The 55,713-nt window shown below is 61.1% G+C and carries 53 protein-coding genes and 2 pseudogenes (2 of these 55 running past the window's edge); 22 read left to right on the top strand and 33 right to left on the bottom strand.

Annotated elements, in window-relative coordinates:
- Both HX898_RS05745 and HX898_RS05740 read right to left on the bottom strand, forming a co-directional pair.
- Positions 1-400, bottom strand: partial view of a DsbA family oxidoreductase gene (locus tag HX898_RS05745; protein WP_180194196.1) — the 5' portion only. Its footprint begins 272 nt before the window's first position; only the first 400 of its 672 coding nucleotides appear in the window; the start codon lies at positions 398-400; the stop codon falls past the left edge of the window.
- 67 nt (positions 401-467) lie between these two features.
- Entirely contained in the window at positions 468-2,270 is a 1,803-nt protein-coding gene (locus HX898_RS05740; RefSeq protein WP_180194195.1) for an extracellular solute-binding protein, read from the bottom strand.
- 285 nt (positions 2,271-2,555) lie between these two features.
- Between HX898_RS05740 and HX898_RS05735 the strand changes: the two genes are divergently transcribed.
- A complete protein-coding gene (locus HX898_RS05735) occupies positions 2,556-3,218 on the top strand; it encodes an invasion associated locus B family protein (RefSeq protein ID WP_029875196.1) in 663 nt (220 codons plus the stop codon).
- 113 nt (positions 3,219-3,331) lie between these two features.
- Here the strand turns inward: HX898_RS05735 and hspQ are convergent, their stop codons facing one another.
- From hspQ to HX898_RS05720, 3 genes are all read right to left on the bottom strand, one after another.
- Complete coding sequence (gene hspQ, locus HX898_RS05730) at positions 3,332-3,661, bottom strand: heat shock protein HspQ (RefSeq protein ID WP_003539613.1); 330 nt, start codon at positions 3,659-3,661, stop codon at positions 3,332-3,334.
- A 161-nt stretch (positions 3,662-3,822) separates the two neighbouring features.
- Positions 3,823-5,232 carry a type I glutamate--ammonia ligase gene (glnA, locus tag HX898_RS05725; RefSeq protein WP_011651961.1) on the bottom strand — a complete coding sequence of 470 codons (1,410 nt, stop codon included), beginning with the start codon at positions 5,230-5,232 and terminating at the stop codon, positions 3,823-3,825.
- A gap of 78 nt (positions 5,233-5,310) precedes the next feature.
- The gene (locus HX898_RS05720) at positions 5,311-5,649 is read right to left on the bottom strand and encodes a P-II family nitrogen regulator (protein WP_003579240.1); all 339 of its coding nucleotides are present in this window, start codon (positions 5,647-5,649) and stop codon (positions 5,311-5,313) included.
- Positions 5,650-5,992: 343 nt separating this feature from the next.
- Between HX898_RS05720 and HX898_RS05715 the strand changes: the two genes are divergently transcribed.
- The 4 genes from HX898_RS05715 to HX898_RS05700 all read left to right on the top strand — a co-directional run bounded on the left by HX898_RS05715 (position 5,993) and on the right by HX898_RS05700 (position 11,884).
- Positions 5,993-7,465 carry an NAD(P)H-hydrate dehydratase gene (locus HX898_RS05715; protein WP_180194194.1) on the top strand — a complete coding sequence of 491 codons (1,473 nt, stop codon included), beginning with the start codon at positions 5,993-5,995 and terminating at the stop codon, positions 7,463-7,465.
- 346 nt (positions 7,466-7,811) lie between these two features.
- Entirely contained in the window at positions 7,812-8,903 is a 1,092-nt protein-coding gene (gene pstS / locus HX898_RS05710; protein WP_180194193.1) for a phosphate ABC transporter substrate-binding protein PstS, read from the top strand.
- A gap of 113 nt (positions 8,904-9,016) precedes the next feature.
- Complete coding sequence (locus HX898_RS05705) at positions 9,017-10,750, top strand: Na/Pi symporter (protein WP_029875192.1); 1,734 nt, start codon at positions 9,017-9,019, stop codon at positions 10,748-10,750.
- A 114-nt stretch (positions 10,751-10,864) separates the two neighbouring features.
- Positions 10,865-11,884, top strand: a complete 1,020-nt coding sequence (locus tag HX898_RS05700) for a DUF808 domain-containing protein (RefSeq protein WP_180194192.1) — start codon at positions 10,865-10,867, stop codon at positions 11,882-11,884.
- Between the two features lie 21 nt (positions 11,885-11,905).
- Here the strand turns inward: HX898_RS05700 and HX898_RS05695 are convergent, their stop codons facing one another.
- The 4 genes and pseudogenes from HX898_RS05695 to uvrA all read right to left on the bottom strand — a co-directional run bounded on the left by HX898_RS05695 (position 11,906) and on the right by uvrA (position 17,184).
- Entirely contained in the window at positions 11,906-12,871 is a 966-nt protein-coding gene (locus HX898_RS05695; RefSeq protein WP_180194191.1) for a magnesium and cobalt transport protein CorA, read from the bottom strand.
- A 102-nt stretch (positions 12,872-12,973) separates the two neighbouring features.
- A complete protein-coding gene (locus HX898_RS33130; RefSeq protein WP_246697896.1) occupies positions 12,974-13,780 on the bottom strand; it encodes a DUF72 domain-containing protein in 807 nt (268 codons plus the stop codon).
- A 51-nt stretch (positions 13,781-13,831) separates the two neighbouring features.
- Positions 13,832-14,260, bottom strand: a pseudogene (locus HX898_RS33125) (GNAT family N-acetyltransferase); the annotation flags it as partial.
- A 2-nt stretch (positions 14,261-14,262) separates the two neighbouring features.
- Positions 14,263-17,184, bottom strand: a complete 2,922-nt coding sequence (uvrA, locus tag HX898_RS05685; RefSeq protein ID WP_138389201.1) for an excinuclease ABC subunit UvrA — start codon at positions 17,182-17,184, stop codon at positions 14,263-14,265.
- A gap of 282 nt (positions 17,185-17,466) precedes the next feature.
- On the opposite strand from uvrA, the gene HX898_RS05680 reads away from it, so the two are divergent.
- The gene (locus HX898_RS05680) at positions 17,467-17,976 is read left to right on the top strand and encodes a single-stranded DNA-binding protein (RefSeq protein WP_138389200.1); all 510 of its coding nucleotides are present in this window, start codon (positions 17,467-17,469) and stop codon (positions 17,974-17,976) included.
- Between the two features lie 146 nt (positions 17,977-18,122).
- Positions 18,123-18,668: a hypothetical protein gene (locus HX898_RS05675; protein WP_180194189.1), complete on the top strand. Its 546-nt coding sequence runs from the start codon at positions 18,123-18,125 to the stop codon at positions 18,666-18,668.
- Positions 18,669-18,690: 22 nt separating this feature from the next.
- Here HX898_RS05675 and HX898_RS05670 read toward each other — a convergent pair whose 3' ends face one another.
- A complete protein-coding gene (locus tag HX898_RS05670; protein ID WP_029875185.1) occupies positions 18,691-19,338 on the bottom strand; it encodes a MarC family protein in 648 nt (215 codons plus the stop codon).
- 236 nt (positions 19,339-19,574) lie between these two features.
- Between HX898_RS05670 and gyrA the strand changes: the two genes are divergently transcribed.
- The gene (gyrA, locus tag HX898_RS05665) at positions 19,575-22,412 is read left to right on the top strand and encodes a DNA gyrase subunit A (RefSeq protein ID WP_180194188.1); all 2,838 of its coding nucleotides are present in this window, start codon (positions 19,575-19,577) and stop codon (positions 22,410-22,412) included.
- Between the two features lie 184 nt (positions 22,413-22,596).
- Here gyrA and HX898_RS33410 read toward each other — a convergent pair whose 3' ends face one another.
- The 3 genes and pseudogenes from HX898_RS33410 to HX898_RS05655 all read right to left on the bottom strand — a co-directional run bounded on the left by HX898_RS33410 (position 22,597) and on the right by HX898_RS05655 (position 23,334).
- Positions 22,597-22,731: a hypothetical protein gene (locus HX898_RS33410; RefSeq protein ID WP_018445350.1), complete on the bottom strand. Its 135-nt coding sequence runs from the start codon at positions 22,729-22,731 to the stop codon at positions 22,597-22,599.
- Between the two features lie 36 nt (positions 22,732-22,767).
- A complete protein-coding gene (locus HX898_RS05660; protein ID WP_003539654.1) occupies positions 22,768-22,923 on the bottom strand; it encodes a hypothetical protein in 156 nt (51 codons plus the stop codon).
- 122 nt (positions 22,924-23,045) lie between these two features.
- A pseudogene (locus HX898_RS05655) lies at positions 23,046-23,334 on the bottom strand (hypothetical protein).
- A gap of 136 nt (positions 23,335-23,470) precedes the next feature.
- On the opposite strand from HX898_RS05655, the gene coaD reads away from it, so the two are divergent.
- From coaD to tgt, 5 genes are all read left to right on the top strand, one after another.
- A complete protein-coding gene (gene coaD, locus HX898_RS05650) occupies positions 23,471-23,965 on the top strand; it encodes a pantetheine-phosphate adenylyltransferase (protein ID WP_138329481.1) in 495 nt (164 codons plus the stop codon).
- A gap of 42 nt (positions 23,966-24,007) precedes the next feature.
- Positions 24,008-24,580 (top strand): peptidylprolyl isomerase, encoded by a 573-nt coding sequence (locus HX898_RS05645; RefSeq protein ID WP_180194187.1) that lies wholly within the window; start codon positions 24,008-24,010, stop codon positions 24,578-24,580.
- 28 nt (positions 24,581-24,608) lie between these two features.
- The gene (locus tag HX898_RS05640; protein ID WP_003539661.1) at positions 24,609-25,118 is read left to right on the top strand and encodes a peptidylprolyl isomerase; all 510 of its coding nucleotides are present in this window, start codon (positions 24,609-24,611) and stop codon (positions 25,116-25,118) included.
- 74 nt (positions 25,119-25,192) lie between these two features.
- Complete coding sequence (gene queA, locus HX898_RS05635; protein ID WP_138389194.1) at positions 25,193-26,278, top strand: tRNA preQ1(34) S-adenosylmethionine ribosyltransferase-isomerase QueA; 1,086 nt, start codon at positions 25,193-25,195, stop codon at positions 26,276-26,278.
- Entirely contained in the window at positions 26,275-27,405 is a 1,131-nt protein-coding gene (tgt, locus tag HX898_RS05630) for a tRNA guanosine(34) transglycosylase Tgt (RefSeq protein ID WP_062942310.1), read from the top strand. Before queA ends, tgt begins: the two co-directional genes overlap by 4 nt.
- A 31-nt stretch (positions 27,406-27,436) precedes the next feature.
- Here tgt and HX898_RS05625 read toward each other — a convergent pair whose 3' ends face one another.
- From HX898_RS05625 to HX898_RS05605, 5 genes are all read right to left on the bottom strand, one after another.
- Positions 27,437-27,865: a DUF4864 domain-containing protein gene (locus HX898_RS05625; protein WP_131645680.1), complete on the bottom strand. Its 429-nt coding sequence runs from the start codon at positions 27,863-27,865 to the stop codon at positions 27,437-27,439.
- Positions 27,866-27,946: 81 nt separating this feature from the next.
- Positions 27,947-29,212, bottom strand: a complete 1,266-nt coding sequence (gene fabF, locus HX898_RS05620) for a beta-ketoacyl-ACP synthase II (protein ID WP_180194186.1) — start codon at positions 29,210-29,212, stop codon at positions 27,947-27,949.
- A gap of 13 nt (positions 29,213-29,225) precedes the next feature.
- Complete coding sequence (locus HX898_RS05615; RefSeq protein ID WP_180194358.1) at positions 29,226-29,732, bottom strand: helix-turn-helix domain-containing protein; 507 nt, start codon at positions 29,730-29,732, stop codon at positions 29,226-29,228.
- Between the two features lie 47 nt (positions 29,733-29,779).
- Positions 29,780-30,079 carry a hypothetical protein gene (locus HX898_RS05610; protein WP_138329474.1) on the bottom strand — a complete coding sequence of 100 codons (300 nt, stop codon included), beginning with the start codon at positions 30,077-30,079 and terminating at the stop codon, positions 29,780-29,782.
- Positions 30,080-30,208: 129 nt separating this feature from the next.
- Positions 30,209-32,071 (bottom strand): calcium-binding protein, encoded by a 1,863-nt coding sequence (locus tag HX898_RS05605; protein ID WP_180194185.1) that lies wholly within the window; start codon positions 32,069-32,071, stop codon positions 30,209-30,211.
- A 261-nt stretch (positions 32,072-32,332) separates the two neighbouring features.
- Here HX898_RS05605 and HX898_RS05600 point away from each other — a divergent pair, with 261 nt between their 5' ends.
- Entirely contained in the window at positions 32,333-34,705 is a 2,373-nt protein-coding gene (locus HX898_RS05600) for an alpha-amylase family glycosyl hydrolase (RefSeq protein ID WP_180194184.1), read from the top strand.
- 19 nt (positions 34,706-34,724) lie between these two features.
- On the opposite strand, the gene HX898_RS05595 is transcribed toward HX898_RS05600, so the two are convergent.
- Both HX898_RS05595 and HX898_RS05590 read right to left on the bottom strand, forming a co-directional pair.
- Positions 34,725-34,913, bottom strand: coding sequence for a hypothetical protein (locus HX898_RS05595; RefSeq protein ID WP_138329471.1), 189 nt, complete (start codon positions 34,911-34,913; stop codon positions 34,725-34,727).
- Between the two features lie 145 nt (positions 34,914-35,058).
- Positions 35,059-35,361, bottom strand: coding sequence for a hypothetical protein (locus HX898_RS05590; RefSeq protein ID WP_173862939.1), 303 nt, complete (start codon positions 35,359-35,361; stop codon positions 35,059-35,061).
- A gap of 158 nt (positions 35,362-35,519) precedes the next feature.
- Here HX898_RS05590 and HX898_RS05585 point away from each other — a divergent pair, with 158 nt between their 5' ends.
- From HX898_RS05585 to HX898_RS05560, 6 genes are all read left to right on the top strand, one after another.
- A complete protein-coding gene (locus tag HX898_RS05585) occupies positions 35,520-35,915 on the top strand; it encodes a hypothetical protein (RefSeq protein ID WP_138329470.1) in 396 nt (131 codons plus the stop codon).
- 208 nt (positions 35,916-36,123) lie between these two features.
- Positions 36,124-36,954, top strand: coding sequence for a metallophosphoesterase (locus HX898_RS05580; protein ID WP_180194183.1), 831 nt, complete (start codon positions 36,124-36,126; stop codon positions 36,952-36,954).
- Positions 36,951-38,198: an ABC transporter ATP-binding protein gene (locus HX898_RS05575; RefSeq protein WP_180194182.1), complete on the top strand. Its 1,248-nt coding sequence runs from the start codon at positions 36,951-36,953 to the stop codon at positions 38,196-38,198. Before HX898_RS05580 ends, HX898_RS05575 begins: the two co-directional genes overlap by 4 nt.
- Positions 38,191-39,114: a sugar ABC transporter permease gene (locus HX898_RS05570; protein WP_180194181.1), complete on the top strand. Its 924-nt coding sequence runs from the start codon at positions 38,191-38,193 to the stop codon at positions 39,112-39,114. Before HX898_RS05575 ends, HX898_RS05570 begins: the two co-directional genes overlap by 8 nt.
- A complete protein-coding gene (locus HX898_RS05565; protein ID WP_129420921.1) occupies positions 39,111-39,947 on the top strand; it encodes a carbohydrate ABC transporter permease in 837 nt (278 codons plus the stop codon). Before HX898_RS05570 ends, HX898_RS05565 begins: the two co-directional genes overlap by 4 nt.
- Positions 39,948-39,973: 26 nt before the next feature.
- On the top strand, positions 39,974-41,239 hold the full coding sequence (locus HX898_RS05560; protein WP_138329465.1) for an ABC transporter substrate-binding protein: 1,266 nt from the start codon (positions 39,974-39,976) through the stop codon (positions 41,237-41,239).
- A gap of 71 nt (positions 41,240-41,310) precedes the next feature.
- On the opposite strand, the gene HX898_RS05555 is transcribed toward HX898_RS05560, so the two are convergent.
- Positions 41,311-42,291 carry a substrate-binding domain-containing protein gene (locus HX898_RS05555; protein WP_138329464.1) on the bottom strand — a complete coding sequence of 327 codons (981 nt, stop codon included), beginning with the start codon at positions 42,289-42,291 and terminating at the stop codon, positions 41,311-41,313.
- 303 nt (positions 42,292-42,594) lie between these two features.
- Here HX898_RS05555 and HX898_RS05550 point away from each other — a divergent pair, with 303 nt between their 5' ends.
- Entirely contained in the window at positions 42,595-45,441 is a 2,847-nt protein-coding gene (locus HX898_RS05550; protein ID WP_210273087.1) for an insulinase family protein, read from the top strand.
- 14 nt (positions 45,442-45,455) lie between these two features.
- Here HX898_RS05550 and HX898_RS05545 read toward each other — a convergent pair whose 3' ends face one another.
- The 3 genes from HX898_RS05545 to HX898_RS05535 form a co-directional block, all read right to left on the bottom strand.
- On the bottom strand, positions 45,456-46,136 hold the full coding sequence (locus HX898_RS05545) for a GNAT family N-acetyltransferase (RefSeq protein WP_171598779.1): 681 nt from the start codon (positions 46,134-46,136) through the stop codon (positions 45,456-45,458).
- Positions 46,133-46,624, bottom strand: a complete 492-nt coding sequence (locus HX898_RS05540) for a MarR family transcriptional regulator (RefSeq protein ID WP_180194180.1) — start codon at positions 46,622-46,624, stop codon at positions 46,133-46,135. The genes HX898_RS05545 and HX898_RS05540 overlap by 4 nt, the downstream gene beginning before the upstream one ends.
- A 116-nt stretch (positions 46,625-46,740) precedes the next feature.
- Entirely contained in the window at positions 46,741-47,961 is a 1,221-nt protein-coding gene (locus HX898_RS05535) for an MFS transporter (RefSeq protein ID WP_180194179.1), read from the bottom strand.
- Positions 47,962-48,086: 125 nt separating this feature from the next.
- Between HX898_RS05535 and HX898_RS05530 the strand changes: the two genes are divergently transcribed.
- Entirely contained in the window at positions 48,087-49,595 is a 1,509-nt protein-coding gene (locus HX898_RS05530) for a winged helix-turn-helix domain-containing tetratricopeptide repeat protein (protein ID WP_180194178.1), read from the top strand.
- 24 nt (positions 49,596-49,619) lie between these two features.
- Here HX898_RS05530 and HX898_RS05525 read toward each other — a convergent pair whose 3' ends face one another.
- The 9 genes from HX898_RS05525 to HX898_RS05485 all read right to left on the bottom strand — a co-directional run.
- Positions 49,620-50,153, bottom strand: coding sequence for a YidB family protein (locus tag HX898_RS05525; protein WP_138329458.1), 534 nt, complete (start codon positions 50,151-50,153; stop codon positions 49,620-49,622).
- A 171-nt stretch (positions 50,154-50,324) separates the two neighbouring features.
- Entirely contained in the window at positions 50,325-50,666 is a 342-nt protein-coding gene (locus HX898_RS05520; RefSeq protein WP_029875156.1) for a hypothetical protein, read from the bottom strand.
- 286 nt (positions 50,667-50,952) lie between these two features.
- Positions 50,953-51,414, bottom strand: a complete 462-nt coding sequence (locus HX898_RS05515) for a DUF411 domain-containing protein (RefSeq protein WP_138329457.1) — start codon at positions 51,412-51,414, stop codon at positions 50,953-50,955.
- A 56-nt stretch (positions 51,415-51,470) separates the two neighbouring features.
- Entirely contained in the window at positions 51,471-51,758 is a 288-nt protein-coding gene (locus tag HX898_RS05510) for a copper-binding protein (protein ID WP_180194177.1), read from the bottom strand.
- Between the two features lie 23 nt (positions 51,759-51,781).
- Positions 51,782-52,261: a plastocyanin/azurin family copper-binding protein gene (locus HX898_RS05505; RefSeq protein ID WP_180194176.1), complete on the bottom strand. Its 480-nt coding sequence runs from the start codon at positions 52,259-52,261 to the stop codon at positions 51,782-51,784.
- Between the two features lie 32 nt (positions 52,262-52,293).
- Entirely contained in the window at positions 52,294-53,640 is a 1,347-nt protein-coding gene (locus HX898_RS05500; protein ID WP_180194175.1) for a copper oxidase, read from the bottom strand.
- Between the two features lie 13 nt (positions 53,641-53,653).
- The gene (locus HX898_RS05495) at positions 53,654-55,120 is read right to left on the bottom strand and encodes a TolC family protein (RefSeq protein WP_180194174.1); all 1,467 of its coding nucleotides are present in this window, start codon (positions 55,118-55,120) and stop codon (positions 53,654-53,656) included.
- Positions 55,117-55,344 carry a hypothetical protein gene (locus tag HX898_RS05490; protein ID WP_171598775.1) on the bottom strand — a complete coding sequence of 76 codons (228 nt, stop codon included), beginning with the start codon at positions 55,342-55,344 and terminating at the stop codon, positions 55,117-55,119. Before HX898_RS05490 ends, HX898_RS05495 begins: the two co-directional genes overlap by 4 nt.
- 93 nt (positions 55,345-55,437) lie before the next feature.
- On the bottom strand, positions 55,438-55,713 hold the 3' portion of the coding sequence (locus tag HX898_RS05485; protein ID WP_180194173.1) for a hypothetical protein. It continues 138 nt past the right edge of the window; the window shows 276 of its 414 coding nt (coding positions 139-414); the start codon falls outside the window, past its right edge; it ends in the stop codon at positions 55,438-55,440.

Genomic DNA, 55,713 nt, shown 5'->3' with positions numbered 1-55,713 from the left:
GGCCTTCCTCGAAATTCGCCTTGAACAGGGCGGCAACGACCTTGTCCTGCTTCTCGCGGCCTTCGATCATCGACCAGTGGACCAACCGATGCGCATCGAGCGTGTTCGGGCCGATCTTGATCGCCTCGAAATCGAAGGCGATGCCGACCTCGCGGCCATAATCGGTGAGCATCTTGTGCGCCTGCGCCACGCGCTCCTCGCCGCCGAGCTTCTCCGCCAGCGCCTTCTTCTGGTCGACGCCTTCCTTGGGGTAGTCGGGATTGAGCCGGTACGGCCGCCAGTTGATGTCGACGCCGATTTCGTCCTGCACCTCGGCGATGGCGAGCTCCAGCCGCGCCTTGCCGAGATAGCACCAGGGGCAGACGACATCCGAGACGACGTCGATGGTGATACGCTCCATGATGATTTTCCTTATTCTGTGCGTCTCCCAAGAGAGACATTCAAAGCCGGGGCGGTTCGGCTGCTTGTTATTGGGCGCTCGTATCCCACCATAGCGGCAGCTGATAGCCATAGAGCGGCACCGCGTCGGGATGGCCGATGCGCTTGCTGCGCGCCACCCATTGCTGGCCCATATGATAGAGCGGCAGCACGTAATGGCTGGACAGCAGCAGCCGGTCGTAGGAGCGCACCGCCGCGGTGAAATCCTCGGCCGAGCGCGCCCGGAGCAGGTGATCGATCAAGGCATCGAGATCGGGGTCGGCAGCGCCCGCGAAACTGTCGCTGCCTTCGCGGGTCTTGGCGGCCGAAGACCAGCGGCCGAGCTGTTCGTTTCCAGGCGATAGCGAGGACGTGTAGGACTTCATGATCATATCGTAGTCGAAGCTGTTCGTCCGGCTCTGATACTGCGAATCGTCGACGGTGCGAATCGAAGCGGCGATGCCGATCGTCTGCAGCGAACGCTGAAAGGCGACCGCGAGCTTCTCCTGGTCGGCGTTCTGCGTCATGATCTCGAAGGCGAGCTGGCGGCCGGAGGCATCGAGCATCTTGCCGCCCTGGATGGTATAGCCGCCCTGTTTCAGTTGCTCGACGGCCTGTTTCAGCACATTGCGGTCGCGGCCGGAACCGTCGGTGACCGGCAGCTTGTAGGTGCCGTCGAGAATCTCCGGCGCAATTTTGCCCTTGATCGGCCCGAGCACGGCAAGCTCGGCCGCATTGGCGGGAACGCCGAAACTCGACAGCTCGGAATTCTGCCAGAAGCTCTGCGTGCGTTTATAGGCGCCGGAATAAAGGTTCTTGTTCGCCCATTCGAAGTCGAACACCAGTGACAGGCCTTCGCGCACCTTGGGATCGGCAAAGATCGGCCGGCGCGTGTTGAACACGAAGCCGAGCATGCCGCTCGGCAGTTTCGGCGTGAACACGTCCTTGACCACGGCCCCCGAGGTGACGGCGGGGAAATTATAGGCATTGGCCCAATGACCGGGATTGCCGTCGGGATAGATGTCGACATCGCCCTTCTTGAAGGCCTCGAACAGCGTCGTGTCCTGCAGGAAATACTGGACGGTGATCTGGTCGTAATTGTCGGTGCCGACCTTGGCGGGAATGTCCTTGCCCCAGTAATTCGGATCGCGCTCATAGGTGATGCTCTCGCCGGGCTTCACCGTCTTCACCTTGTAGGGACCGGAGCCGACCGGCGGCGTCAGCGACGAACGGTCGAAGGTTGCCGGATCGATCGCATGTTTCGGCAACACCGGGAACAGGCCAAAGATCAGCGGCGTCTCGCGGTCGGCCTTGTCGTTGAAGGTGAAGCGCACGCTGTGCTCGCCGACCTTTTCCATCTTGGCGACGACGTTGAGGCGGTTGGCGAAGGGCACGCGGCCCTTGTCGCGCATCAGCTCGAAGGTGAACATCACATCCTCGGGCGTCACCGACTGGCCATCGGCCCATTTCGCCTTCGGATTGAGGTTGAACTGGATGAAGCTCCGATCATCGTCCCATTCCACCGTTTCGGCAAGCAGGCCGTAGAGTGTGAAGGGCTCGTCCCTGGAGCGCTGCATCAGCGATTCGTAGACGAGATTGCCATAATCCGGATCCCACATGCCGCGCGCCGTCGTGCGCATGCTCTTCAGGATGAACGGGTTGAGGTTGTCGAAGGTGCCGACGACGCCGTAGGTGATCTTGCCGCCCTTTTTCACGTCGGGATTGACGTAAGGGAAGTGTTTGTAGTCGGCCGGCAAAGCCGGCTCGCCATGCATCGCGATGCCGTGCAGCGGCTCGGCAGCGACAGTGCCGCACAGCAGCGAGAGGACGAGAGGGACGACAATCCGGAGCATTCGGCAATCCTTGATCCGTGAAAACGGGGCATGATTCACCGCGGAGATTATCATGGGGTCGACCGATTCCAACACGGAGCGGCGATTTCTTTGGCATCGCGACGAAATGCACCTCAAATTGCCAAAGAAATGCTGGATATCTTGAACGCTGCGATGTAACAGGTGAACCCGAAGTTTCGGGGTCATGCATTTGCCTTATTTTTTTAAGAGGTGGAGTGCCGAACGACCCGATGGTTGGGGCGGCAAGACGCTGCCCCGAACGGATATCAGGAGACGGAATTCGTTATGATGTTCAAGTCTGAAAAGAAAATGCGGGCAGCGCTGTCCGTTCTGGCAGTGGTGTTCGGCGCTTCGGCTCCGGTCTCCGCCTTCGCACAGGATGCGGCGGCACAGGCTCCGGCCGATGCCCCGGCACAGGCCGCAGGAGCGCCGAAGCTCGGCTGGTACAAGACCTGCAGCAAGCAGGAAGACAACGACATCTGTGTTGTCCAGAACCTGATCCTCGCCAATGGCGGTCAGCTCGTCACGGCCGTCGGCCTGATCTCGGTTTCCGGCAAGATCAACCGCAAGCTCCTGCAGGTCTCGGTTCCCACGGCACGCCTCGTTCCTCCCGGCGTCATCATGCAGATCGATGGCGGCAAGGGCCAGAAGCTCGACTACGCCGTCTGCCTGCCGGACAAGTGCACCGCCGAAATTCCGCTGACCGACGCGATGATCGCCAGCCTCAAGAAGGGCAGCGACGTGATCTTCACGTCGATCAACTTCCGCCGCGCCCCGAACCCGATCAAGATTTCGCTTGAAGGCTTCACCGGCGCTTATGACGGCGAACCGGTTTCCGAATCCAAGCTCGCTGAAAGCCAGCGCAGCCTGCAGGACAGCATGCAGAAGAAGGCCGAGGAAGCCCGCAAGAAGCTGGAAGATGCCCAGAAGGCAGCCAAGGCGCAGTAATCCTGCCACCTTCTTTGAAACAAAACCCGGCTTCGCGCCGGGTTTTTTGTTGCACAAAGAAAAGGCCTCGCCGGGAGAAGCGAGGCCTTGATTCAACGATCGGCACGAGTGACTTAGTGGGCGAAGCTCATCTTGGGTTTGAACTGTCCTGACGGGGCCTGATCGAAAATCTGGTAGATCTGTGGGTTGCGAAGCGGCGTGCCGCTTTCGTCGTTCATCAGGTTCTGCTCGGAAACGTAGGCGACATATTCGCTTTCGTCATTCTCGGCGAGCAGGTGATAGAAGGGCTGGTCCCTGCTCGGGCGCACCTCGGCGGGAATGGAATTCCACCATTCCTCCGTATTCGCGAACTCCGGATCAACGTCGAAGATGACGCCGCGAAACGGAAAAACCTTGTGCCGAACCACTTCGCCGATACTGAACTTTGCTACTCTTTCTTTCATGGTACGACTTCCTTTCATCACCAAATTTGGTGATTGGTGCCGCGCAAATCAAGATTTTGCACGCCGTTCGTCACATGAACGTCATATCCTCGCCATTTGCCGTTCATGACCTGGGAGGCGAAAGCCCCGGCGGGCCGGGACTTTCTGTGTTCTGAGCCCGATCAGGCCGAATAGTACATGTCGTATTCGACCGGATGCGGCGTCATTTCGAAACGCATTACCTCAGCCATCTTCAGCTCGATGAACGCATCGATCTGGTCGTCGTCGAAGACGCCGCCGGCTGTCAGGAACTTGCGGTCCTTGTCGAGGCTTTCGAGCGCTTCGCGCAGTGAGCCGCAGACGGTCGGGATCTTCTTCAATTCCTTCGGCGGCAGGTCGTAGAGGTCCTTGTCCATGGCCTTGCCGGGATGGATCTTGTTCTTGATGCCGTCGAGACCGGCCATCAGCATGGCAGCAAAGGCGAGATAGGGATTGGCGGTCGGATCCGGGAAGCGGACTTCGACGCGCTTGGCCTTCGGGTTGGAGCCGAACGGAATGCGGCAGGAAGCCGAACGGTTGCGGGCCGAATAGGCAAGCAGCACAGGGGCTTCGTAACCCGGGACGAGGCGCTTGTAGGAGTTCGTCGACGGATTGGTGAAGGCGTTGATCGCCTTGGCATGCTTGATGATGCCGCCGATGTAGAACAGGCAGCTCTCGGAAAGGCCGGCATATTCGTCGCCGGCAAAGGTCGGCTTGCCGCCCTTCCAGATCGACTGGTGCACATGCATGCCCGAGCCGTTGTCGCCGAAGATCGGCTTCGGCATGAAGGTCGCCGTCTTGCCGTAGGCGTTGGCCACCTGGTGCACGACATATTTGTAGATCTGCATCTTGTCGGCGTTGCGCACCAGCGTATCGAACTTGATTCCGAGTTCGTGCTGGGCGGCGGCGACTTCATGGTGATGCTTTTCGACGACGACGCCCATTTCGGAGAGCACCGTTAGCATTTCCGAACGCATGTCCTGGGCGCTGTCGACGGGGGGAACCGGGAAATAGCCGCCCTTGACGCGCGGGCGATGGCCGAGGTTGCCGGTCTCGTAATCGGTATCGTCGTTCGACGGCAGTTCGGTCGAATCGAGCTTGAAGCCGGTATTGTAGGGATCGGCCTTGTACTTGACGTCGTCGAAGACGAAGAATTCGGCTTCGGGGCCGACGAAGACTGTATCGCCGATGCCGGATGCCTTGAGGTAGGCTTCGGCCTTCTTGGCGGTGCCGCGCGGATCGCGGTTATAGGCCTCGCCGGAGACTGGATCGAGGATGTCGCAGACGATGACCATGGTCGACTGGGCGAAAAACGGGTCCATATGCACCGTTTCGGTATCGGGCATCAGCACCATGTCGGACTCGTTGATGGCCTTCCAGCCACCGATCGAGGAGCCATCGAACATCACGCCGTCAGCGAACATGTCTTCGTCGACGCAGACAACGTCCATCGTCACATGCTGCAGCTTGCCCTTCGGGTCGGTGAAACGCAGATCGACGAACTTTACGTCGTTCTCCTTGATCTGCTTCAGAATTTCGCTTGCGGTCGCCATTAATGAGTTTCCTCCGATTTGCGATGACGGTGTAGGTCGGCGATGACGGTAACGGACTTTGCGCGATTGGCAAAGTGGTCAGATGGCATCGATGCCGGTCTCGCCGGTGCGGATGCGGATAACCTCTTCGATATTGGAGACGAAGATCTTTCCATCGCCGATGCGGCCGGTCTGCGCCGCCTTGCGGATCGCATCGATGACGGCCTCCGCGTTCTCGTCGGCAAGTACGACCTCGACTTTGACCTTCGGCAGGAAATCGACGACGTATTCAGCTCCGCGGTAGAGTTCCGTGTGGCCCTTCTGACGGCCGAAACCCTTGGCTTCCGTGACCGTGATACCCTGCAGGCCAACTTCCTGAAGGGCTTCCTTCACTTCGTCCAGCTTGAAAGGCTTAATGATCGCTTCGATCTTTTTCATGAGAAAATGTCTCTCCGCTTCTCTTGTTATGGCAGGAATTTTCCCGCTCGCCGGATATGATGCAGATATCGTGCCAGTTTGAAATCCATCTTATCGAAAAAAGACGTCGATTCTGCCAAAACCGGCGCGTTTGCGGGGAATTCCATGTCGTTTTGGTGCCGGAATAGGTGGAAAAACATTGTCTCCGATCAAAATCACATCCGAAATGGAAAAAGTCATGTATTTTCGCAACTGCGAATACACGTCACGCTGAGATGAAAATATAGGCAAATGCCTAAATTGCGTCCTTCTCTTTGGTGTTTCAGGCGGTTGTTTTTTAGGCGTTTTTTGATTGAATAGGATGATGAACAAACATCTGTCCGATCTTCTTCTCACGCCTGCCGAAATGGCCGCCGTCGACGCGGCTGCGGCCGCATGCGGCATCGACTCCTTCGGCCTGATGGAGAGGGCAGGTGCCGCGGTCGCGGCCGCTGCGCTGCGCCTTCATCCCGGAGCGTTGCGCTTCGTCGTCTTCTGTGGACCCGGCAACAATGGCGGCGACGCCTATGTCGCCGCACGTCATCTGCAGCAGAGCGGGGCGAGGGTGGCGCTCTTCCACCTCGGCGATCCCATGCGGCTGAAGGGTGATGCCGCCCGCGCCCGCATGGGCTGCGCGCTCAAGGGACAGGAACTTGATTTCTATCGGCCGGAACCCGGCGACGTCGTCATCGATGGCTTGTTCGGGGCGGGGCTTGGCCGCGCGGTGTCGGCCGATGTGCACGCGCTGATCGAGCGCGTCACAGAGGCCGGTATCCCCGTGCTTGCCATCGATCTGCCCTCCGGTCTTGATGGTCGCACCGGCAAGGTGCTGGGTGCCGCCTTCCGGGCCTGCAACACCATCACCTTCATGACTCGCAAGCCCGGCCATCTGCTGATGCCGGGCAGGGAGCTTTGCGGTGAATTGGAGGTCTTCGACATCGGTATCCCCGCCCGCATCGTCAGGGCTGAGGCAAGCGGCGTCATCGCCGAGAACACGCCGGATGCCTGGAAGGGTGCGCTGCCGGCCGAGCAACTGGAAACCCACAAATACAAGCGCGGTCATCTGGTCGTCTTCTCAGGTGAGGCCGACAAGACGGGTGCGGCGCGCATGTCGGCGATCTCGGGCCTTAAGGCCGGCGCCGGCCTAGTGACGATCGCCGCCCCCCGCGCGGCGATGGCCGCCAATGCCGCGCATCTGACCGCCGTCATGCTGCATGCCATCGACGACGAGGCCGACCTCGGCGACTGGCTATCCGACAAGCGGCTGCAGACCTTCGTCCTCGGCCCCGGTTTCGGCATCGGCGCCAGGGCGCGCGGCTTCGTCTCGGCCCTTGCCGATCGTCATCTGGTGCTCGATGCCGACGGCATCTCCTCGTTCAAGGACGATCCGCAGCAGCTGTTTGATCTTTTCCGGGGTGAGCCGCGTCTGGTGCTGACGCCGCACGAGGGTGAATTCGCGCGGCTCTTTCCCGATATCGGCGGCGACGATGGGCTCGGCAAGGTGGACAAGGCTGTGGCCGCCGCCCGCCGCGCCAATGCCGCGATTATCTACAAGGGCGCCGATACCGTCATCGCAGCATCTGATGGACGTGCGCTCATCAATACCAACGCTCCCGTCTGGCTTGCCACCGCCGGTTCAGGCGACGTGCTTGCCGGCATCATCGGCGGCTTGCTCGCCCAGGGCCTACCGGCCTTCGAGGCCGCGGCTGCCGGCGTCTGGCTGCACGGCGAGGCCGGCCAACGCGCCGGCAAAGGGCTGACGGCGGAGGAACTCGCAGCCGAGGTATTGCCGCTTTAGCGCCGCCGCATCCTCTTTCACCTCGAACGCAGAAGTAATCTGCACCGTCGGTCTGGCCGTGGCGCGGGCTGCGTTGTTTTACCATTGTAAATGCGTCCGATGTGTCAGTTGGGTGACGGTTTTATTTGGAATTTTTAGAGCGACATCGATCAGCGAAAGAATGTCCTGCGGCGAGATACGGAAACCCGCAAAACTAAACTGTCATTAAAATGTTAATGAACGGAAATACTTAGTGGTGGCAGGAATTCCTGTCGGCTGGACCACGGGTTCGTACAGCGGGTCCTGAGCTGATCTGGTTTGAATTCTGATCGAAGTGCGCAGTCAACGGTTGCGAGGGGAAGCGCCGATGGAACGTTTTTTTCGGCAAGTCCACAGAGTGACGACCGCCGCCGCCGGCTTTGCCGGACTTGCGGCAGTTGTGGCATCACTCTTCATCGCTCCTGCAGCCAGGGCCGAGCCCATTCGCGGCGCCGGCTCCACTTTCGCGGCACCCATCATCGCGAAGTGGGCGGAAATCTACGAGAAGGCGCGGATGGATGACGGCGACTTCAGCTCACCCGACTGGACGGTAGACTACGAGCTCGTTGGTTCGCTCGCAGGTCTGATGCGCCTTGATCAGCCGGAGCTGGATTTCGCTGCGACCGATGTGCCTGTCTCCCACGACGAGCTTTTAAAGCATGGCCGCCAGCAGTTTCCGATCGTGCTCGGCAGCGTGGCGATTGCCGTCAACCTTGACGGTATCGACAAGGGCCGTATCAACCTGACTGGCCCGCTGCTTGCGAATATCTATCTCGGCAAGATCCAGTCATGGGCCGATCCTGCCATCAAGGCGATCAACCCGGAGATCAGTCTTCCCGATCAGAAAATCAGCCCGGTTACCCGCAAGGACGGATCAGGCACCACCTTCATGTTCACCGAATTCCTGTCCTCGGCAAGCCCGGAATGGAAGGCGGCACATGGAGCGGATACGTTGATCGCCTGGCCTGTGGGGACGAGTGTCGAGGGAACCGGGGATCTCATTCGCGCGGTGCAGGCTACCAAGGGGGCGATCGCCTATGCCGATTTTGGCCAGGTCGAGCGTGCAAACCTGCCCTATGCCGCCGTTCAGAACAAATCCGGCCAGTTCGTAAAACCGGGACCGGATGGCGTGCGGGCTGCCGCCAACACCGCCTCATGGGATGAAGCGAAAGATTTTTCGGTGTCGCTCACGGATCAACCGGGGGAGGCGGCCTATCCGATCAGCGGGGCGACATTTGCGGTCGTTCCAGTGACGGGACAGGCGCCCAATCGCTATCGCCGCGTGCATGACTTTTTCCGCCTGGCGTTTGAGACAGGCAGTAAGGATGCCGAAGCGCTGGGCTATGTGCCTTTGCCGCCGCAGCTCGTCAGTCAGATCGTCAAATACTGGCTGAAGCAGGATGCATCCGCGAGCCAGTAATTCCTTCGCGCGCATACGCGGTCGGGACATCCCCGACCGTATGAAATCGGACATGTGAGACGCGGGGGCGTCGTTGAAAGCGCGCCATTTTGGCGCCAAGGGGGTAAGGCGTAATGAACATCGACATTTTCAAGGATATTCTTGTGCCTGTTATTGGCGGGCTGGGGATATTCATGCTCGGTCTGGAGTTCATGTCGAACGGCATCCAGGCACTCTCCGTCAACAAGATGCGCGCATTTCTCGCGAGAGCCGCAGGCACGCCGATCAAGGGCGTCATCGCGGGAACGCTCATCACCGGTGTCATCCAGTCATCGACGGCAATGACGGTCATGGTCGTCGGCCTCGTCAATGCCGGCGTTGTCGGATTGCGTCCGGCGATCAGCGTCATCATGGGCGCCAACATCGGGACGACGCTCGGAAACGGCCTGATCGCCTTGCCGCTGGGTCCTCTTGGCCTGATCTTTGCGGGCGTTTTTTCGCTGGTCTACTGCTTTGCCAAGAGCGAGCGAATCCGCAACGTCGCGCTTGCCTGCATGGGCTTCGCGCTGATTTTCTACGGTCTCAATCTGATGACCGGCGGCCTTCGGCCGCTGCGCAACATTCCGGAGGTCATGGACGTTCTGTCGACGCTGACCGCCGACTCCTATTATAACCTGATCAAATGCGTGCTGATTGCCGCCGGCGTCACCGCGATGATCCACTCCTCGTCGGCGACGATCGGTATCGTCATGGGGCTCGGCGCGGCCGGTGTCCTTGACTGGACGACGGCGGTTGCCTTCTCGCTGGGTGCGGATCTCGGAACCACGATCACCTCCTGGATTGCCTCGCTCAATCTGTCGAAGAACGCCAAACGCGCTGCCTATGCCCATATGTCCTTCAATATTATCGGCGTCTGCATCACTGTGCCCTTGTTCTTCGTCTCGATCGACGTTCTGGCATGGGCGATGCAGTGGTTCGGCGGCGATCCCGGCGTTCCGGTCGTGGTCGAGGGCAAGGAGACATTTCCGCTGGTTCCGGTCGCTGTCGGTCTCTATTCGACCTTCTTCAACGTCTTCAACACGGCGCTGCTGTTTCCCTTCGTCAGCGTCTTCGAACGTGTCTTGTCGCGCATCGGCCGTATCGACGCCGAGGATGTGGAAGATTATTCGACGCCGAAATTCCTCGACCGCAGGCTCACAAGCGACTTCGCGCGGGCCGTTCCGGCCGTCCAGCAGGAGACCGCGCGTCATCTGCAGGCCGGTGCGATGTTCCTGGATATTGCCCGATCCGCCAAGTCGGCTCCATCAGATCCGGGCGAACATTATCTTGCCACCGATATCCTCAGCCGTGATATTCGCGATTATACCGCATCGCTGATGAAAGAGGATCTGCCTTACGAGCAACTCGATCTGGTCGCCAGCCTGATCGAGGAAGCGGATTTCACCGCTGCATTGACGGAATCGATGCATCAGGTCGCGCGGCGGGTGAAGCGTGAAAAATTCAGCGAACCCGCTTTGGCGATCGTCAATCTGGCACTGAGCAAGCTCGATGCCTCTTTGCAGGATATCATGCCCGACTATGGCGTGGTTCGTCCGTCCATGCCGGCCGGCCATGTCAGCCTTCCCAATGTCACCGAACTGCGGGAACAGACACTGGCACTTGGCCCGAATGCCGGCGCGGCCGAACGCGGCACGATCCTGGCGCTTCTCGGCTCGGTAGAGCGCGCGGAGATCCTGATCCGCCGCATCGACGAGGAGCGCAAATCCGTGAACCGGCAGAGCGTTCTGTCGCGGGTTTCGCAGAAACGCGAACGGCAGGCACGTCCTCCGCTGGACGAGGGCGGCTTGAGCCCGATGCCGGCTGAATAACGGCCATTGTCGTCGCGATCCTTGCGTGGCATCTTCCCGCCGGAGGATGCCACGTTTCGTTGACGGGTTTTCCGTTTTTCACTGCGTAAGTCTGTCTTCCCGACGGAGGCTCGAATGAGTGTTGGCCTGATCGCCCTTCTTGATGATATCGCGGCATTGGCCAAGGTGGCTGCGGCGTCGCTCGACGATATTGCCGGCCAGGCTGCCAAGGCAGGCGCGAAAGCGGCCGGCGTCGTCATTGATGATGCGGCAGTCACACCCCGCTACGTCACCGGATTTTCGGCAGCGCGCGAATTGCCGATCATCGGCAAGATCGCGCTCGGCTCGCTGAAGAACAAGCTTCTGATCCTGCTTCCCGCGGCGCTGATCCTGAGCCTTGTCGCACCGCAGGCGATCACACCGCTGCTGATGATCGGCGGACTTTATCTCTGCTACGAGGGTGTGGAAAAAGTCTACGCACTGGTGTTGCCGCATGCAGCTCACGCCCATGAAACGGCACTCGAGACGACAAGCCTCGATGCCAAATCGGTAGAAGACCAAAAGGTCGCCGGTGCCATCAAGACGGATTTCATCCTGTCGGCCGAAATCATGGCGATTACGCTCGCCGCGGTGCCGTCTGGCAGCGTGTTCACGCAGGCCCTCATCCTAGCCGTTGTTGGACTGGGCATCACAGTCTTGGTCTATGGCGGCGTGGCGCTTATCGTGAAGGCTGATGATCTCGGTCTGATGCTGGCACGTGTGCGGACGGCATCTGCGATGGGCGGCTTCTCGCGTGCGATCGGAAAGGGGCTTGTCACAGGCATGCCTTATTTTCTGAAAGTGCTCGGCATCGTCGGAACGGCCGCCATGATCTGGGTCGGCGGCGGCATCATCGTTCATGGCCTCGAAGCCTATGGTATCGGCGGCCCTGCGCATCTGATCCATGATGCCGGCGAGGCGACGGCGCATGCCATTCCCGTTCTGCCATCCGTGCTGCGCTGGATCGTCGAGGCAGCAGGAGCGGGCATCGTCGGTATCGTCGCCGGCTTGATCGCAATTCCGGTCGCAGGCTACGCTGTCTCGCCGATATGGCGGTACCTCAAATCGCTCCTGCCGCGCCGCCGGAAAGAGGCGTTGGCGGACGGGAAGAAATGAAGCCCATCGACGAGCAAGGCGTCATATCCAGCGGGCGCGCTTGAAACGGATGAAAAGTGCGATGCACATGACAGTGATGACTGCCAAAACGACAAAATAGCCGTAGCTGGTTTTCAGCTCGGGCATATTGTCGAAATTCATGCCGTAAATGCCGGCGATCGCCGTCGGAACGGCGAGAATGGCAGCCCAGGCCGCCAACTGTCTTGTGATTGTGCCCTGTCTTTGCTGTTCAATCAGATTGCTCGCTTCGAAAACCGATGTGATCACGTCGCGCAAGCTTGCAACCATCGTCTCGACGCGGTGCATGTGCTGAAGCGCATCGCGGAAATAGGGCTTCGCTTCCCTGTCAAGCGACGGCAGGTCGAGATGGTAGAGCTTGCCGCAAAGGTCCAGCATCGCATCCAGCACCCGCTGAAACAGAATGACTTCCCGGCGCAACTTGAAAATGCGGGCGATCTGGTTGCGGTCGAGAAACGCATCGAGCATTTTTCGTTCCATCTCGAGAACGGAATCCTCGATCGTGCGCACGATGGGAAGATAGCCGTCGATAATGAAATCGAGAATGGCATGCAGAATGTAGTCGGTGCCATGGCAGAGCGTTTGCGGCGATGTCTCTAGCCGGCCCCGCAGTTCTCCGTGCCCGCGCTCCGACCCATTGCGGACGGTGATGATATAGCGCTTGCCGACGAAAATTGCGGTTTCCCCGTAGGTGATATGGTCCCCCTCGAGCTGTGCCGTCTTTGCGATGACGAACAACTGGTCGTCATAAACGCTGAGCTTCGGCATCTGCAAAGAGCTGAGCGCATCGGCGATCGAGAGTTCGTGAAGGCCAAAACGGCCTTGCAGCAGCAGGAGCTCGTCCCGGCTAGGCTTGTGCAGCCCGATCCAGATGAATTCGTTGTCCGTCGCCGGAATGGAGGCCGCCTCGAAAGCTATGGCCTCGACCCGCCGTCCGTTGCGATAGAGATAGGATGCGGCAACGCTCATGCGGGCTCCCGGGTTACCACGATCATGATGCCCTCATGGAATGCGTGACTGACGATGTGATACCCACAATGTTGCGATCCTTTTGTGACTATCCAGCCCGGCCTATTTCGCCAGCGCCTGCTGCAGGGCGATCGCCCCGTGCGGCGCATTGACCTTGCCCTCATGGATCATGAAGGCGAAGACGTCGCGTGGCTCGGTCTTCACTTTGCGATCTCCATCGAGCAGCGGCAGGTCATCAGGAACCTTGCCCTCGGCCCAGGTCTCCAGCCGATCTGCCCAGGCCTTCAGGTCCTTTTCCGGGTAGCAGGTCGGAATATCGTCCGAGCCCTTCTGCAGCCGCGCATAGACGAAATCGGCCGTCACGTCGGCGATCATCGGATATTCGAAATGTTCAGCGCAGACCGGCGCTACGCCGTATTTCGAAAGCAGCGCCACGAACTCCGGCACCTTGAAGGAATCGTGCCGCACCTCGACCACGTGGCGGAGCGCCAACCCATCCTGTTTTGCCGGCAGCAGCTTCAGGAAGGCTTCGAAATCATCCGAATCGAACCTCTTCGTCGGTGCGAACTGCCACAGCAGCGGCCCGAGATGATCGCCGAGTTCGCTGATGCCCGATGACAGGAACCGCTCCATCGATTCACCGGCTTCGGCAAGCACCCGCCGATTGGTGACGAAACGCGTCGCCTTCAGCGAGAAGATGAAACCGTCGGGCACGTCAGCCGCCCATTTGGCGAAGACCGCAGGCTTCTGCGTGCTGTAATAGGTGCCGTTGACCTCGATGACCTTCAACTGGCGGCTGGCATAATTCAGCTCGTCCTTCTGTTTCAGGCTCTCGGGAAAGAAATGCCCGCGCCAGGGCTCGAAGGTCCAGCCGCCGATGCCGGTGCGGATAGTGCCGGATTTCGTCATGTCGTCCTCCCCATTCGCAGCCGCACAGGCCGCATTGATCTCTTTCGTCATGTCGACGAGCGTCCATCCTGGCCGATAAGGGTTCGGCCGGCGACCCGTTTCCTGAAATCCGAAGGCGCTGTAGAGCGCGATGTTCCGCTCCATCCGCGCATTGGTGTAGAGCCGGATCTCCGGCACGGCCCATTCCCGCGCCTTGCCCTCCAGCCAGCGCAGCATCGCCAGCCCATGCCCGGCACCCTGAAAGGCCGGCGAGACCGCGATGCTGAACAGCATGAGGTGATCGGCGTGCTGCTCGACGACCACCAGGCCGGCCGTTTGCCCGCCGATCTCGCACAGCCAGACCTCGCCGCGTTCGATCCGCGGCGTGTAATCCTCCGTCACCGGGATCGGCGGAGCGCCGAACAGCTCGCTATAGGGCCGATAGGCGGCTGACGTCAGCGTCGCGATCGTTTCCAGATCATCGGGCGACGCTGGTCTCATCGTCATTCCGCCGCAACCGCCTTCTTCGCCGGCCGCCGTTCCAGCAATTCCTTCAGGAAGTGTCCGGTATAGGACCGCTTCTCCTTGACGATCGCTTCGGGCGTGCCGGTCGCGACGATCTCGCCGCCGCCGTCGCCGCCTTCGGGGCCGAAATCGAGCACCCAATCGGCCGTCTTGATGACTTCGAGATTGTGTTCGATCACCACCACCGAGTTACCCTGGTTGACCAGTTCGTGCAGCATTTCGAGCAGCTTGGCGACGTCGTGGAAATGCAGACCGGTCGTCGGTTCGTCGAGAATGTAGAGCGTACGTCCCGTCGAGCGTTTCGACAGCTCCTTGGCAAGCTTGACGCGTTGGGCCTCGCCGCCGGAGAGCGTATTGGCCTGCTGGCCGACCTTGATGTAGCCGAGACCGACATCCTTCAGCGCTTGCAGCTTGTCGCGCACCGCAGGCACCGCCGCGAAGAAATCGACGCCTTCCTCCACCGTCATGTCGAGCACGTCGGCGATCGACCTCTGTTTGAAGGTGACGTTGAGTGTCTCGCGATTGTAGCGCTTGCCGTGGCAGACGTCGCAGGTGACGTAGACATCAGGCAGGAAGTGCATCTCGATCTTGATGACGCCGTCGCCCTGGCAGGCCTCGCAGCGTCCGCCCTTGACGTTGAAGGAGAAACGGCCCGGCTGGTAGCCGCGTGCCTTGGCCTCCGGCAGGCCGGCGAACCAGTCGCGGATCGGCGTGAAGGCGCCGGTATAAGTTGCCGGGTTCGAGCGCGGCGTGCGGCCGATCGGCGATTGATCGATGTCGATCACCTTGTCGATATGCTCGAAGCCGTCGATGCGGTCGTGATCGGCCGGGTTTTCACGCGCGCCCATGACGCGGCGTGCTGCCGATTTATAGAGCGTCTCGATCAGGAAGGTGGATTTGCCGCCGCCGGAAACGCCGGTCACCGCTGTGAACACGCCGAGCGGAATCGACGCCGTGACGTTCTTCAGATTGTTGCCGCGCGCGCCGACCACTTTGATCTCGCGGCCCTTCTTTGGCTTGCGACGTTCGTCGGGAACGGGAACGCCGAGTTCGCCGGAGAGATATTTGCCGGTCAGTGACTTCGGATTGGCCATGATGTCCTGCGGCGTACCATGGGCGATGACCTGGCCGCCGTGAATGCCGGCCGCCGGGCCGATATCGACGACGTCGTCGGCCGTCATGATCGCATCCTCGTCATGTTCGACGACGATGACGGTGTTGCCGATGTCGCGCAGGTGCTTCAGCGTGTCGAGCAGCCGGGCATTGTCGCGCTGATGCAGGCCGATCGACGGCTCATCGAGCACGTAGAGCACGCCGGTCAGCCCCGAGCCGATCTGCGAGGCAAGCCGGATGCGCTGGCTTTCGCCGCCCGACAAGGTGCCGGAATTGCGCGACAGGCTGAGATATTCCAGGCCGACATCGTTGAGGAAGCGCAGCCGGTCGCGGATTTCCTTGAGGATGCGCACGGCGATCTCGTTCTGCTTGGCATTGAAGCTTGCCGGCAGCGTCTCGAACCAGTCGCGGGCGACGCGGATCGACATACCGGTCACTTCGCCGATATGCAGAGTGTCGATCTTCACCGCCAAGGCCTCGGGCTTCAGGCGGAAGCCGTTGCAGGAAGGGCAGGGGGCGGCCGACATGAAGCGCTCGATATCCTCGCGCGCCCAGGCGGAATCGGTCTCTTTCCAGCGGCGCTCGAGATTGGTGATGATGCCTTCGAAATTCTTCTGCGTCGTGTAGGAGCGGGCGCCGTCGGCATAGTGGAATTCGATCTTATCGTTGGTGCCGTTGAGGATGACGTCCTTGGCCTCGTCGGAAAGATCGTTCCAGCGGGTACCGAGCTTGAAGCCGTAATGTTTGCCGAGCGCTTCCAGCGTCTGATTGTAATAGGGCGAGGTCGACTTGGCCCAGGGCGCGATCGCCCCGTCGCGCAGCGTCCGCTCGGGCTCGGGCACGATCAGATCCGGATCGATCTTCTGCTGAGCACCGAGGCCATCGCAGGTCGGGCAGGCGCCGAAGGGATTGTTGAAGGAGAAGAGCCTGGGTTCGATCTCCGGAATGGTGAAGCCGGAGACCGGGCAGGCAAACTTCTCCGAAAACAGCACGCGTTCATGCGTCTCGTTCAGCGACTTGTTGGCCGAGCCGCCGGCCGACGTCTCTTCCGGCGGCAGCGGCTTGTCGGCGAATTCGGCGACCGCCAGCCCGTCGGCAAGCTTCAGGCAGGTCTCCAGACTGTCCGCCAGGCGCGCGGAGACATCCGAGCGCACGACGATGCGGTCGACCACCACGTCGATGTCGTGCTTGTATTTCTTGTCGAGCACCGGCGCCTCGGCGATCTCGTAGAACTGCCCGTCGACCTTGACGCGCTGGAAGCCCTTCTTCATCAGCTCCGCCAGTTCCTTCTTGTATTCGCCCTTGCGCCCGCGCACGAGCGGCGCAAGGATATAAAGACGGGTGCCCTCGCCGAAATCCAGGATGCGGTCGACCATCTGGCTGACGGTCTGGCTTTCGATCGGCAGGCCGGTCGCCGGCGAATAGGGAACGCCGACGCGGGCAAAGAGCAGGCGCATGTAGTCGTAGATCTCGGTAACGGTGCCGACCGTCGAGCGCGGATTGCGCGAGGTCGTCTTCTGCTCGATCGAGATTGCCGGCGACAGCCCGTCGATCTGGTCGACATCTGGCTTCTGCATCATTTCGAGGAATTGCCGGGCATAGGCCGACAGGCTCTCGACATAGCGCCGCTGGCCCTCGGCATAGATCGTGTCGAAGGCGAGCGAGGATTTGCCGGAACCCGAAAGCCCGGTCATGACGATCAGCTTGTTACGCGGCAGATCGAGATCGATGCTCTTGAGATTATGCTCGCGCGCGCCGCGGATGGAGATCGTCTTCAGTTCGCTCATCGTCTCTGCTTTGGTTTTCTGGATGACAGCCCTTATTTAGTGATGCCGACGGGCGAGTCGAGGCTGAATGTCCACTACGGTCAAGGTTTTCGATTCTGTTGACAGGATCATACGGATAAACTAGAACAAATAAAGAACAAAATTCCTGATGAATGCATGCGGCTTTCTGATGGATAAACATGTGGATTAAATGCCGCCCATGCGCATCGGCGGTCCGTGATGGTTTAAGGTGCGCCGATCGATTAAACGCCGCCGGGCAGGGCGGCAGGCAGGGTGAGAAGTATGGCTGGTAGTGTGAATAAGGTAATTCTGATTGGAAACGTCGGTGCGGACCCCGAAATCCGTCGCACTCAGGATGGCCGGCCGATCGCCAATCTTCGTATCGCGACCTCGGAGACCTGGCGCGACCGCAATTCCGGCGAGCGCCGTGAGAAGACCGAATGGCACACCGTCGTCGTCTTCAACGAGGGCCTCTGCAAGGTCGTCGAACAATATGTGAAGAAGGGCGCCAAGCTCTATATCGAAGGCCAGCTGCAGACCCGCAAGTGGCAGGACCAGCAGGGCCAGGACCGCTACAGCACGGAAGTGGTGCTGCAGGGTTTCGGTTCGACGCTGACGATGCTCGACGGTCGCGGTGAAGGCGGGGGTGCGAGCGGCGGCCGTGGCAGTGCCGGTGGCGGCAACGATTATGGCGATGACTACGGTGCTCCGGCTCCCGCTTCATCGCCGAGCCGCGGCGGTGGCAGCGGCGGCAACTTCTCGCGGGATCTCGACGACGATATCCCGTTCTGATCGGTAGCCTTTCCGGGCTTTGTGAAAGACGTGAGAGAGCATGATGCCTTGGATGGCGTCATGCTCTTTTTCTTTGATTTCGCGGCAGATGCTTCAGACCACATCCGCCTGAATGATTTCGCACCATTTTGGGGAGTTATTTCGGAATGAGCTGCCACATCTTTAAGAAAGATTCCGGTACGCGCCTCCGACTTTGGTTGGACGAGGCACCGCCGTCGATGGATTCAACGCGATGCCATCTGTGGGAGAGCAAAGTTTTCGTCAGCGGAGAAGGGATTCCTCATCGGAAAAGCGTGGCTGCGGAAATAGCTCGGCCGGTTGGAGGCATGACGGTATATGGTTTGCTGTCAGTCACCCTGGATCAGTCCATTAAAACGCAAGATCTGCAGGTGAATGTCCCGATTGAACGTACCAAGGGAGAGAGTTGGTCCCTATCACTTGCTCCAAGTCACCACAAAGTGCTTACCGGATTTGCCGCGGAGTACATGCCGGGGCTGTTCAAGGGGATAGAGGATCTTGGTGAGGCTGCATTGCCCAGTTTTGGAATTCTCTCCTTTGATCGCATGGCGCATTCGGACATAGGTTCGTCGATAGATATTTTTCGCGAGTTGACGAGAGCTATCGTGCGCGCATTGACTATGGAGCAGGTTCCTGAAACGCCGGATGAGGCGTTCGCACTTCTCGCAGTTTAGATTGAAAGGCGCTCGAGGTTTTTCAGTGCGGCGTCGCGCTGATGAGGTTGAACGCCGACTTAGCCCCGTCGACGACGAATTGTGCGGCAAGCGCTGCGAGGATGACGCCGAGGAGCCGTGTCAGGATGGCCCGGCCGGTGACGCCGAGGAAACGGTCAAGCCTTTCGGCGATGAGCAGCATGAGGAAGGTCAGCAGCAGATTGGCGGCAATGACGCCGATCAGCTGCGCTTTTCCGATCGAGGTGGCCAGCGTGCCGGCAAGCAGGATCGTCGCCGAGATCGCACCCGGGCCGGCAATCAGCGGCAAGGCGAGGGGGAAGACGGCGATATTCTCGATATGATCCTTGGTGATCGCCGCCTCGGTCGCCTTCTCCTTGCGCTCCTGCCGCCTCTCGAACACCATCTCGAAGGCGATCCAGAACAGCAGCAGCCCGCCGGCGATGCGGAAGGCGCCGATCGAAATCCCGAGCACGCCGAGCACGCCGGCGCCAAACAGCGCGAAGACGGCGAGGATGATGAAAGCGATGACCGAGCCGCGCAGCGCCACCTGCTTGCGCTCGGTTCGGCTCATGCCCGTCGTCAGGCCCAGAAAGATCGGCGCAAGCCCCGGTGGATCGATGGTGACGAGCAGCGTCGTGAAGGCGTTGATCAATTGGTCGGCGCTTGCCATCGGCTCTCCGGAACCCCACATGGGTGCGTGGTTTTTATGATTGTGAAGCGGGGATTTCGATTTGGCAAATATTCCGCGGCGGCTCGCGGCGGATTTGTCCGGTCCGGCCGCGCAACTTGCATGTTTTACCCTCTTTAAGCCGCAAAAGCCTGTTCAAAACGCGCTGTGAAATTGGCGCGGCAACAGGCTTTCCGCTATAAATCTTCAAGTGATTCTAGAAGAGATCGTGATCTGTTTTGACTGAGCAAACACCCCCCGGCGGCGGGAAGCTCCCGCCAGGCATCGAGCCCATCTCCATCATGGAGGAAATGCAGCGGTCGTATCTCGATTACGCCATGAGCGTCATCGTCAGCCGCGCGCTGCCCGACGTGCGCGACGGCCTGAAGCCCGTGCACCGGCGCATCCTCTACGGCATGTCCGAGCTCGGCATCGACTGGAACAAGAAATACGTCAAATGCGCCCGCGTCACCGGTGACGTGATGGGTAAATTCCATCCGCATGGCAATTCCGCGATCTATGATGCGCTCGCCCGCATGGCGCAGCCATGGTCGCTGCGTCTGCCGCTGATCGATGGTCAGGGCAATTTCGGCTCGGTCGATGGTGATCCGCCGGCGGCCGAACGTTATACCGAATGCCGCCTGGAAAAGGCTGCCCACTCGCTGCTCGACGATCTCGACAAGGAAACCGTCGATTTCCGCGACAACTACGACGGCACGCTCTCCGAGCCGGTCGTAGTGCCCGCCAAATTCCCGAACTTGCTCGTCAACGGCGCCGGCGGCATCGCCGTCGGCATGGCGACCAACATTCCGCCGCACAACCTCTCCGAAGTCATCGACGGCTGTATCGCGCTGATCGACGACCCGGCCATCGAGCTGCCGGAACTGATCCAGATCATTCCCGGTCCCGACTTCCCGACGGGAGCGAAGATCCTCGGCCGTGCCGGCATCCGCTCGGCCTATGAGACCGGCCGCGGCTCCGTCATCATGCGCGGCGTCGCCGCCATCGAGCCGATGCGCGGTGACCGCGAGCAAATCATCATCACCGAGATTCCCTACCAGGTGAACAAGGCGACGATGATCGAAAAGATGGCCGAGCTGGTGCGCGACAAACGCATCGAAGGCATCTCCGATCTGCGCGACGAATCCGACCGCCAGGGGTACCGCGTCGTCGTCGAGCTGAAGCGCGATGCCAACGCCGAGGTCATCCTCAACCAGCTTTATCGCTATACGCCGCTGCAGACCTCCTTCGGCTGCAACATGGTGGCGCTGAACGGTGGCAAGCCCGAACAGCTGACGCTGCTCGACATGCTGCGCGCTTTCGTCTCCTTCCGCGAGGAAGTCGTTAGCCGGAGAACGAAATTCCTGCTGCGCAAGGCGCGTGACCGTGCCCATGTGTTGGTCGGTCTGGCCATTGCCGTCGCCAATATCGACGAAGTCATTCGCGTCATCCGCCAGGCGCCCGATCCGCAGTCCGCCCGCGAAGAACTGATGACCCGCCGCTGGCCGGCGGAAGATGTCGAAAGCCTGATCCGTCTGATCGACGATCCGCGCCATCGCATCAATGACGACCTCACCTATAATCTCTCCGAAGAGCAGGCGCGCGCCATCCTCGAACTGCGCCTTGCCCGCCTGACGGCGCTTGGCCGCGACGAAATCGGCGACGAACTCAACAAGATCGGCGAGGAAATCAAGGATTATCTCGATATTCTCTCCTCGCGCGTCCGCATCCAGACCATCGTCAAGGACGAACTTCTCGCCGTCCGCGACGAGTTCGGTACGCCGCGCCGCACCGAGATCGTCGATGGCGGTCTCGAAATGGATGACGAGGATCTGATCGCCCGCGAAGACATGGTCGTCACCGTCTCGCATCTCGGTTATATCAAGCGTGTGCCGCTGACTACCTACCGCGCCCAGCGCCGCGGCGGCAAGGGTCGCTCCGGCATGACCACCCGCGACGAGGATTTTGTTAGCCGGCTATTCGTTGTCAATACCCATACGCCGGTGCTGTTCTTCTCCTCGCGCGGCATCGTCTACAAGGAGAAGGTCTGGCGCCTGCCGATCGGCACGCCGACCTCGCGCGGCAAGGCGCTGATCAATATGCTGCCGCTCGCACCCGGCGAGCGCATCACCACCATTCTGCCCTTGCCCGAGGACGAGACGAGTTGGGACAATCTCGACGTCATGTTCTCGACGACGCGCGGCACGGTTCGCCGCAACAAGCTGTCGGACTTCGTCCAGGTCAACCGCAACGGCAAGATCGCCATGAAGCTCGAGGAGGAGGGCGACGAAATCCTCTCCGTCGAGACCTGCACGGAAAATGACGACGTGTTGCTGACCACGGCGCTCGGTCAGTGCATCCGCTTCTCCGTCGACGACGTCCGGGTCTTTGCCGGCCGCAACTCGATCGGCGTGCGCGGCATCAATCTCGGCGATAGCGACCGCATCATCTCCATGACGATCGTTGGTCATGTCGATGCCGAGCCGTGGGAGCGTGCTGCCTATCTCAAGCGTTCCGCCACCGAACGCCGGGCGACGGGCGTGGATGAAGAGGATATTGCGCTGGTCGGTGAAGAAGTCACCGAGGAGGGACAGCTCTCCGACGAGCGCTATGACGAGTTGAGAGCACGCGAACAATTCGTGCTCACCGTCTCCCAAAAGGGCTTCGGCAAGCGTTCGTCCTCCTACGACTTCCGCATCTCCGGCCGCGGCGGCAAGGGCATCCGCGCCACCGACACGTCGAAGACCGGCGAGATCGGCGAGCTGGTCGCGGCCTTCCCTGTCGATGACGGCGACCAGATCATGCTGGTCTCCGATGGTGGTCAGCTGATCCGCGTGCCGGTCGGCGGCATCCGCATCGCCAGCCGCGCCACCAAGGGCGTTACCATCTTCTCGACGGCAAAGGATGAGAAAGTCGTCTCGGTCGAGCGCATCAGCGAGCCGGAAGAGGATGAGACGGAAGAGGCTGTCGAGGTCGCCGAAGGCGCCCCTGTCACCGACGAAGGTTCTGCCGATGAAGGTGGCGGCGACGAGGCGCCGATTGCCGATGGCGATCCGGCCGGGCCGGCCGAGGAATGATCAAATGAACGGGGCGGCTTCGAGCCGCCCTTTTCTTTTCAAGCCGCCCTTTTTCTTTTCAAACCGGATGATGGTTGAGGACTGCACCCAAAGAAAAAAGCCGGACGCTGGGTGCATCCGGCTTTGAATAGCCCTGGCGACGGAAGGGTGCCGCTCAAGGGTGGGAAGAGGAGAGAAAGGAACGTCAGAATGCTCTATGTTTTTCGTTCAGCGCCTTCACCTCTTCGCCTTCGCGCCGGAGCGCTGAAATCGTCGAGGCCACAGACACGATGAACATCACGCTGATGAGGGCGGTGAGCACTGTCAAGATCGTGAACATAGGCATTCCTTTCCTGGGGAGTTGCGTTCTCGCCCCTCAGTACTGGCCCAGTACGGCCGTCCGGGCCGAAGCATAGGGTCCATAAACCTTGGACGTATCAACCTTCTGATCATAGAGAGCGACAGTTGCGGTCAGCATGCCCGTGACCATTACCATCCAGAGCACGTTAATCATCGTAATCTTGCCGGGCATTTTTAATCCTTCCGCGCCGCTCTATGTATCGGTTGAATGAACGCATCCGTCTGTAAATGGTTCCGCCGGATGTTGATCGGGTGTTTACCAATGCCGATCTGAAGCGACCTTGAATGTCTCGTTCATCTGGCATTCAGATTCGAAGCTCGTTTTTCGCGCAGCCGGCCCTGGGCGCGCACGATCGCCGCATGCTCGGCAAGCTCCGGCCGCACCCAGCTCATCTCGTATCGATCGGCGAAATAGCCATAGGCCATCTCGGCGGCGAGGGAGGAAATGACGGCAAGTGCAACGAGCACGATCAGCATGGACCTGGTCTTTCGGGGGAGCGCCGGATGCCGGAATGGCATCGGCTGCTTTGATGATCGGAGTTAAGCAGATCCAGTCTGAAACGGTCTTGAACGGGCCATTCATCCGCCGTTTAACCGCCCGGCGCATAACGTCCTTTACGCGTCTGAAAAGACGCGCGGCGGTCTAGCCGGAGCTGGGCAAATCACTTGCGAGAAGGCGTCATCCGTGACAAAAGGCGTCAAACCAACGGTCGGGCCACATGACGACAGCTTTCTATCCGGGGTCCTTCGACCCGATCACCAATGGGCATGTGGATGTTCTGGTCCAGGCGCTCAACGTCGCCGAAAAGGTGATCGTCGCGATCGGCATCCATCCCGGCAAGGCGCCGCTCTTTTCCTTCGAGGAGAGAGCTGAGCTGATCCGCCGTTCTCTGGCTGAAGCGCTGCCTGGCAAGACCGGCGACATCACCGTCGTCTCCTTCGACAATCTGGTCGTCGATGCCGCCCGCATCCATGGCGCCACGCTGTTGATCCGCGGTCTGCGCGACGGAACCGACCTCGATTACGAAATGCAGATGGCCGGCATGAACCGGACGATGGCGCCCGATATCCAGACCATCTTTTTGCCGGCGGGCACGGCCTCGCGGCCCATTACCGCCACATTGGTCCGCCAGATCGCCGCCATGGGCGGCGATGTCAGCGCTTTCGTGCCGGCCGCTGTCTTGCAAGCCCTCACATCCAAGCGCCCAAACTAGCAAGCGCAAAGACTAGGCGGAACCCGCCGCAATGGAGCTCATATGAAACTCTTTTATCTCGCATTTGCCGGCGTGTTGTATCTCGCCTCCTTCGCGGGGGATGCCTTCGCCCAGTCGGCCGATCATTATCTCACCATCCAGCTGAAGGATGGCCCTGTTGTCATCCAGCTCATGCCTGAAGTGGCGCCGAAGCATGTCGCCCAGATCGAGGCGCTGGCCAAGAAGGGCGAATACGATAACGTCGCCTTCCATCGCGTCATCGATGGCTTCATGGCTCAGACCGGCGACGTCAAATACGGCAACATGGAAAAGGGCTTCGATGCGAGCCTCGCCGGCACCGGCTCCTCGGATATGCCTGACATCCCGGCTGAATTCTCCAAGACCCCGTTCGTGCGCGGTACGGTCGGCATGGCCCGCTCGCAGGATCCGAATTCCGCCAATTCGCAGTTCTTCATCATGTTCGCCGAAGGCTCCTTCTTGAACGGCCAGTACACCGTCGTCGGCAAGGTCGTCTCCGGCATGGAGAACATCGACAAGATCAAGAAGGGCGAAGGCCAGAACGGCGAAGTCAAAAGTCCCGACCGGATGATCAAGGTCACCCTGGGCAAGAAGTAAGTTACGAGAGAAACAAGAGGAGAAGACAATGGCCGAGATCAAGGATCCCGAAAACACCGTCATTCTGGAAACCACCAAGGGCAAGGTTGTTATTCAGCTTTTGCCGCAGGTCGCCCCGGAGCATGTCGCCCGCATCAAGGAACTCGCTCGCGAGAAGGCCTATGACGGCGTCGTTTTCCACCGCGTCATCCAGGACTTCATGGCCCAGACGGGCGATGTCGAATTCGGCAAGAAGGGCTCGGAAACCTTCAATCCCAGCCGCGCCGGCATGGGCGGCTCCTCGAAGCCGGATCTGAAGGCCGAATTCTCGGCGACCACGCATACGCGCGGCACCTGCTCGATGGCCCGTTCGCAGAACCCGAACTCGGCCAATTCGCAGTTCTTCATCTGCTTCACCGACGCGCCCTGGCTGAACAAGCAGTATTCGGTCTGGGGCCAGGTCATCGAAGGCATGGACAACGTCGACAAGATCAAGCGCGGCGAGCCGGTTTCCGATCCGGACTCGATCGTCTCCATGCGGGTTGCCGCCGACGTCTGATTATGATTTCTGCTGAAACCCGCCCTTGCGCATAGCTGCGTGGGGCGGGTTTCGCTTTGCCTGAAAGTGCCCTGATGCGCGTAGACCTTTTCGATTTCGATCTGCCCGACGAACGCATAGCGTTGCGGCCCGCCGAGCCGCGTGACAGCGCGCGCCTGCTCGTCATCGATCCGAATGCGGAAAACAGCCTGTCGGATCACCGCGTCGGCGATCTCACATCCTTCTTGCGGGCTGGCGACGCACTGGTCTTCAACGATACCAAGGTCATTCCCGCCCAGCTCGAGGGCATCCGCCATCGCGACGGCGCCGGCGGCCAACAGGTGTCTGCCACGCTGCACATGCGCACCGGCCCCAGCCGCTGGAAGGCCTTCGCCAAGCCCGGCAAGCGCATCAAGCAGGGCGATCGCATCGGCTTCGGCCATTCCGGCGAAAGCTGTTTCCTCGGTTCGCTCGATGCCACCGTCGAGGAAAAGGGCGAGGCCGGCGAGGTGACGCTGCTGTTTGATCTCTCGGGCCCGGCGCTCGACGAGGCGATCGCCGCCGTCGGCCATATCCCGCTGCCGCCCTATATCGCCGCCAAGCGCCCTGACGACGAGCGCGACCGCGCCGATTACCAGACGATCTACGCTCGCGAGGAGGGCGCCGTTGCCGCCCCCACCGCCGGCCTGCATTTCACACCTGCGCTGTTCGAAGCGCTCGACAAGGCCGGCATCGAACGCCATTTCGTCACGCTGCATGTCGGCGCCGGCACCTTCCTGCCGGTCAAGGCCGACGATACTGCCGATCACAAGATGCATCTGGAAAGCGGCTATGTCAGCGCCGAGATCGCCGCCCGGCTGAATGCCGTGCGGGAAAGAGGCGGGCGCGTCGTCTGTGTCGGCACGACCTCGTTGCGGCTCATCGAGAGTGCCGCCGAGGAAAGCGGAGAGATCATGCCCTGGGCCGGCGCTACCGGCATCTTCATCACGCCCGGTTACCGCTTCAAGGCGGTCGACATGCTGATGACCAATTTCCACCTGCCGCGCTCGACGCTGTTCATGCTGGTCTCGGCCTTCGCCGGCTTCGAGACCATGCACGCGGCTTATAAACACGCCATTTCGACGGGCTACCGCTTCTACTCTTACGGCGACGCGAGCCTTCTTTTCCGGAAAGACAGATGACAGATAACTTCCAATTCACCCTTGACAAGACCGACGCCGGCGCACGCCTTGGCCAAATCTCCATGCCGCGCGGCGAGATCCGCACGCCGGCCTTCATGCCGGTCGGCACCGTCGGTACGGTCAAGGCGATGTATCTCGACCAGGTGCGCGAGACCGGCGCCGACATCATCCTCGGCAATACCTATCACCTGATGCTGCGCCCGACGGCCGAGCGCGTCGCCCGGCTCGGCGGCTTGCATAAGCTCATTCGCTGGGAACATCCGATCCTGACGGACTCGGGCGGCTTCCAGGTCATGTCGCTGTCCGGCCTGCGCAAGCTCGACGAGCAGGGCGTCACCTTCAAGTCACATGTCGATGGCAGCCTGCACCATATGTCGCCGGAGCGCTCCATCGAAATCCAGGGGCTGCTCGGCTCCGACATCCAGATGCAGCTCGACGAATGCGTGGCGCTGCCGGCTGAGCCGAAGGAGATCGAGCGCGCCATGGAAATGTCGCTGCGCTGGGCCGAGCGCTGCAGGGTCGCCTTCGGCGAGCAGCCCGGCAAGGCGATGTTTGGCATCGTCCAGGGCGGCGATATCCCGGCGCTACGCATCCGCTCGGCCGAGGCGCTGAGCCAGCTCGACCTCAAGGGTTATGCCATCGGCGGCCTTGCCGTCGGCGAGCCGCAGGACGTCATGCTGCAGATGCTGGAAACGACGCTGCCGGTCCTTCCTCTGGAAAAGCCGCGTTACCTCATGGGTGTCGGCACGCCTGATGATATTCTGAAATCGGTCGCCCGGGGCATCGACATGTTCGACTGCGTCATGCCGACCCGTTCCGGCCGCCACGGTCTCGCCTTCACTCGCCGCGGCAAGGTCAATATCCGCAATGCCCGCCATGCCGAGGATATGCGCCCGCTCGACGAACAGTCGAACTGCCCGGCCTCGCGTGATTATTCGCGCGCCTATCTGCATCATCTCGTCCGCGCCAACGAAGCGCTCGGCGGCATGCTGCTCTCCTGGCACAATCTCGCCTATTACCAGGAGCTCATGCAGGGCATCCGCAAGGCGATCGCCGAAGGCCGCTTCGCCGATTTCATGGCGGAAACGCAGGAGGAATGGGCGAGGGGCGATCTCGAACCGGTTTAAGCCAATCAGACGAAGTTTGATCAGATCGGGATCAAATGCCCTTGCTGTCTGCGTCCGGCATGATCTGCACGCCGTTGATCCTGTAGCTGCCGTCCGGTTGACGCATGATCTGGTAGATCGCTGTCCAGTCCTTGCCGTCCCGGCCTGAAATCAGCACCTCGTGATAGATCAGCGCGCCGTTGTCGATCGAGCGGCTGCGCCCGAAGGCGTAATTGCCGGGGTGATAGACCGGCTCGTAGCTCTTCTTCACCATGGCGAAGAACAGGTTCTTGTCGGGATACAGCGCCCGGATGCCGGGAGCGGCGAAGGAATAGGCGGTCTCGGCATCGTCCTTGAGAAAGGCGTTGATCTGGTCCTCGATCATCGTCCGCGTCGTGTCGATCGGATCTTCGGCGCGGGCCGAGACGGGGGAGAGGGCGGACGCGGCACACAGGATGAGAACTGCGAAGAAGGCGCGCATGGGGTATCTCCGGCTCTATCGGGGAAAGGATCGCCGATAGAGCAGAAGTGTAGGCGATTTTCAGCGCAAGGAAAGTGGACTTTACGACCAGCGGCGGAACAGGGCGCTGGCATTCACCCCGCCGAAGCCGAAACCGTTGGTAATGGCGTAGTCCATCGCCAGCGTCCGCGCCGTCTTGCCGACGATATCGATGCCGTCGGCGGCTGGATCGACCTCATCGAGGTTGCGGGTCGGCGGTGCAATCTGGTCGCGCAGCGCAAGGATGGTGAAGATCGCCTCCAGCCCGCCGGCGGCGCCAAGCAGGTGGCCGGTCGCCGATTTCGTCGCGCTGACGGCAACACCGCCATTGCGGCCGAAGACCGTGCCGATCGCCGCGATCTCGCCTCTGTCACCGACCGGTGTCGAGGTCGCATGCGCGTTGAGATGCCTGACCTCCGAAGCCGGGATCTTCGCCTGCCTGAGTGCTGCCTCCATCGCCCGGCGGGCGCCGTTGCCGTCTTCGGGGCCTGATGTCATGTGGTAGGCGTCCGCAGCCGTGCCATAGCCGACGAGTTCGGCGAGCGGCGTGGCGCCGCGGGCAAGCGCGTGCTCCAGCGTCTCGATGACCAGGATGCCTGCGCCTTCGCCCATGACGAAACCGTCGCGCGCCGTGTCGAAGGGGCGAGACGCCAGTTCCGGCGTCTCGTTGAAACCGGTGGAAAGCGCACGCGCAGCGGCAAAGCCGCCGAGGCTCACCTTGTCGATGCAGGCCTCGGCGCCGCCGCAGATCGCCACATCCGCTTCGCCGGAGCGGATCAGCCGCGCCGCATCGCCGATTGCCTGGACGCTGGCGGCACAGGCCGTCACCGGAGCCCCGAGCGGCCCCTTGAAGCCATAACGGATGCTGACCTGGCCGGCGGCGAGGTTGACGAGGAAGGAGGGCACGGTGAAAGGCGACAGCCGCCGCACACCACGCGTTTCGCCGATCCGCACCGCTTCGGCGATCGCCGGAAAGCCGCCGACGCCCGACGCGATGATCGTTGCCGTGCGCTCGCGCTCGCCTTCGTCGGTCGGCATCCAGCCGGCCTGCCTCACCGCTTCCTCCGTCGCTGCAATGGCGAAGTGGATGAAACGGTCCATCTTCTTCTGGTCCTTCGGCGGGATGCAACGGTCGGGATCGAAACCAGCCTCAGCATCTTCCGCGATACCAGGAACGATGCCACCGACCTTGGCCGAGAGCTCGCCGACAATATCCTCCGCCAGCACCCGCAGCCCCGAACCGCCATCGAGAAGACGCTTCCAGGTGGGCTCGACGCCGGTGCCGAGGGGCGAGACAAGTCCCATACCGGTGACAACGATGCGATCCATTCTTTTGTCCTTTCTATGCGTCGATGCCGAGATACCAGGCGCGCATGCGGGCGATCCGCTGGTGCACCTCCTCGTCGGCGGCTGGACCTGCAAGCAGGCTGGTGTTTTCAGGTGTCACTTCTTCGCCGGTCCGCGCATCGACCAGCATCGTCTGGCGCTCTTTGCCGGAAGCGGTATCGCCCAAGAGAAAGGCGAGGTCCGCTTCGGGAATGTGCCGGCTTCCCCAGGAAAACAGCGTCATCAGAACAGGAAAGAAGTCACGGCCCTTGTCCGTCAGCCGATATTCGTAGCGGGCAGGGCGCTGATGGTAGAGACGCCGTTCGAACAGCCCCTTTTCCGTCAGATGTTTCAGCCGCCGCGTCAGGATGTTCGGCGCCACGCCGAGGCTTTTCTGGAATTCGTCGAAGCGTGAAAGCCCCTGGAAGGCATCGCGCAGGATCAGCATGCTCCACCAGTCGCCGACGCTGTCGAGCGCGCGCGCCGCCGGGCATTTGAAATCGCTGAAACTCGTTCGCTGCATGGCTGATGTCACTACAGCAGTGACTATCATCATGCAAGTTAGTTATCTCAAACGTCACCCTCGAAAATACGGGCAAGCAGGATGCCGGCAACGAGCATGCCCGCTGCCACGAAGATCGTGTCACCCGGCGTGCCGATATAGAGCGGCCCGATATTGGCAAAGAGCAGGAAGGCGATGAGGAAATTCGCCCAGCCCCACACGACATTCGCCGTCGGTGAGCCGAGCTTTGCCCCTTGCGCGAAGGGGATGCGGAAGCGCCGGCCGCTGACCCCGGCGACGAAATGCGGGATGCCGTTGGTCAGAAATGCCGCGGCGATGAAATGGACGATATAGGCGATCCAGGGCAAAGGCTTCTCCGTTGCGGCACGAGTGGCGTCAACGGAGAATGTGGCCGGGATTTAGGCTCCGGCAAGAGGGGGGATGCGACCGCCCGTGACGCTGCAGGCCGGCCCCCGCAATGAGACGAGCCGACCGGCTCAGACAAGCAGGAGATCTTTGAAGTGAAGTGCGGCGGAATTGTCGAGATCGGCGACATGGATTGCCCCGCCTGCTGCGCTTCCATCCGCATCATAGGATAAAATGCCGCTGGCCTGATCGTAGATCAGCTTGTCATCAGCCTCGAGCGCCTTCGTTCCCAGAACGAAATTCTCGGCCGAAAAGCTCGATGGCTTGAGCCCGGTGAAGACAGCGTCGTCGAACACCAGCTTATCGCCTGCGGCTGAAGAGAAATCGACGATCTTGTCAACGCTGGTATTGCTGGGCTTCACATCGAAGACGAAGGAATCGCCTCCGCCTCCGCCCGTGAGAACGTCAGCACCGGTCTTGCCGATCAGCTTGTCATTGCCAAGCCCGCCGATCAATCGGTCGTTCCCTTTCCCGCCGTTGAGAAAATTGTTTCCGTCGTTGCCCGTGAGAATGTTGGCCGTATTGTTGCCTGTCGCGCTGAGATTGGCCGTCCCGGTCAAGGTGAGGTTTTCGATCATTCCGACCGTATGCTTCTGATCGGCCAGGCTGAAGCTGATCGAAGCCTTTACAGTATCCGTTCCGCCGCCCCGGCTTTCGTCGACGATCTGGTTCGCATTGGTCACGGTGAAGGTGTCGTTGCCGGCGCCGCCATAGAGATGGTTGGTGGCCGGCGGCGTGCTGGCGCCGCTGCCTGCTACCTCGATGATCAAGGGATGATCGGTGACATCGAGCGTCAGCGACGACACGTTGCTGAGGCTTTTGATCGCCGTCGTCCCGGTCACCGGGTCGAAGACCTTCACAGAGCCGAACGAGGCCCCGAGATTGACTTTGACGGCTGTTGTCGCGGCCTGAATGGCTGTGTCGGAGGACTGGTTCCAGATATCTGGCTCGTTCCAGACGATGATCTGGTAGCTTCCGTCCGATTTTTCCGTCAGCAGGCTGCGGGCCGACGACGGCAGACCGTCGATCGAATAATTGAGTGTTCCCGCGCTGAAGCTCGCCTTCGTTGCGCCGTCGTCTTCAAGGATGGCGGTCAGATTGTGGATCGCCGTTGCAGCCGGTTTGGCTGAATAGTCGAGATGAAAGAGACCGAAATGCCGCTCCTGGTTGGTGCCCTGCGGATCGGAATAGGCGTCCAGCAGCTCGTAGATGAATGTCTTTTTCGATCCGAGGGCCGCACCGTCCATCAGCGTATTGAGCAGGAGCTTTGCCTGCGTCGCTTCGCTGACGCCTTCCCAACCGCCATTGGTGTCGGCGGTGAGCGAGGTGTGGTAACCGGTTTCGGTGATCGCCAGTGGCTTGCCCGGATCGGCAGCGCGCTGAACGCCGGATTCTCGGGAAAGCCACGAGAATGGCTGGTCGCCATCCTTCGCATAGGTGTGGATCGTCGTGTAGTCGGAGGCCGAAGCGACCGTATATCCGGTAAAGCCGAGGACTGGGATATTCTTCAGCAAGGGATCGGCGTTGACCGCGGCAGACAGGTCCTTCTGATAGGCGACTGCTGCTGCCTGGCCGCTCAGCCCATGATAGCTGACCGGCCAGTTATTGACTTCGTTCGGACCTTCGATGCCGACGACCGATCCGGGATGGGCTTGCACGAAGGCATGCAGCCGCTGGGCGACAGTGGCGGGGTCGACTTCGCGCTGGGCGCTGAAAACGAATTGCACGCCGGCTTCCGCGGCATCGCCGAGATGCGTTTGGCCGTTGGGATCGGAGGCGGAGTTGGGGGCGTGATCGCGAACGGTATCAAGGCCAAGATAGTCGAGAGCCTTAACAACTTCTCCGACATTGGAATATTTTCCGTCGGTGTAGTCGATATGCGTGTCAATTCCAAAGGAACGAATAATATCGTTTATTCTAACGGCTTGAGCCAAAGTTTTTCTCCCAGTTTATGAGGGAATTGGCGATGGGAATTTATTCTTCACATTTCTGATGCCAATTCGATTTAATACACGAGGAGGGCCGTGCAGTACTGCCCGTTAACCATGATAAATTGTCCTGAATGTGGCCCGCGCCGGATCGGTTTTAATACAGAATCTGCGCTTGCATTTTTGCATCCAGCCGGCCGATCATGACCCCGTGAAACAGACGCATAGGCAGAATCTGGCGAAGTCCAACGTGGCCCGGAGGATCCGATGACCGTTAATGTTCAATTCCGGTTTCGCAGCGGCTTGCCGTCGACGGCGTTCGATAATGTCCGTCTCCGCGGCAGTTGGGACGAGCAGGGCCGTCCCTCGAACGAGTGGACATCTATTCCGATGCAGCGCTCTCGCGACGAGGATGGCTATGATGTCTTCGTCGCGAGGGTTTCTTTTCCCGATGACGAGGTCGACACGCATTTTCGCTGGGGGATCGAACTCGATCGCCCCGGCGCTTCAAGCCTGTGGGCGATCACCGCCGAATTGGACGACAAGGCCTCGACGCGTCGGGAACGTTCCTTCGATCTCCAGCAGGGGATGGCGCCACAGACCTATTATCTGACATGGATCGGCCGTCTGGGGGCGAACCGGGTTGAAAGGCGCAACAGTGTCGACGGCATTCGCTTTTCGGTCTGGGCGCCGAATGCCAGGGCCGTTTCGCTCGTGCTTGCCGATCCCGCCATCGGTTACATCGCCGATGACGGCACCGGAACGGTGGCAACCATCGGGATGCGAAAGACCGTTGATGGATTCTGGAGCGTTGAAACCGGCGAGGACCACGGCCTTTCCGATTTCGACAGCATGGTCGGCACGCCCTATATGTACCGCATCACCAGGGATGATGGATCGCTCGCCTACCGCACCGATATCTGGTCGCTCATGCAGATCGGCGCGGGAGACTTCGATCCGGATGGAGCGATCTATCACGGATCGCCGGCCGCATTGGACGGACCGCAAAGCTGCTCGGTCGTCTGCGATCCGAAGCGGGTCGTACTTCCATCCGCGCAGGAGGTTGCCGCCGAGACGTTCTGGGCTGACGAATTCGTTGGAGGTCGAACACTTCCGGAGCGGCTTGAGGATCTGGTGATCTATGAACTGCACGTCGGCGCGCTCGGTTTCGGCAAGGCCGCGCCCGGCACGCTTGACGATGCCATCGCCTTCATCGAGCATCTGTCGGCACTCGGCGTCAACGCCGTGGAACTGCTGCCGATTGCGGAATTCGAGACGCGGGCCAACTGGGGTTACGGCACGTCGCATTTCTTTGCCGCCGATCAGGGGGCAGGCGGCACCGATCGGCTGAAGATGTTCGTCAAGGTCTGCCACCAGCGCGGCATCGCCGTCATCCTTGATGTCTGTTACAACCACTTCGATCCGGATGGCGAACGGGCGCAATGGGCCTATGATTCCAACGATCACACCCGCAATATCTATTATTGGTACGAGGGACGCCCCGGCGACTACGCCGACCCGACAGGCGGCTATATCGACAACATCTCCACGGGATGGGCGCCCCGCTTCGATGAGGAAGCCGTGCGCCAGCTTTTTATCTCCAGCGCAGCATTTCTCGTCTCCGTCTGCCATATCGATGGTTTCCGGCTCGATCAGACAAGTTCGATCCACCAATATCCGGTCCTGCATGCCGATGGCCGGCGCGCCGATCGGGCCGCTGCCTTCGGGGCCAAGTTTCTGAAGCAGTGGACCCGCACGATGCGGCTGATCAAACCGCAGCTTTTCCTGACGGCCGAGGATTATTCGGACTGGTCGGCGATGACCGAGCCGAGCCTGACCGGCGACGGGCTCGGCTTCGATGCGACCTGGTACGGCGATTTTCATCACAACCTCGTCGAATATCACGGCGGCGCACAGGCGCAGCTGTTGAAGAATGCCGGTTTCGGGGACAAGCGGGCGCTGACCATGTCGTCTCTTGCCGGCGCGCTGCAAACGAGCGCGCGATCCAAGGTGGTCTACAACCAGTCGCATGACGATTGCGGCAATCGTGAGGGATCGGCGCGAACCGCTGTTATCGCCGTCAATTTCGCGCCTGTTGTCGGTGAGACCAGGGCATGGGCGGAGGCGAGATCGAGGTTCGCGGCGGCGATGACGCTGCTATCGCCGGGCACGCCGATGTTTTTCATGGGCGAGGAAATCGGCGCCCAGAAGCCCTATCGCTACAATGATTTCCTCGACAACCGGGAGAATATTCTCGGCGAAGCTGATGGTAGCGGCGCAGGGATGCTCAGCTGTTATCGCGATCTGATCGCGCTCAGCGTCCATCAGGATGCCATTCGCTCCCGCAACATCGACATTCCCCTGGTTCACGACGAAAATCGGGTGATCGCTTTTCATCGATGGAATGACGGCGAGGATTTCCTTGTTGTGGGGTCGCTGAACGACGCGCCCTTCGAACACGGCTATCGGCTGCACAGCGAACGTCTGGGGGATGATCTCTGGGAGGAGATCTTCAATACCGATGCTGACACATATGGCGGCTGGAACGTTGGTAATGGCGGCGGAAGGATCAGAGCCACTGCGGGAGTGCTGAATGCCGTGTTGCCGGCATCAGGCGTTCTGGTCTTTCGTAGGTTGTGACGCGCCACGCCCGGAACGGTCAGACAAAGCCGAGCGGCAGATTTTCCACTTTCCTGTCATTGGCGTAGTCGCGCTCATGCGGCGAGCGACGGCGGCCGTCGCGGCGAGCGGAAAGATCGATCCGGTTTTCGGCGAAAATTCCGTCGGGCCAGGTGCCGGTGTCATGGCAATCGGCGTCGATCTTGGGGGCAAGGATTTTCAGGATCATCGAGGGTTCCTCCAGGCGGAGCATCAACATTTGGAAAGGGCGTCCGGTTCCTTTTATAAATCCAGAGTTATTAATAAATTAACCATAAAACTCAGGAGCGAGGGGCGCGGCGGCATTTGATCCGGTCACTCGCGAAGGGTGACATTTAATGGATGACTAATGACGAGGACATCGACGCCAGCATCCCCTCGGTCGCCCGGATCAGCCGCGCCGTGCGCGCCATCACCTCGGTTCCGGCCTCCGTCTCGGCAATCGCGGTTGCCAGACCGTCCAGTCCGTCCGCCACCTGGATCAGTTTCGGCAGCATATCGGCCCGTCCGACCGCCTCAGTCGATCTGGCGAGCTTACGTAGCGCTTCTGAATAGCTCGATATCAAAGCGAGTTTCTGATCTGCGGGAATAGTGGAGAACGAGCGTTTCTCGGAAGGCGACAGTGGCAATTTCGGCATGGATGCGACCTGTTGAACTGCGTATGAACTCGCATAGCCGCTTTTTGTTCCGAGCTGGCCCATTGCTCGATGACCCATCGCTTTGCCCGGAAATGGCGTTGCCGTGGAACTCCGGACCTGGATGGGCCGTTGAGGTGCATGAAACACAGGAGGTTTCCATGCAGCTGATCGATACGCGAGTTACACAGGCCGGCGACATCTTTACCGTCGAATTCCTGGGCGAGGGAGGAGAATCGATTTCCGTCAAAATCGACAACTCCCATGGCGAACTCGATGATACGAAGGCGGTCGACCACGCCAAGGTCATGATGGTTCAGCTGACCTCTTTTGCCGGCGTGGAAGCAGATGGCAGCATCAACCGTTACGATGCCTTGAGCAACGGCAATTTCGACGAAGGCAGCAAGGGCTTGATCGGCCAGCCGAGTGCGCGCTCGGCCGGCGACAGGCAAACGTTGGAAGAGGAACTCGATGAAGGCCTCGAGGACAGCTTTCCTGCAAGCGACCCAGTCTCGGCAACGGTATCGTCCATTCCCGCCAACGCACCACGGCACTGATTGCAACGCAACTGCGTATTCTTAATTCCAAATACAGGTGAAGGCTGTCCCGGTTCCGGCAGGCGGTCTTCACCAGCATGACAGATTGATGTCAGAACTGAGAAACAGCTGAAAACTTCAGCTGTGTGATTGACATGGGAGCCTTCTAGAGAGGGCACGAGAAGGGAGCGCCGGTGAGGTGCTGCCGACGTCTCGGAGACGCGCCCCCATGAAAATCATTCAGATCACCGACACTCATTTCAGCCCCGATAAGCCGCATTTCAACGGCAATTGGGCGCCGCTTCTGAGCTGGATCGAAGGGACCGGCGCGGACCTGATCGTCCATACCGGCGATCTCACCGTCGATGGCGCCGACAAGGACGCGGATATCACCTTCTCGATGGACCTGATGCGTCAGGTGTCTATCCCGATGCTGATCGTCCCCGGCAATCACGATGTCGGCCATCTCAAAGGATCGGACCAGCCGGTCAATGCCGAGCGGCTGTCGCGCTGGCGCAGCCTAGCCGGCCCCGACCGCTGGCTGGAGGATGCGGCCGGCTGGCGCTTCATCGGATTGAACGCGCTGCTTCTCGGCCATGAGGATGACGAAGAGGAGGCGCAGTTCGAATGGCTCGATCAGTCGCTGTCCGGCAGGGCAGGGCGGCGCGTAGCGTTGTTCGCGCACAAGCCGCTGTTCGTCGATGCACCCGACGAAGGCGATACCGGATATTGGAGCGTTCGCCCGACTCAGCGCCGCCGGCTCTATGATCTGATTGCTGCCCATGACGTGGCGCTGTTTGCGAGCGGCCATCTCCACTGGGCCTGGCAGGGGCGCTTTGACAATACCCAGCTGACATGGGGTCCCTCGGCCGCCTTCATCATCGACAAGATGGAGCGCGAGATGCCGGGCGAGCGCCTGATCGGCGCGGTCGTCCACGAATTCGGTACGACAGTCGAAAGCACCATCGTCGCCGTTCCCGGCATGACCGCGCATGTGCTCGACCATGTCGTGCACGAAGTCTACCCCCAGGCGGTCAAGCAGCGGGAACCCGTCGAATGAGCGCGCTCTCGCTTCGCGGCATCACCAAGGCGTTCGGCGGCAACCAGATCCTTAGTGGTGTCAGCCTGGATGTCGCCGCCGGCGAATTCATCGCGCTGGTCGGCCCTTCCGGCTGCGGCAAGAGCACGCTGTTGCGCGTTCTCGCCGGCCTCGACCACGCCGACCAAGGCGAGATCCTGATCGGCGGGCTGGATATGTCGGGCGTTGCCGCTGCCGACCGCAACATCGCCATGGTCTTTCAGTCCTACGCGCTCTATCCGCATCTGACGGCCTCTGAGAATATCGCCGTGCCCTTGGCCATGCGCCGGCTATCGAGGTTGCAGCGACTGCCCTTCATCGGGTCGTTGATACGGGGCCAGCGCGCCACCCGCAGGGCGATCGCCCGCGACGTCAGGGATATGGCGACGTCGCTGAAGATCGACCATCTGCTCGACCGCAAGCCCGGCCAGATGTCGGGCGGCCAGCGCCAGCGCGTGGCGCTGGCCCGCGCCATGGTGCGCCAGCCGAGCATCTTCCTGATGGACGAACCGCTCTCCAATCTCGATGCCAATCTGCGCGTCCACGCCCGCGGCGAGATCGTCGACCTGCATCGCCGCGCCGGCGTGCCGACGCTCTATGTCACCCACGACCAGGCGGAAGCGCTGTCCATGGCCGACCGGGTCGCCGTGATGATGGGCGGAAAGTTGCTGCAGATCGCGAGCCCCGAGGTCATCTATGACGATCCAGCCCATATCGAGGTCGCCCGCTTCATCGGCCAGCCACGCATCAATCTGCTGCCGGCCTTTGCAGAAGGCGGCGTCATTCTCTGCGGCGGCCTGCGCCTGACGCTTGAAAATGCGCACGACGGGAAGATGCCGGTCACGCTCGCCATTCGCCCCGAATTCGTCTTTCTGTCCAAGAACCGGCATGACGGCCTTGCCGCCCGGATCGAACGCGTCGAATTCCTGGGCTCCGAAGTCATCCTCCATTGCCGGCTCGAGGCGATCGGCGAGACTATCGTTGCCAAGGTTCAACCCGCCGAAGCCTCCGGCCTTGTGGCCGGCGATCCGGTCGGGCTGCGGCTTTCGCCCGGCCGCACGCTGATCTTTGCCGAGGACGGCAGCCGGCTGGCCGGCGGCGTTGCAACGGGTGATGCCGGGCTCGGCGCTGCCGATGCCGGGCTCGCCAATAGCGATGCCGGGCTCGCTGCAAGCGATGCCGGGCTCGCAATAAGCGATGCCCAGCGGGAGAGGGCGCATGGCTAGCATCGTCTCCATGGCCGTGCCACACGATGCCGCCGTTGCGCATCGGCGCAGCGAGGCCCGCATCGCCTGGATGCTGGTGATGCCGGCTATGATCCTGCTGTTCCTCTTCGTGCTTTTGCCGGTTGTATCAGTCATCGTGCTCGGCTTCACCGATTTCGAACTCGGCTACGGTAAGTTCCGTTTCGTCGGCTTCGAGAATTACGCGCACCTGATCACCGACCGGACGTTTCGCAAGTCGCTGTGGAATACGACGGTGTACACGGCGCTCGTCGCACCGGTCTCGATCCTTCTCGGCCTCGGCATCGCCATGCTGATCGAGAGTGAGACTAAGGCGCGCAGCTTCTTCCGCACCGCCTATTTTCTGCCGGTCGCTTCGCTGATCGTCGCCATGGCGACCGTCTGGCAATATATGTTCCACCCCACAATCGGCCCGCTCAATGCGCTGCTCGCCCTCGTCGGGCTTCCAGGCCCGAACTGGCTCGGCAGCTCCGGCACGGTGCTCTACAGCCTCTCGATCATCGGCGTCTGGCAATCGGCCGGCTTCAACATGGTGCTGTTCCTCGCCGGGCTGACGGCGATCCCGCGCGAGCTTTACGCGGCAGCCGAGGTGGATGGCGCCAGATCCTCCCTCGACCGTTTTCTGCTCGTCACCTGGCCGATGCTCGGGCCGACGACGCTCTTCGTCATCACCATCAGTATCACCAATTCAGTCAAGGTCTTCGAAACGGTGAAGACTCTGACCGAGGGCGGCCCGAACAAGGCGTCGGAGGTGCTGCTCTTTACGATCTACCAGGAGGGCTTCGTCTACCTGCGCGTCGGTTATGCCTCGGCGATGACGGTGGTTTTCCTCCTGATACTGGTGGTGCTGATGTTCCTGCAGTACCGCATTCTCGACCGCCGGGTGCATTACACATGATGACGAGCGCTTTTTCCCTCGGCAGGATAATCCGTCTCACCTTGCTTTCCTTGGGCGCGATCATCTTCCTGTCGCCCTATGTCTTCATGATCTCGACGGCAGGCAAAGCCCAAAGCGACATCTTCACCTCGTCGCTGTCGTTGATCCCGGCGCACTTCACCTATGCCGAGAATTTCGCCAAGGCCTTGAGCCGAGTGCCGATGGCGCAGCTGTTGTGGAACGGCGTCGTCGTCTGCGGGCTGATCTTCTTCTTCCAGGTACTGGTGGCGATCCCTTGCGCCTATGCCATGGCAAAGCTGCGCTTCGGCGCCGCCCGCGCCATGATGGTGCTTGTCATGCTCGGCCTGCTGGTGCCGATCCACGCGACCGCGCTGCCGCTCTATGTCGCTTTCGACCGCGCCTCGCTGCTCAACAGCTATGCCGCCCTTGTCGCGCCCTTCACCATTTCGGTCTTTGCGATCTTCATGTTCCTGCAGTTCTTCCGCGCCATGCCGGATGATCTCATCCATGCCGCGCGTCTCGACGGCATGTCGGAACTCGGCATTGTCGCCCGCGTCATCGTGCCGAATGCCTGGCCGGCGGTCACCGCCTTCGCCATCTTTTCGGTCGTCGCCCATTGGAACGATCTCTACTGGCCGCTGATTGTCATCAGCAAGCAGGACTACGCTACGCCGCCGCTCGGTCTGATGTATTTCCGCGCCGCCGAGGCCGGCGACGACTACGGCGCGCTGATGGCGGCGACCCTCATCATTACCCTTCCCCTCGTCATCGCCTTCCTGCTTGCGCAGAAGCGGTTCGTCGAGGGCATCACCATGACCGGTCTCAAAGGCTGACCGGTTTCAACCCAGGAGAACGAGCGATGAAACATATCACCCAGCTTCTCGCCGCAGCGGCCGTCTCGATGGCAATCGCGCTTCCCGCGCATGCCGAGACGACGCTGACGGTTCACTACCCGATGCCGGGCTTCTTCAAAGACGTGATGGATACGATCTCGAAGAAGTTCATGGAAGAAAATCCCGATATCAAGATCCAGTTCGCCAGCCCGTCGGCGACCTATGAAGAAGGCATCCAGACGATCCTTCGCCAGGTCGGCACCAGCGCAATGCCCGATATCACCTTCATCGGCCTCAACCGCCTGCGCATGCTCGACGAACGCGACGTCGCCGTCGACCTCGGCCCGCTCGTCCAGAAGGACGGCAATATGGCCGAGCAGGGCTTCTCCGACACGATCCTCAAGCTCGCCCAGGTCAAGGGCAAGCAGGTGGGCCTGGCTTTCGCGACTTCCAACCCGATCATGTATTACAACGCCGATCTCGTGAAGGCGGCCGGTGGCGACCCAGAAAATCCGCCGAAGACCTGGGATGAGGTCATCGCGCTCGGCGGCAAGATCAAGGCGCTCGGCGATGGCGTCGACGGCATCGATTTCCGTTGGCAGGGTGATGACTGGATGTTTTCGGCACTGCTCTTCGGCGCCGGCGGCAAGATGCTGAGCGACGACGAAAGCAAGGTCGCCTTCAACGGCCCGGAAGGTCAGAAGGCCGTCGAGGTCCTGCATCGCCTGGTCACCGAGGGCGGCATGCCTGTGTTCACCAAGGCCGCCGGCGAACAGGCTTTCGCAGCCGGCAAGGTCGGTTTCGAATTCCAGACCACAGGCGCGCTGCGCAACACGATCAAGAATGTCGGCAACAAATTCGATCTGCGCACCGCCAAGATCCCATTGATCGATCCGGTGAATGGCCGCCTGCCGACGGGCGGCAACGCCGTCGTCATCCTGACGCATGATGCCGCCAAGCAGGATGCTGCCTGGAAGTTCGCCAAATTCGCCGCCGGCCCTTATGGCGCTTCCGTCGTCGTCCCCGGCACCGGTTATGTCCCGAACAACGAGCTCGCCGCGAAATCTGCCGACTATCTCGGCGATTTCTACAAGCAGAACCCGCTGTTCCAGGCAGGCCTCAGCCAGATGCCGGTGATGATCCCCTGGTATGCCTTCCCAGGCTCGAACGGCGTCAAGGTCACGCAGACGATCGTCGACAACCTCTCGCGCATCGTCGACCAGTCGGCCGAGCCGAAGGAAGCGCTCGATGACGCAGCCGCCGATGTCGAGGGCATGCTGCCGCGCAGCTGATCGGCTTCCCGATTGGGAACAGGGCAAGGCCGCCACGCCGAGCGCGTGGCGGCCTTCTTGTTTCGCAAGCGTCAGATGGCGCGCACGGTGCCGCCGCGGCGAAGCGTATAGGCGACATCGAGATGACGGGCAGGGGCGGCATTCTCCGCCATGTCGAGAAGCAGCGAGGCGGCCGTTGCCCCCATGCTGGCATCCGGCATTTCAATGGTCGTCAGGGGTGGATCGATCAGCCGGCCGATGGCGATGCCGTCGAAGCCGGCGACCGAAACATCCCCAGGCACCGACAGCCCCTCGCGCTTCAGCGCGCCGATGACGCCGAGCGCCAGCAGATCGTTGGAGGCGATGATCGCCGTCGGCGCAAGCGAAGTCATCGCGACGCCAAGATCGAGCTGGTCATAGCCGCTGACGAACGGGATCTGCACGGCATCGAGGGGTGTCAGCCCGCTCACGGCCATGGCGTCGAGGTAACCGCGGTAGCGAAGGTGGGCGCGGTCGGAGGCGGCAAAATTACCGGAGAGAAACAGAATGCGGCGATGGCCCATGCCGATCAGGAAGGTCGTGATCTCGCGGCCGGCGCCGCGATTGTCGGCGGTAACAGCCGCCGGAAACTGCGCCGTCGGCAGGTTGTTGAGCAGCACGGTCGGCGGGAGCTTCGCAAGCAGCGCCTTGCTGGTGGATGGATCGCAGACGGTGAGGATCAGCCCGGTCGGCCGGTCGTTCAAGAGTGCTGCGACGGCATCGGCCTCGCGCGCCGGATCGTAATTCGACTGGGCGATCAAGACACCATGCCCGGCCACCAGCATGCGGTTCTGGATGCTCGACAGCGACGAGGCAAAGACCGGATTGGTGATGCTCGGGATCAGCACGCCGATGACGGGCCTGCGTCCGAGCCGCCCAGCAGACAGACCGGCCGGGCGATAGCCGAGTTCGGCGGCCGCGCGGCGCACCTTGCGCACCATCAGGTCGCTGGCCGGTCCGTTGCGGTTGAGAACCCTGCTTGCGGTCGCCAGCGAGCATCCTGCTCGGAACGCGACCTGCTCCAATGTCGCCATCGAAAAACGCCTCCTGGTGACTGCATCGAGGCGCAATCCCTTAGGCGGGTTCGATGACATTGGTCTGACACCTAGAGCATGATGCCGAAAAGTGTGAGCGGTTTTCGGACGACATCATGCTCTAACTCTTTAATTGAGAACAGGATTCAGATTTTAGGCCGACCGGGCCCAAAAATCATCCTGTTCTGGGCAGAGTTATCTACTTCTTATTCGTTACACACATGGAAGTTGATGGGAAATGCAACCTGTGGAATAGTCAGATTGACGCCATCTACCCCATTCATTCTCATCACCTGGACAAGAATGTCTCATAAAAAAATGGAATGCTCCACGGTGTGCTGGTTTCTCGCGACGGTCTCCCTCGTCGCAAGCTTCACGTCGCCAGCCTATGCGAACAGCCTGTCCGTGCCCTGGCCACAAACGCAAAGCGACATCAAAGCCGACCCTCATGTGCGTTTCGGCATGCTCGCCAACGGCATGCGGTTTGCGACTATGCGCAATGTCACGCCGCCCGGACAGGCAGCGATCCGCTTTCGCATTGGCTCAGGTTCGCTCGACGAAAACGACAACCAGCAGGGTCTGGCGCATTTTCTTGAGCACATGGCCTTCAAGGGTTCGACACATGTCGCCGAAGGGGAGATGATCCGTATCTTGCAGCGCAAGGGTTTGGCTTTCGGGCCGGACACCAACGCCCATACCTCTTATGACGAGACTGTCTATGCACTCGATCTGCCCGAGGTCGATGCAGACACGGTTTCGACGGGCCTGATGCTGATGCGAGAAACGGCGAGCGAGCTGACCCTCGACGCCGGCGCCTTCGATCGCGAACGCGGCGTCATCCTGTCGGAGGAGCGGCTGCGCGACACGCCGCAGTATCGCGCGGCGCTCGAAATCATGAATTCGTTGCTCGCCGGCAAGCGCGCGACCATGCGGGCACCGATCGGTAAAGCCGACATCATCAGCAATGCGCCTGTGGCCCTTGTCCGTGATTATTACCGGGCCAATTACCGACCCGATCGGGCAACGCTGGTGGTGGTGGGCGATGTCGACCCCGTCGCCATGGAAACGGAAATCCGGCAGCGCTTCGGCGACTGGAAGGCTGTGGATCCGACGCCGACAAAACCGGATCTCGGCACGCTGGTGACGAAAGGCGAAAGCGCCAACCTCATCGTTGTTCCCGGCGGCATGACGAGCGTACAGGTCGCCTGGACACGTCTCTATGACGCCGCGCCTGACACCTTCGCCAAGCGCCGCGCTGAGCTTATTGAAAATCTCGGTCTCATCGTGCTCAATCGCCGGGTTAGCACCATCGCCGGCAAGGCGGATGCTCCATTCATCAGTGCGGGCATCGGCTCTCAAGATCTCCTCGATTCCGCTCATGTCGTCCTGATCGCGGCGAACTCCGAGCCGGACAAATGGCAGGCGGCGCTCACGGCCATTGACCAGGAACAGCGTCGTATCCAGGAGTTCGGCGCTACGCAGGCGGAAATCGATCGCGAAATTCTCGACTATCGCTCGGCCCTGCAGGCTGCTGCGGCCGGAGCCGCGACGCGCACGACCACCGACGTCGCTTCCATGTTGGCGAGCAGCGTCGATGACGATCAAGTCTTCACCTCGCCTACCGAAGAACTCTCGCTGTTCGAGACGATGACGAACGGCGTCACGGCGGCCGAGGTCAATCAGGCGCTGCAGCATGCTTTCTCCGGCAACGGTCCGCAGGTCGTGCTACAGACGGCCCAATCACCTGAGGGCGGAGCCGACGCGGTTCGGCAAGTCTACGATGCGTCAAATGCCGTTGCCGTCTCGGCACTATCCAGTGCAACTGACGTCGCCTGGCCCTACGCCCATTTCGGCGCGCCAGGCGCTGTGGTCGAACGCCGCGCCATCGACGATCTCGGCTTGACCATGGTGCGCTTTTCCAACGGCGTGCGGCTTACCGTCAAGCCAACCAAGCTGCGTGCCAACGAAGTGCTGGTGCGTGAAGATATCGGCGGCGGTCGGCTGCACCTGCCGCACGACCGTTCCGCTCCGATCTGGGCATCTCCGGCCGTCGTGCTGTCCGGCGTGCAGGCCATGGATTACCAGGATATCCAGAAAGCGCTGACGGCCAACATCGTCAGCATCGATTTTTCGGTAGGCGACAGCTCCTTCAGGTTCGACGGTCATACAAGGACTGAAGATCTTGCGACGCAACTGCAGCTCATGACCGCATACACCTCCGATCCTGCCTATCGCCCCGAGGCGTTCAAGCGCGTGCAGCAAGCCTATTTGAGCGGTCTCGATCAGTATGAGGCGACGCCCGGCGGCATTGTCAGCCGCGATTTCCCAGGTCTCGTGCATTCGGGCGACCGGCGCTGGACCTTCCCCGATCGCGCGCAGTTGTCGGCCGCTCATCCAGACGATTTCGAGGCGCTATTCCAACCTATGATCTCCAACGGCCCGATCGATATCACCATTGTCGGCGACGTGGCGGTGGATGACGCGATCCGGCTGACGGCTGAAACCTTTGGCGCCTTGCCGCCGCGCCCGGAGATGATGTCGAGCGACGATCGGAACGAGGTGCGTTTTCCGGTGACGAACGAGAAGCCCGTTGTGGAGACCCATAACGGCAGGGCAGATAACGCCGCCGCCGCGGTAGGGGCTCCGATTGGTGATTTGCTTTCCGACCTGCCGCGGTCCTTCGCCGCCAATCTCGCCACCCAGATTTTCCAAAACAGGTTGATCGACCAGTTTCGCATCGCAGAAGGAGCAGGTTATGTGCTGGAGGGCGATGCTGACCTGTCAAGTGAAGTCCCTGGCTACGGCTACGCATATTTCTACGCCGAGACAGACCCGGCAAAGGTCGCGCGCTTCTACGCACTCGTCGACGAGATCGCCGAGGATCTGCGGTCGCATGATGTCTCCCCGGACGAACTTGCGCGCGCCCGGGAACCCATCATCGAGACACTGAAGCATCAGCAGCAGGGTAACGAATATTGGATTGAATATTTGCGCGGCGCTCAGACGGATTCGCGCGGCTTAGACCGGATACGCGACAATCTCAGCGGCTACGACAAGGTCGCCGCCGCAGATATCCGCGCGTTTGCCGCGACTTATTTCAGCCCGGAAAAATTCTGGAAATTCGAAGTGCTGCCGCCGCCGGTGCGATAGGTCGTGGGCACGGCTCAGGAACGGCGTTTGACCACGCGCATGTTCATCTCCGCGCGAAGCGCAAAACCATGTGTCTTGTAGAGCGAAATGGCCGACGTGTTCGCCGCATAGGCGTGCAGATAGGCGGTGTCGCCGCTCGATGCGATTTCGCCGGCAACGAAGCGAAAGAGCAGGGTGCCGAGGCCGCGTCCCTGGAAATCGGGATGGGTGCAAAGCCCGCTGAGCTCGATGAAGCCTGTCTGCCGCATCCGTTGCCCGGCCATCGCCACTAGGCGGCCTTCGCTCTTGATCCCCCAGAAGCTGCCGAGGCTTTGGGCTCGCAACGTGAACGGCCCAGGTTTGGTCAGTGTCGCCAAATCAAGCATGTCGGCGGCATCGGACTCCGTCAGCGGCTGGATGCGAGAATCCGAAATCCTCTCATGGGGCCGCTCGGCAACCATCTGGACCACCGATGCTTCCGCGGCGACGGCAAGACCCGGTGGAATGGCGATCGGCCCGGATTCGACGAGAATCATGCTCTCCTCCGGCGAAAGCAGGTTCTTCAGGGCGTCGAGGCTCTCCGGCGTATCGTCGGCTGATGCCGCGAAAGGAACGATGGAGGGTGGGTATCGCCGCGCGGACATGCCACCTTCGGCAAGATCGGCATGCGCGGTCTCCAACGCGCTCCAAATCGGTCGGTCGAGAATATGTTTCATTGTGTTTCCTCCTTGGCGGCGTTGCGGCGCGCAAGCGGCACCGCCGCAAGCCCGTCCTCGATGGCCGCGAGCTGTTCGAGGATCGGCCCGTCGAGATCGCCGCAGAGATCCGCAACGGCGGCGGCGATGCGCGGCCAGATCACCTTTTTCGAATGATCGACGAGGTCCTGTCCCTTGTCGGTCAGCGAGACCAGTCTCCGGCGCTGATCATCCGGGGCCGGCTGCATGTCGACGTAACCGAGTTCGAGAAGCTGGCCGATGGTGCGGGTTGCGCCGGGCTGGGTGATGCCCACCGCCTGTGCGAGCTCGCCGATCGTCAGCGGCCCAGACCGATCGATCGCTGCAAGGAATGGATATTGGCCCGCCTGAATGCTGAGACCGGCCTCGTCGATGACCTGCTGGGTATCGGCCTGCAGCCTTTCTCCGATGCGCCGCAGCCGGCTGCCCATGCACAGAAACCCGAGCGTTCGGACCACATCCTCGACCATGCCGATCTCCATTTGTATGGGATGTTATATAACATGTTATGCATTAAATGGCAATTCTTCTGAGCAAAGGGCCGGCAGGTGAAGCCGGGGCAGGGCGGCACGAGCAAGTGCCTCGATCAGCCCCGCCATCTCCTGGCCACCAGAAACACCGCCAGCACACAGCTGAGCAGGCCAAGGGACAATGGCAAACCCTGATGTCCGATCAGTTGCATCGCCAGTCCTGTCGCGGGCGATCCGACGATGCCGCCGATGCCCCATACCAAGGCGAAGGTCGCATTTCCGGCGATTAGGGCCTGGCCGGTGAAACGCTCGCCGAGCTGGATCAGCGACAAGGTGTAGATCCCGAACGAGACCCCGCCCCAGACGAAAACGAGGGGCCAGATAAGCCACGAATTGAAGGCCGACGGCAGCAGCAGGCAACTGGCGAGGCAAGCCAGGACACAGAAGAGCATCATCCGCGTCGAGCTGAACCGTTCGGCCAAGCGCCCGAGCAAAATCTGCAGCACGGCATTGCCGGCGATGAAACAGGTGATCAGCGAAGCGATACGCCCCTCGGCGCTGCCGAGGGCTGCGCCATAGACCGCGAAGAGGGAAAGCAGGGTCTGCTCGAAGGCGGCAGCCGTGAAAACCGCGAACAACAGCAGCGGCGCCAGTGCGAAGAAGCCGCCGACCGATGTTGCCTCGCCTTCGTCAGGCATCTCAGGCAGGCGTGGGACGACGGCAAGCACAATCAGGCCACAGAGAAGGAAGGCCGTAATGCCGATCACGAAGGGCGACCAACCCTCGGTGCCGGTGAGCCAGAGCGACAGCGGACCGATGGCGAAGCCGCCCGAAACGATCGATGAATAGAGGCCCATGATCCGGCCCCGGCGCGGCGCCGGTGTGATCGAGATCAGCCAGGTTTCGCTGATCACGTAAAGCGGATTGGCGAAGACGCCGAGCAGGAAGCGCAGCGGCATCCAGGTCCAGAGGTCCTCAGTCCAGGCGATCGCAATCAGGGCGAGGGCGGCCAGGATCGAACACAAGATCGCCAACCGCGCCCCACCCACGCGCCGCGAAAGCGCCGGAATGAAGGGCGCCGATAGAATGAAACCGAGCGGCGTCATAGCCGCCGACAAGCCGATCAGGCCCGATGTCGTTCCCTGCCGTTCCAGGATGAAGCTGAGCAGCGGATAGGTCAGCCCCTGTGCCACGGCGAACACCGTGACCGTCGCGATGATGCCCGCCATCGCGGCCCATGGGATCCGCTCCGCTCGCAGCGATGTCGTGCCGTGCAAGTGCCGATGCGACAGGTCCGCCGGCTCCACGCAGGAAGTATCGTTCACAGTGACCTCCATAGGGTTTGAAGGACCGAGGGCCTTCTACCTGAAAGAGGATGAATTCTGCAGGATAGGGTGAGCGTCGTACTTAAGCTTTCCCAAAAAGTTCTCAAAAACGTCCAAACCGATTATAGATGCGCCCCATGCAGGGATCGCGCTTTGCCTTTGGTCCGTTCGTGCTTGATCCGGTGGCGGGAACGCTCCTTCGGAACGATGATCCCGTCGCAGTCGGCCATCGCGGGCTGAAGCTGCTTGCAGCACTCGTCGAACGATCCGGCGAAATCTTGGGGAAGGCCGAGTTGATGGACGCGGCGTGGCCGGGCATATCAGTCGAGGAAGGCAACCTAACCGTCCAGATCGCGCAGCTGCGCAAGCTGCTTGGTCCGGCCGCCGACGGCGGTGAATGGATCTCCACGGTTCCGCGCGTCGGCTACCGCTTCATAGGTGCCATCAATCAGCTCGGCGGCGTCAAACGAAAACCTTTGCCGCTGCCCGACAAACCATCGATATCAGTGCTGCCCTTCGTGAATATCAGCAACGATCCCGAGCAGGAATCCTTCGCGGATGGGCTGACCGAAGACCTGATCACCGACCTCTCCAGGATGCCGGGCCTGTTCGTCATCGCCCGCAACTCGGCTTTCGCCTACAAGGGAAAGGCGATGGATGTGCGCGAGATCGCCGAGGAGCTCGGCGTGCGCTATCTGCTGCAGGGCAGTGCAAGACGTGTCGAGGCGCGCGTGCGCATCAACGCCCAGCTGGTCGATGCGGCAAGTGGCGATCATCTATGGGCGGAACGCTTCGATCGCAGCCTGGACGATATCTTTGCCGTTCAGGACGAGGTGACGGCCAAGATCGTGGAGGCGCTGCTCGGCCGGCTGCGCGTACCGCCGCCGCGCAACCGGCCCAAAAATCTCGAGGCTTACGATCTCTGCGTGCGGGCGCGCAGGCTGATGGACGATACGCCGCAGACGGCGCGGGAAGCGCATCTGATGCTGACGCGCGCGATTGTCCTCGATCCTGATTATGCCGAGGCCTATCGCTGGCTTGCCATGAACCACTGGATGGGAGAGGTGCATAGCGGCGGACCAACGCAACCCACCCGTGACCTTGCTTTGGGGCTGGCGCGCAAGGCTGTCGCGATCGATCCCAACGATGCCGGCTGCCGCTGGATACTGGCTTATCTACTTGCCTATGAGCGCAGCTTCGACGAGGCGGAAGCAGAATTTGCCAAGGCGATCGAACTCGACCCGAACGAGGCCGACACCTTCGCGGCGCTATCCGACATCGCGGTCCTGGCCGGGCGGGTCGGGGAGGGCCTCGAGCATATCGCCAAGGCCTTCCGGTTGAACCCGTTTCCGGCAAGCTGGTACTATCTGGCGCTCGGCCAGGCGCAATATGCTGCCGGCCAATACGCAACCGCTGTCGAGACGCTGCGCAACGACGAGACCTATCGCACGAGCTCACGCCGTTTCCTGGCGGCAAGTCTTGCCCAACTCGGCCGGCTCGACGAGGCACGCGCCGAGGCCGAACTGTTTCTCGTCGCCAACCCGGATTTTTCAACCCGCCACTGGGCGGCGACCGAGCCATTCCGCGACGCTCGGACGCTTGAGCATTTCGTTGACGGCTACCGCAAGGCGGGACTTCCGGAGTGACGCGTGCCTCAAGACGGCCCGTGATTAGATGGTGCCGGGCCGCGTGGAGGTGGTGAACTGGCTCGCGGAAGACAAAAAATCCTCTTCGGCGGTGGGCAGTTTTCCGTTTGGTGTCAGGTCGTCGACCGCTTTGGGAAGATCGCGCTTCAGCCGCTCAAGAATCTCTTGATGCGAAAGGCCGGTATTGGCAGCGATCTCGTTGAGAACCTCCGGCCCCAGTGCTTCCGCGAGCTGGCCGTCATCGATGTCGGCATTTGGACCGGGCTGTACCCACGACTCCGCCTTGTCACCGTGACCATTCTGCTGAAACGTCTTCAGCAGATCGCCGAGACCGCCGCTGACGATGCTGCCTGATGTCAACCCGCCCAGAAGGCCGCCGAGACCACCCGAACCGGTCAGTCCGCCAAGAAGGCCGCCAAGCCCGCCGGGCTGCTGGTTTCCCGCGCCAGCCTGCTGGGGGTTCTGGATGCCCCGTAGGAGCTCTCCGATCTTGTCTCTGTTTTGGTAGCCGGCAACGGCAAGGACGGCGAGAAGCGCCTTCAATTGACCGCTCATCATGATGAATCCTCCTATGGTGCTCCAAGGTGCACGCGACCCAAAGTAGGGCGCTGCATGGGCAGCAATGTCCAGAGGGGCCAAAGGTTCCGCCGCTTTGAAAACAAGGGCTCACGGCTGACCGTTCGACGATCTCGAAGGCCAGCTGTCCCACTTCATTTGCTCACGCCGCGGTCAGATTTCCGGGCAGCCTCGGCGGTTTGCAAAGGTCATTCGTTCCGGTCCACGGCGAGTCATCCCCTGCACGACGATACTGCGGGGAGACATGCGTACGATCTGCGCTCTGCGAAGTCCTTCGCTACGTGCGATGTCGAGAGCATCATCCGGGTCGCATCCGCGCCGTCCGCGCCGATCATATCCGTCATATCTGTCACGATCGCGATTACGATCGTAAACCCCGACGCCACCGGGGCCGACCCGCAACTCCAAGTCCTGCGCTGCCGCGATCGTCGGCGAGATCGTCAAGCCGCTTATCGCAGCCAAGCCGACCAGTACGAACTGAAGAGATTTCCGCATGAGTTCCTCCCATGATCCTATGTTTATCGTAATGACAACATCGCCATGCGAGATTTGTTCCTTGAGGTAAGAGGGCTCGGTGAGGGCGCCGAACGTGTCGTTCGTCTCATCGAAAGCGCGTCGCATGAATCCAATTCGATGCGGCGCGCTTTAAAGATCATTCGTTTCAACAGCCATGTTCGACGCCGTCGACGCGGCAACCGGTCGATCAGTCTCAGTCTGGCGCAGCGCGATTCCGCTCCGGTTCCCTGATCGGCCGCCGGCTCTGGCCTGATCGATCGCGACGTCAGCCCTTCCGGGGACGGACCTCCAGGAATACGTATGGCGCGCCGGTTCCCGAGGGGATCGCATATACATCATAGGACGCCTGCGGGTCGTCGCCCATCCCCAACGAGCCGGACGGCATGCCCGGCACGGCCAGCCCTCGGACCGGCGGTCGCTCCTGCAACAGGCGCTGGACGGCATCGAGCGGCACGTGTCCCTCGACGTAATATTCCTCGACGACGGCGGTGTGGCACCCCTGCATGTCGGCCGGCACGCCCAACCGCGCCTTGACCGCTGCAAGGTCGTCGGTGTCGCGAGCGTCGAGGGAAAATCCTGCCGCTGCCATCGCCTTCGACCATTCATGACAGCAGCCGCAGTTTGGATCCTTGTAGACGGTCATCTTCGCCGGCGCGGCGGCGCGTGTCCCTCCGCCAAGGAACGCCAGGGCGGATGCCGCCATTGTAATAAAGCTTCTCCTGTGCATCGTCTCCACTCCTTGATGTTCTGCCGCCCGGATCGAGACCGGGCGGCAGGAGCCCCCTATTTTACTTCGGTGACGGTCAGCTTGCCATTCACGCGTTCGGCGACGAACTCGATCTTCGAACCTTCCTTCAGCCTTTCGAGCAGAGCCGGGTCTTCGACCCGGAAAACCATCGTCATCGCAGGCATGTCGAGGTTCTTCAGCTCCTCATGCTTGATGGTCACCTTGTTCGCTTTGGCGTCGACCTTGTTGACGACACCCTTGGTGAATTCCTGGGCGAACGCACCAAAGACCGCGCTGGCAGAGAGCAGGACGGCCACGCTGATTTTGATCATGGCAGTTTTCATGTTCGTAGCTCCTTTTTTGCGGATTATTTCCCAGCGACGGTGACGTCGCCGTGCATGCCGGCTTCGTAATGGCCGGGGATCAGGCAGGCGAACTTGAATTCGCCGTCGGTAGTGAACTTCCAGACGATCTCGCCGGATTGACCAGCCGGAAGGCGGATGGAATTGGCGTCGGCGTGTTCCATTTCCGGGAACTTCTCCATGATCTTCTTGTGCTCCAGAATCTTGTCTTCCTGATCGAGCACGAATTCGTGGTCGATCGTTCCGGCATTCTTGATCGCGATCTTGACCGTCTGCCCCTTGCGGACGTTGAAGGCTGCGGGAGTAAACAGCATCTTTCCGTCGTCGGTTTCCTTCATCGTGACGCGGATGGTCTGTGTCGCCTTGGCCTTGTCGCCGGGTTCTCCGATAGCCATCTTCTCGCCGTGGCCACCGGCATGATTGCCGGCGGCAAGTGCTGGCGACGCGAGTGCTGCGAGGGCCAGAGCCATGAAATAATTCTTCATCCGTAATTCCTTTTCGATGTTGAGATCGGACCTCAGCCGTTTGTCGGCTTCGGCGTGATTTGCGTTTTCGCGTCTTTGGCCTTGGTCGCGTCCGGAAGTTCTCCGGTCCACTCGAAGGCCTGCGTTCCGGGCGGGTTTTCGTACCAGCCAGGATCTGAGTAATCGTCCGCCGAAATCCCCTCGCGGACTTTCACCACCGAGAACATGCCGCCCATTTCGATCGGACCATGCGGTCCCCAGCCGGTCATCATCGGAACGGTATTCTCGGGGATGGGCATCTCCATTTCGCCCATATCGGCCATCCCCTTGGTGCCCATGGGCATGTATTCCGGCTGCAGCTTCCTGATTTTCTCGGCAACCTTCGATTTGTCCGCACCGATGAAGGTTGGAATGTCGTGACCCATGGCGTTCATCGTGTGGTGCGACTTGTGGCAGTGGATCGCCCAGTCGCCGAGATACTTGGCGTCGAACTCGTAGGCACGCATCGCGCCGACAGGGATGTCGATGCTTACCTCCGGCCACCGCGCTTCCGGCCGCACCCAGCCACCGTCGGTACAGGTCACTTCGAAATCGTAGCCATGCATGTGGACCGGATGGTTGGTCATCGTCAGGTTGCCGACGCGGACGCGCACCCGGTCATTCCTGGACACGACGAGAGGGCTGATGTCCGGGAACACGCGGCTGTTCCAGCACCACATGTTGAAGTCGGTCATCTCCATGATCCGCGGTACGTAGGAGCCGGGGTCGATGTCGTAGGCGTTGAGCAGGAAGACGAAGTCTCGGTCGACGCGCATGAACTTGGGATCTTTCGGATGGATCACGAAGAAACCCATCATGCCCATGGCCATCTGCACCATCTCGTCGGAATGCGGGTGGTACATGAAGGTGCCGGATTTCACGAGGTCGAACTCGTACACATAGGTCTTGCCGACTGGAATATGCGGCTGTGTCAGGCCGCCGACGCCGTCCATGCCTGACGGCAGGATCATGCCGTGCCAGTGGATCGTCGTGTGCTCCGGCAGCTTGTTGGTGACGAAGATGCGGACGCGATCGCCCTCGACCGCCTCGATCGTCGGTCCCGGTGACTGTCCGTTGTAGCCCCACAGATAGGCGGTCATGCCGTCTGCCATCTCGCGTTCGACCGGTTCGGCGACCAGGTGGAACTCCTTGACGCCATTGTTCATCCTGTGCGGCAGGGTCCAGCCGTTGAGGGTGACCACGGGCTGATAGTCTGGACCTGAGGCAGGGTGGAGTGGCGGCTGCATGTCCGCCGATTCCATAGTCGGTGCGTCGGGCAGGCCCATCGCCGCCGTCTTCGTCCAGGCGGCTGCGGTGAGCAGAGCGGCGCTGGCTCCAAAAAGTTGTCGTCTGTTGAACATGGAGTGTCCTTTCTCAATGACCGCCGCCAGCGCTGCTTTCGGAAGCAGCGGCGACCTCGGTCTCTGCCGACGCCTTCGTCGCGCCGCCGCCGTAGATCGCAGGCGCCAGATCGGCTTCGGCCAGCCAGAAATCTCGCTTCGCGTTGACGGAGAGCAGGATGGAGTTGATCTTGTCGCGGGTGTCTGTCAGCAGCTCGAAGGTGTTCGAGATCATGCCGTTGTAGGTCAGCAGGGATTCTTCCTCGACCTTGGTGCGCAGCGGCACGACGTTGTTGCGGTAGTGCCGCGCGATATCGTAGTTCGAGCGGTAAGCCTCGTAGGCGGAGCGTGCTTCCGAGCGGACGTTGACGGCTTTCTCCGCCAAGAGGTTCGCCGCCCGCATGTAGGCCAGCTCGGACTTGCGCATCCGGGCCTTGCCGGTGTCGAAGATCGGAATGGCGAACTCCAGTTCGACCTGCGCAGTGGTTCGCGTTTTCGTCTCGTCGTCCTCGATTTCGCGTTCCGTTTCGAAACCGGTCAGGACTTGGAGGTCGGTCACATAGCGTGTCGCCTCGGTAAGGCCGTAGGACTTGCCCGTGGCCTCAAGGTCGAGCTTTGCGATCTGCAGATCGATGCGGTTCCTGAGAGCCTCGGCCTCGATGGTATTGCGTCGGACGACGGAGTTGGGGAGCGGCGGCAGGCTGTTCTGGACCTGATAGTCCAGATCGGAGCCCCAGAGACCCATCAGCCGCGTCAACTCCTCCTTGGCAAGACGGGCGGACAGGCGGGCCTTCGCCGTTTCTCCGGCGAGTTCGGCGACGAAGACATGTTCACGGGCTTGAGCGCCCTTGGTCATTGCGCCGGTCTCGCCAAGCTTCTCCGCGAGTTCCGAGGCTGCGTCGGCGGTCGCCTGGGCACGCTGGAGCTGCCCGACGGTCTCCCATGACGCCACCGCGCCGATCCAGGCGCGCCGGGTGTCGGCGGCGACCTGAAGTGTCTTCACCGCCGCGGTCAATTGCGCTTGCCGGAAGCGGGTGTCGGCGATCGCCATGTCCCTGTTCTTCGTGGCGAGCGCCAGGATGTTCGTCGTGATCATCCCTTCGATCGTTTTGAACGCCTGCAGTTCCGGAGTTCCGATCCCGGTCGTGCCGATGGAGACGGTCGGGTTGATGAAAATCGTCGACTGCCAAGCGTCGGCGGCGCTGTCGCCAAGGTCGGCATAGGCGGCTTGGAGGCCCTTGTTGTTGAGCAACGCGATCTGGACGGCCGTCTCGACGTCGAGAGGCTTCGTCCGAGCAAGCAGACTTTTGACCTGCGCGGCCGCCGATCGGGCCTGGTTCTGGTTCTGGATCCAGACGGTCTCTTTCGCCGTGACAATGGCGGTTTTGTTGGCAACGGAGGTGAAACCCGCCTCATTGCGGGAATAGTCGGCGCCTGTAACGCAGCCGCTCAAGGCGAGCGGGAGTGCCAGCGCCGCGATCAGTCTTGTGGTGCCGATCATGAGTCGTCTCCATTCATGGGAGACTGCAGATCGTTCTGTCTGCGCCAGGGTTTGGGATCGACCGGCTGCCGGGCGACATAGCCTGCGATCGGCGACCTGTATGCCGCCGGAAGTGCGGACGGCTGGTCGACCGCGGTGGGAGACGCCACCACGTCGGGAGGAAGTGTGGATGCGCAGCCGCCGACGATAAGCGGCAGCCCCACCACGAAAAGCGAGGGTTTCATTATGAAATTTCCGAATAGGAGATAGCCTACGGGCCGCTCGCCCCGAAGCAGGCAAGCGTCCGACTAGACCCGATCAAACGGGTACGTCTCTATTCAGATATTCGGGGGACGGTGGAGGGGCGGCAGCTCGCCAACGGTTGTTCGATCGTCGATGAACTGCCGGATCGAGGTTACGACGGGTCCGCCGACATCCTGGCCTTCACAAATGATGCCGAGCCCGCCACAGAAATCCTTGCAGCATTTTTGCTTGACAGGCTTCGATGCGCCATCTGCGTCGTCACTGACGTCGCCCTGGGAGTGGTCATGAACAGCCATCTTCGTCATGTCATGGCTATCGTGATGCTGCACAGCATCGGTTTCGGACACGAC

The sequence above is a fragment of the Rhizobium sp. WYCCWR 11128 genome (genome assembly GCF_013416305.1).
GTDB lineage: Bacteria > Pseudomonadota > Alphaproteobacteria > Rhizobiales > Rhizobiaceae > Rhizobium > Rhizobium indicum.
Note: the sequence above shows the minus strand (reverse complement) of the source record. Positions and strands in the feature narration are given on the sequence as shown.

Excerpts from the sequence above, each read along its gene's own strand:
- HX898_RS05740 (WP_180194195.1), bottom strand. The coding sequence starts at position 2,270 with ATGCTCCGGATTGTCGTCCCTCTCGTCCTCTCGCTGCTGTGCGGCACT.
- HX898_RS05735 (WP_029875196.1), top strand. The coding sequence starts at position 2,556 with ATGATGTTCAAGTCTGAAAAGAAAATGCGGGCAGCGCTGTCCGTTCTG.
- hspQ (WP_003539613.1), bottom strand. The coding sequence starts at position 3,661 with ATGAAAGAAAGAGTAGCAAAGTTCAGTATCGGCGAAGTGGTTCGGCAC.
- glnA (WP_011651961.1), bottom strand. The coding sequence starts at position 5,232 with ATGGCGACCGCAAGCGAAATTCTGAAGCAGATCAAGGAGAACGACGTA.
- HX898_RS05720 (WP_003579240.1), bottom strand. The coding sequence starts at position 5,649 with ATGAAAAAGATCGAAGCGATCATTAAGCCTTTCAAGCTGGACGAAGTG.
- HX898_RS05715 (WP_180194194.1), top strand. The coding sequence starts at position 5,993 with ATGAACAAACATCTGTCCGATCTTCTTCTCACGCCTGCCGAAATGGCC.
- pstS (WP_180194193.1), top strand. The coding sequence starts at position 7,812 with ATGGAACGTTTTTTTCGGCAAGTCCACAGAGTGACGACCGCCGCCGCC.
- HX898_RS05705 (WP_029875192.1), top strand. The coding sequence starts at position 9,017 with ATGAACATCGACATTTTCAAGGATATTCTTGTGCCTGTTATTGGCGGG.
- HX898_RS05700 (WP_180194192.1), top strand. The coding sequence starts at position 10,865 with ATGAGTGTTGGCCTGATCGCCCTTCTTGATGATATCGCGGCATTGGCC.
- HX898_RS05695 (WP_180194191.1), bottom strand. The coding sequence starts at position 12,871 with ATGAGCGTTGCCGCATCCTATCTCTATCGCAACGGACGGCGGGTCGAG.
- HX898_RS33130 (WP_246697896.1), bottom strand. The coding sequence starts at position 13,780 with ATGACGAAATCCGGCACTATCCGCACCGGCATCGGCGGCTGGACCTTC.
- uvrA (WP_138389201.1), bottom strand. The coding sequence starts at position 17,184 with ATGAGCGAACTGAAGACGATCTCCATCCGCGGCGCGCGCGAGCATAAT.
- HX898_RS05680 (WP_138389200.1), top strand. The coding sequence starts at position 17,467 with ATGGCTGGTAGTGTGAATAAGGTAATTCTGATTGGAAACGTCGGTGCG.
- HX898_RS05675 (WP_180194189.1), top strand. The coding sequence starts at position 18,123 with ATGAGCTGCCACATCTTTAAGAAAGATTCCGGTACGCGCCTCCGACTT.
- HX898_RS05670 (WP_029875185.1), bottom strand. The coding sequence starts at position 19,338 with ATGGCAAGCGCCGACCAATTGATCAACGCCTTCACGACGCTGCTCGTC.
- HX898_RS33410 (WP_018445350.1), bottom strand. The coding sequence starts at position 22,731 with ATGTTCACGATCTTGACAGTGCTCACCGCCCTCATCAGCGTGATGTTC.
- HX898_RS05660 (WP_003539654.1), bottom strand. The coding sequence starts at position 22,923 with ATGCCCGGCAAGATTACGATGATTAACGTGCTCTGGATGGTAATGGTC.
- coaD (WP_138329481.1), top strand. The coding sequence starts at position 23,471 with ATGACGACAGCTTTCTATCCGGGGTCCTTCGACCCGATCACCAATGGG.
- HX898_RS05645 (WP_180194187.1), top strand. The coding sequence starts at position 24,008 with ATGAAACTCTTTTATCTCGCATTTGCCGGCGTGTTGTATCTCGCCTCC.
- HX898_RS05640 (WP_003539661.1), top strand. The coding sequence starts at position 24,609 with ATGGCCGAGATCAAGGATCCCGAAAACACCGTCATTCTGGAAACCACC.
- queA (WP_138389194.1), top strand. The coding sequence starts at position 25,193 with ATGCGCGTAGACCTTTTCGATTTCGATCTGCCCGACGAACGCATAGCG.
- tgt (WP_062942310.1), top strand. The coding sequence starts at position 26,275 with ATGACAGATAACTTCCAATTCACCCTTGACAAGACCGACGCCGGCGCA.
- HX898_RS05625 (WP_131645680.1), bottom strand. The coding sequence starts at position 27,865 with ATGCGCGCCTTCTTCGCAGTTCTCATCCTGTGTGCCGCGTCCGCCCTC.
- fabF (WP_180194186.1), bottom strand. The coding sequence starts at position 29,212 with ATGGATCGCATCGTTGTCACCGGTATGGGACTTGTCTCGCCCCTCGGC.
- HX898_RS05615 (WP_180194358.1), bottom strand. The coding sequence starts at position 29,732 with ATGCAGCGAACGAGTTTCAGCGATTTCAAATGCCCGGCGGCGCGCGCG.
- HX898_RS05600 (WP_180194184.1), top strand. The coding sequence starts at position 32,333 with ATGACCGTTAATGTTCAATTCCGGTTTCGCAGCGGCTTGCCGTCGACG.
- HX898_RS05595 (WP_138329471.1), bottom strand. The coding sequence starts at position 34,913 with ATGATCCTGAAAATCCTTGCCCCCAAGATCGACGCCGATTGCCATGAC.
- HX898_RS05590 (WP_173862939.1), bottom strand. The coding sequence starts at position 35,361 with ATGCCGAAATTGCCACTGTCGCCTTCCGAGAAACGCTCGTTCTCCACT.
- HX898_RS05585 (WP_138329470.1), top strand. The coding sequence starts at position 35,520 with ATGCAGCTGATCGATACGCGAGTTACACAGGCCGGCGACATCTTTACC.
- HX898_RS05580 (WP_180194183.1), top strand. The coding sequence starts at position 36,124 with ATGAAAATCATTCAGATCACCGACACTCATTTCAGCCCCGATAAGCCG.
- HX898_RS05575 (WP_180194182.1), top strand. The coding sequence starts at position 36,951 with ATGAGCGCGCTCTCGCTTCGCGGCATCACCAAGGCGTTCGGCGGCAAC.
- HX898_RS05570 (WP_180194181.1), top strand. The coding sequence starts at position 38,191 with ATGGCTAGCATCGTCTCCATGGCCGTGCCACACGATGCCGCCGTTGCG.
- HX898_RS05565 (WP_129420921.1), top strand. The coding sequence starts at position 39,111 with ATGATGACGAGCGCTTTTTCCCTCGGCAGGATAATCCGTCTCACCTTG.
- HX898_RS05560 (WP_138329465.1), top strand. The coding sequence starts at position 39,974 with ATGAAACATATCACCCAGCTTCTCGCCGCAGCGGCCGTCTCGATGGCA.
- HX898_RS05555 (WP_138329464.1), bottom strand. The coding sequence starts at position 42,291 with ATGGCGACATTGGAGCAGGTCGCGTTCCGAGCAGGATGCTCGCTGGCG.
- HX898_RS05550 (WP_210273087.1), top strand. The coding sequence starts at position 42,595 with ATGTCTCATAAAAAAATGGAATGCTCCACGGTGTGCTGGTTTCTCGCG.
- HX898_RS05545 (WP_171598779.1), bottom strand. The coding sequence starts at position 46,136 with ATGAAACATATTCTCGACCGACCGATTTGGAGCGCGTTGGAGACCGCG.
- HX898_RS05540 (WP_180194180.1), bottom strand. The coding sequence starts at position 46,624 with ATGGTCGAGGATGTGGTCCGAACGCTCGGGTTTCTGTGCATGGGCAGC.
- HX898_RS05535 (WP_180194179.1), bottom strand. The coding sequence starts at position 47,961 with ATGGAGGTCACTGTGAACGATACTTCCTGCGTGGAGCCGGCGGACCTG.
- HX898_RS05530 (WP_180194178.1), top strand. The coding sequence starts at position 48,087 with ATGCAGGGATCGCGCTTTGCCTTTGGTCCGTTCGTGCTTGATCCGGTG.
- HX898_RS05525 (WP_138329458.1), bottom strand. The coding sequence starts at position 50,153 with ATGATGAGCGGTCAATTGAAGGCGCTTCTCGCCGTCCTTGCCGTTGCC.
- HX898_RS05520 (WP_029875156.1), bottom strand. The coding sequence starts at position 50,666 with ATGCGGAAATCTCTTCAGTTCGTACTGGTCGGCTTGGCTGCGATAAGC.
- HX898_RS05515 (WP_138329457.1), bottom strand. The coding sequence starts at position 51,414 with ATGCACAGGAGAAGCTTTATTACAATGGCGGCATCCGCCCTGGCGTTC.
- HX898_RS05510 (WP_180194177.1), bottom strand. The coding sequence starts at position 51,758 with ATGAAAACTGCCATGATCAAAATCAGCGTGGCCGTCCTGCTCTCTGCC.
- HX898_RS05505 (WP_180194176.1), bottom strand. The coding sequence starts at position 52,261 with ATGAAGAATTATTTCATGGCTCTGGCCCTCGCAGCACTCGCGTCGCCA.
- HX898_RS05500 (WP_180194175.1), bottom strand. The coding sequence starts at position 53,640 with ATGTTCAACAGACGACAACTTTTTGGAGCCAGCGCCGCTCTGCTCACC.
- HX898_RS05495 (WP_180194174.1), bottom strand. The coding sequence starts at position 55,120 with ATGATCGGCACCACAAGACTGATCGCGGCGCTGGCACTCCCGCTCGCC.
- HX898_RS05490 (WP_171598775.1), bottom strand. The coding sequence starts at position 55,344 with ATGAAACCCTCGCTTTTCGTGGTGGGGCTGCCGCTTATCGTCGGCGGC.